The organism is Alphaproteobacteria bacterium (genome assembly GCA_033344895.1).
In the GTDB taxonomy this organism is placed as follows: Bacteria; Pseudomonadota; Alphaproteobacteria; order UBA8366; family Aestuariispiraceae; genus Pacificispira.
In genome coordinates this window covers 2,240,001-2,296,641 of the sequence record JAWPMN010000001.1, presented here as the reverse complement: position 1 = coordinate 2,296,641, position 56,641 = coordinate 2,240,001, and the positions used below count along the sequence as shown (strand labels likewise).

The following is a 56,641-nucleotide window of genomic DNA, read 5'->3' as shown; positions in this document are numbered from 1 at the left end:
CACTGCAGCCATTGCATCGCCTCATCCATCCGGTCAATGGATCCCGGAGACGGCCAGGGCCTGCGTAGCACGGGGTCATGCCAACCAAATGATTCATGGATGTTGTGAACGACGTCAGGCCAAGCCGAGAAATAGCCCTGCACCTTTTCTTCAGGCAGACGCTTCAACACCCCTGCGGCTTCCGCCAACCGCTCCTCCACAAGGGAGGCTGTCCATTGATCATTGCTCATGAGCTTCTTCCTTTCGCTTGCCATAGAGCCTGTCGCCCAATTGGCGAACGAGTTCCTTCTCAGGCCAGGTCAGACGGTCATCCTCAATGGAAACCGCCAACATGCCCTGCTCCTGCCAACCATCACGCTTGACCTGATCGGCATCACGGCGCGAACCGCCGTATCCGGGAGGGTGCCATCTCATCGGCTCACCTCCTTCAGCACGGCGGCATAACCCGCAACATCAATCATGCTGTCGAGATGTCCGGGGTCATGGGCCAGCCGCGCCAGCTTCAGATCAATCAGGCACAGAGCCACCTGCGAGGGTGTGATGGGCTGGCCCAGTGTGATCGACCAGCGCTTGGCAATGGCCGTCATGGAGGCAGACGGCTCTCCATAAGTTTCCCGACGATTGCCGACAATGGCAGCGGCCTGTTTGAGCATCATTTCGCCGTTCATTGATCCGCCCCTCCACCACGATTGACCACGGCCCAATCAAGGATCGCTAAAACATCGGCTTCGTTGTCATCGACAGGCTCAAACCCACGTTTGCGAGCGGCCTCAATCATGGCTTCCTTGTTGGCGTTCCCTTTGCCTGTTGCGTGACGTTTGATCGTGCCGACCGGGACAGCCTCGTAAGGAATGGCGTGGTGTTCGCACCAGGCGGTCACATGAGCGAGAAATCCCCCATAGACATGGGCGGCATCCACACCGGCATGACGACGGACCTCCTCAATGAACACAGCATCCAGACCACCGGCCATTTGCTTGACCTCGGTGAGCCATTGCTTGAACCGAAGAAAGCGCATGCCGCCGCCTTGCCAGCGATCATTTTTAAATTCGGCAATACCGCTGGTGATGGTTCGGTCAGGCAAACAGACGGCCCATCCAGTTTTGGTGCCGAGATCCAGGGCCAGAATTTTGAGAGGACCGTCATACGGGTCAGGTGGAATTTGGACAGAGGTTGGTGCTGGCATAATTGCCTCCATGTTGATTGAACAATGTTGATGGGAGAAATGGTCGGGCAGGATCGACGACCATGGCGAAGAGGGTTCGCCAAGCGTCAGCGCTGGCGTAGCCCTCTCCCCCTTTAGGGGGAGGTATTCACTTGGATTTCTGATTGGGGTCTGAAAGCCGCAGAAATCCTCACGTTTCGTCAGGAATCCAGAAATCCAGACAGGAATCCGGCTGGATTTCTGAATTGACCATAACCGACTGTTTTCATTGAAAGTTTGAATCCAGAGCATGTCTGGACTCCATGGACTCCAGAAATCACAGCCGAGAATTTGCCCCCTATTCATGGTCCATCTCCTCATCGTGATAGACCCAGTTGTGCGGGCTTTCGACCTCCAGAACGGCCCCTGACTGATGGCACTTGTAATGGGTCGGAAGGAGCTGATGGACGCTTTGGAAAACCTCACCGGTTTCCTCATCCACAACGTCCTCGGCTTCCCCCAACTGCATGCCCTGAACGCAGAGATAGCCGTAGCGGGTGCGCGGCAGAGGCGGCAGATCGTGATCTTCCGGGTTACGGAAATATTTGATGTAGCCTTTGGTGGTTAAAACACTGACGCGTTCAGCAATGGTGCTCCGGCCACCCAAACCGGCCCGGTTTTCAAACCGCTCGGCAAATTGGGTCGCGGTGTAAACCCGCCCGCCCAGAGCTTCTTCGAAGAGAACCTGAAGAATAACGTCGCGTTTACGCAGGCGTTCGGCATCGAGCTTTTCGCCATATTCCTGACGGATCAGCCTCTCTGATGACGGATCAATCTCAACCCATTGGCCACCGTCCTTATCGACGATCTTTGCCGCCAGGGCTGGGCCGTTGCGCAGTTCCGTGATGAGCTTGCGTTCAGAGCGCGTTTCATCAGGACGAAACAGGATCATGCCTGAGCTGTAGTAGCCCCGAAGCGCCCCTGCGCCGGAAAGCGCCTGGAACGGATCCTCATCGACCTGTTTCTTTGAAAGCTTGCGGGTGTGATGGACCAGAATGATGCCTGCATTCGGATCCACAGCGTCACGAAGTTTCTCGACCCGATCACGCAAGAAGAACAACATGGCGTTGTTGTCGTTCTCGCTCGGTCCCGCTTCACCGCCATCAAAGACGTTTCGAATCGGATCAATGACGATGATGTCCAAGCCATCGGGGAAGTGCTTTCGGATTAAAGCACCAACCGTCTCAACGCCCGCTTCATTCAAAATGAGCTTGAGCTGCGGTGTGATGACGAGATTGTCATGGGCTTGGCGGATCACCTCAGGCTGCAACGAGATTTCCTGAAGGCGTTCCCGGAGATAGTGGTATTGAATTTCGGCCTGCAGATAGAAAATGCGCAATGGACGCGGTGGCGTAAAAGACAGAAACTCAATGCCTGCGGCCATGTGAACCAACCAGCAGAGCAAGAAATCACTTTTACCGACCTTGGGCGCACCGCCGAAAACCAGCAGGCCTGATGGCGTCAATACGCGGGGCGCAATGATGTCGTCCGGCATGGGGGAGCGATCACCCAGCAACTGCTTCAGGCTAAAGGCTTGCGCGTTGGGCCTCGGGCTTACGATGGATTGACGCGGTGCGTTGGCAATGAAGGCATCAATGTCCATGCCGTCATCGACAGCGTCCGCCGCATCCCACTTTTCCGGTTTATCCAGGGGCGGCATGAGAATAGCGACGGAACGCGCACCGGCTCCAAGAGTAGCCTCGGCAGCAGCTTCCGCGTACTGCCAACCTGCCGCATCCTTGTCGGGCCAGATCAAGACCCGTTTGCCACAAAGCGGTGACCAGTCGTTTTTCTCAACCGGTGCCTTAGCCCCGTTCATGGCCGTCGTGGCACAAACACCCTGACTGATTAAGGCATCTGCCGCCTTCTCGCCTTCGACCAACACCACATCCATGGCGGATTTCATGGCGGGCTGGTTATAAAGCGGTCGCGGTTCCGGAGCCTTCATCTTCCGGCATGAAACGTCCCAGGGCCGGAACTGCTTTCCACTGGGCGGGTCATAGCGATAGACACAGGCCAACAGAGCGCCTTCTCCATCAAGATAGTCCCACTTAGCTGTCACCGGCCCCAACTCGTCCATCGGCACGGTACGTTCCGGTTCCGCAGTTACAGTTTCCGGTCGCGGCTCGCCCAGCCACTGGCGAACGTCATCCAATAACGATGGGAAATCCGATTGGGTGTTGCGCCCTGTTGCTGCGGCCCAAAGTGCGAGCACGTCGCCACCCTCACCTGTCGCAAAGTCATGCCACATCCCGGCTTTAGGCCCGTTGAGCTCAATACTCAGGCTTTCGCCCTTGTTGCCTCGGACATCGCCAACGAGAAATTTTCCATGACGGAAAACACCGGCGGGAAAAAGGTAGGACAGAAGGCCACGCAAATTGGCATTGAGCCGCACCTTGATCTCATCAACCGAGAGCCCCGTTTGGCGGGCATCGTCTTGGCGCTGGGGGGCGGCTGAATTGAAATCCCGCCAGTCATTAATGTTTACAACCTCATTGCTCATCCGCCGGTTCTCCAGCACCGATCAGACCAGTCGCAGAATTTGCACTCGAAGAAATCAGCCGATTGCGCGATACGGGGCAGCAACTCACCAGCTTCTGTCGCCTGAATGACGCGCACCGCTTTATCGCTCATGCGTTGGGCAAGCCCACCATCAAACGCAACCAGCTCATGGTGAAGCTCCGCTGTATCCTTGTTGATGGCGGTAAACAAAGCCGGGTTTTGAGAAATGCCCGGAACCGAGGCTTCCATATAGGCTTGGTAGGTAGCGATCTGCGCGGCATAAACCGGCTTCGAAACCGTAACCCCGCGTTTGACGGTGTCGTTCCAGGACTTATTGTTGAGTGATTTGCATTCCCAAAGGGCTGGAAAGCCATCCATGACCGGGGCTGCGTTGATTATGCCGTCCACATGACCGCGAATACGGCCACCGGCGACACTGAATCCGAATTGCTCTCCACCAGGCTTGTTGCCTTTGGTCGTATAGAGCTCGAAGCCAGCCTTGCGCAGCCAATCAATGGCCAGGTCCTCAAAGACGTGACCGGCAGCAAAGATACGCAGGGTTTGCCCATCGAAATCCTGACCATCGTCTTTCGGGGCCTGGGCATATTCGAATTGCAGAGCGCGTTCACAGGCGACACCAAGACGAGAGCCACCGAGATATTGGCGGGGTGTTTGGCATTGGTTCTCGGCAACCAAAGCCTCATCAATATGAGCGTTCACCTGATCGGGGAATGTTTGGGAGGAATTGTAGTCCAGCATCAAAAGGGGACCTCCGTGTCTTCGCCTTTGGCAATCGACAACATGGCGTCCTGAAACCCGCCAACGCAGACTTCAGCGAGAGTGAGCACCTGGCCTTCGGTGAGATCAATCAGCCGGGTTTCCCAACCGATCTCTTCCATCACTTCGGCCAGCATTTTGACGGAATGGCGGAGGGCGGCTTTTTCTTGTTCGGTCAGATCAACCATGCCCAAGCCCTCCTTCGCCAAGCGCGACCAAAAACCCTGGCAGTCCATGGAGCAGAACCACCGCTGAATACGCGGACGCTTCGATGAATGGCGGTCGAACCAGCCAAAACCACGGGTTGGTCGCCGACAGACTGCACAGAGCTCCCCGCGCGGATGCCAAAACCTCAAACGGGCGGCAGCGTTTCCTGAAGTCACCATGGGTCATGCCGCCCTCCGGCTATCTTCAGGGGCGTTCAACACCAGATTGGTGATTGCGGCCTTGTTGAACTGGAATGTCAGCAGAGCTGATGCGTGATACCGGGTCAGGCCAAAATCCTGACGGTATTCGGGCGGTAAGAATTGAAGCTGACGGGTGGTAACCGACTGATTAAGCCAGGAGCGTGATTTATGGGCGCTTTCGTCGGTCTCGTTTTCATTCAGCCAATCATCGGCTGCAGCCAGGCAAATGGTGCGCTCACCCATGGCCAACAAATGCGATTTGAGGCCCTTGCCACCGCCGACGGCATGCCAGCGGCCCTGATGAAAGAAAATGCCGCTCCAGGCGTTGAAGCCATTTGCGACCAACGCCGCATCATCGCCAAAGAGATCGCACCATTGGAAACTAGAACGCTTGAGCAGATCCACTTCCGACATGACGAAATCAGAGATCGGCTGTTGGCCTTCCTTATCCTCCGATTGGTAGTGGTAACCGCACAACGGGCATTCCATGACGGCCAGCGGCACGTTGGCGGCGCACTCAGGGCATTCCTTGGTCAGGGCCGGACCTGAGCCAACTTTTCCATCAAGGTTCACGTCCTGCTCAAGACTGCCATGCAGAAGACTGGAGGTGCCAAAATCGAGCACAATGCAGTCGCTTTTGACCACGCCCGGATGTTCGCTGGGATCAACGGTACGCAGGCCGCGCCCAACCATCTGGATCATGGAGGATTTATAAGAAGACGGCCTCAACAAGACGACACAGCTGGTCGGCGGATGATCCCAGCCTTCGGTCAGAACCGCAACATTAACCAGAACCTGGGTTTCCCCCTGCTCATAGGCCTTCAGGACATCGCGCCGTTCAGAAGCGCCCATGTCGCCATAAACCATGGCGGCCTGGATACCTTGAGTGCGGAAAGCGTCACGCACATTGCGGGCGTGATCGACCGTCGAACAAAAGACAACGGTTTGACGATCACCCGCCTTCTCCCGCCAGTGCTGGATCACAGCATCCGTGATCGGCGCTTTGTTCATAATGGCTTCCACGGCCATCATGTCGAAGTCATCCACGGTCTTGCGAACCGACTTGAGCGCTTCCTGTGCGCCAACATCAATCACGAAAGTGCGGGGCGGGACCAGATGTCCGGAAGCAACCAGTTCTCCAATGAAGACTTGATCGGCAACATTGGAAAAGATCGGACGCAAACCCTTCTTGTCACCCCGGTTGGGAGTGGCCGTAACACCGAAAATCTTAACGTCCGGGTTTTTGTCCCTGGCCTGATCAATGATGCGACGGTAACTGTCGGCTGCCGCATGATGGGCTTCGTCAATCACCAGAAGCTCAAGAGCAGGCATGGCAGCAAGGTTGGATTTACGAGCCAAGGTCGGAACCATGGCGAACGTGGTCCGCCCCTGCCAGGATTTGGTTTTGGCATCGACAACAGACGTACTCAGGCCCGGATTGACCCGACTGAACTTTGCCTCGTTTTGGCTTGTCAGTTCATCGCGATGGGCAAGCACACAGGCCTTGGCATCATTGCCTTTCAACAGCTGACCGGTGACACCGGCCAGTGCGATGGTTTTCCCAAATCCGGTGGAGGCAACAGCCAGGGTGTTGCCGTGTTCGCCGAGCGCTTGAACACTGCGCTCGACGAAGGTTTTCTGGCGGGGACGGAGTAACATGACCAGCCTCCCCTACTGAGCCCAAGACGGGCGATTGGGGTTTGAAGTCGGTTGCACTTCTGTGTTGGCATTGGCCATCGGCTGGGCCGTTGCGGTAGGGGCCGATTGGCTCGGCGTCCAGAGACCGCCACCAGACTTGAACGTATCCCAATCCTTGTGGTTGGGAGCCACTGCAAACCGAATATCGTTTTTCGGGTCGCCATTGGCGTCCTTGCCGACATCAATCTTGGCCAGAAACTCGATGCCATCCAGATCCGTAAAACCGTTGATACGGCGAGCAGCCTGCGCCTGCGGGGAATTGTCTTTGTCGGAAAGGCCCCGCGATGAGTTCAGGATACCGCGTACAAAAGACCGGCCCATGTTGCCCCATTCCGGACCCTTGAGGCTGCGAAGCCCAATCAGGCTCCAGACCTTACGCTTGGCAAACGGACCTTCGAGGATGACAAACTCGGCGTTCAGATAGACCGAGCCGGTCGTATCGTTGTGAGTTGCGTATCCACCCGTCCAACCCTGAGCCGGATCATCATAGCCACCGGGTTTGATGGTCATACGCACCGGCACAATGGTGCCCTTTGGGATCAGATCGTAGGATGTTTGGGATTCCGCGTCGTTATAGTCGTTCCATGCACCAGTCATAATTACTGTGCTCCTTTGTCGTCTTCAGGGTTCGGGGTCTCGGCAGGTGGTACGGGGCGACTAAAGTTCAGCCTCTCGCCTGCCGGTTTTGCGGGACCGCCGATCTTTTCCATCAGACGGCCAAGGTGGGGTTCTTCGATTTGGTCCAGCCGACCGCTGCGATCCTTTGCGGGAAAGCCGAACGGGTTCAGCGTGTGGCAAACAAACGCTCTATAGGGATCCGTGCCATCTGGGCTGACTTCGGCCATGGCGATGACTTCATCGACGATGCCGGGGAGTTCGTTACCAGTCTTGGAGCCGTCGATTTGGGGAACGAAGGTCTTGCGATTGAAATCATCAAGCTTCTCGTCGAGGATCCCGACGAACCAGACGTTCTTGCCACGGGTGTGCTGAAGGTGCGTGAGCCAGGCGATCATCTCCTGGCCATGCAGGCCGTAAGCGCCTCGCATGTCGGGCTTGCCCGTGCGCTCAGAAACGGCCTGCGGCTGCCCCTTGGCCCATTGGAAACACAGACGTCCCGCAACCGTTATGCTGTCGATAAAGACGGTCTGGTACTTATCCAGCGCTGCCGGATCGCCAAACTGCTCACAAACCGCGTCATAGTGGGCCTGGCTATAGACCTGATCGTCACGCAAGGCCGGGTTTGGGCCGCCGATGAAGACCGCGAAATCACGGCACTCAATCCAGGTACGAGGGCGAATAGTGTCTCCGGACCAGCCTTCGATCGCCAGGTCCCCTGCCTCCAAATCGAAGAACAAGGTGGATTGGGCATCCAGCGTCCAAAGAAGCGAGGTTTTGCCGATGCCTGATTTTCCGAAGATGCAGCCTTTGATCCCGCGCTGCTCAGACAACCGTTCGTCGGCGGAAATGATGGGAAGCGTCATCACTTGCCCCCCTTCTTCGAAGTCACCGCATCAAGGGCATTGTCTGCCCCCAAGGATCCGTTCTTGCGGGCCATGTCGTAGACCCGGCGCAGCGCATCGATTTCTCCGTAAAGCGCAGAGGATTTGGCCTGCAGGGCCAGCTGAGCAAAAGCGATGTCATCAATGGACGCTGCCTCAATGGGTTTGATCACCTCTTCCTGGCGATCGCCCAAAGGCGGGATCCGGATGGTATCGGGAAGCTCCACGAGATAGCTGTTGTCTTCACGCAGGCGTTCGAGTTTGGTCTTGGCGGTCATGATTGCACCTCATCGTTCAGGGAAAGTTGGTAGGAGGCTTTGCCGACACGCACGGTCCTTGCGCTCTCAAACGCCGAGCGGATGTGGCTCGGCCAAGAGGCGTATTTGCGTTCGGAAACCTTGATGGTGATGTCGACGTATTCAGCCGGGTCATCGCCCTCGGCCTTCATGCGCTCGACAAGCTGAGAAAGCTGGGATTGGTCCCAGGCGACCTTTTTGGGAAGATCAGCAACGACCTGCGCCAAACCTTCATTGAAGCGAACCGTGCCCGTGTCTTTGCCGAGGGCTGCGCGGGCTTCTCTCGCCTGAAGGGAAAAACGGCACTCAAGAGCACTGTCGAACCGGTCCTTCATCAGCTTTGTGATGGTGAGCCGTTCGGCGATTTCACCTTGCAATACGATCAGCTGTTCGACCGGCAGAGAGGCAATGTCCGCCACCTCCATGGCGCTCAGGTCATCAATTTGAATGCGGTTGGGGATATTCATGGCGGCCCCCTTACGCATAGAGATCGTTCGGGGTTTCGGTGGTGCTTTTGCAGAGGTTGTCTGCTTCAAAAGCTTCCACGTCTTCGAGCCGGTAGACGACCCGTCCACCGATTTTGAGATAGGCGGGGCCTTCACCGGTCCACCGCCAGCGCTCAAGTGTGCGCTCACTGATATTCCAGCGATCGGCCAATTCGATCTGATTGAGATGTTTAATAGCCATGGAGTCCTCCTTGGGGGCTGTTCGAAAACCTGGGAGGAGAATGGCGGTTGTGGGGGGAGGAGCCGGGGAGGCCAAAGGGAGGGGAGAAAGGAGGAATTGATTTTGTCAGAAAAATACGCTATATTTCTGACAAGTTATGAGCCATAAAGGTACATGAAATGACTGGTATAGCTGATAAAATCATTCGCCGCGTAAGGGCCAAGGGTCGCGGAAAGTGGGTATGCACCCCGAAGGATTTCCTGGACATTGGCAGCCGTGCGGCTGTCGATCAGGCTTTGTCACGTCTGGTCAAAAGCGGCGATTTGCGCCGCGTTGGTCATGGTCTTTACGATCTGCCGCGTATCAGCGGCGTGTTAAAGCGCCCTGCGCCTGTGAACATTGATTCCGCCGTCGCCGCCGTTGCTCGGCGGGATAGCGTCCGAATCATGAACGACGGCATCGCTTCCGCCAACCAACTGGGGCTGACAAATGCCGTTCCAGCAAAAACCACTTATGTAACGGATGGGGCCACTCGCAACGTCAAAATCGGTGGCCGGACAATCCGCCTGCGCCATGCGGGCCCGAACGTTATGTCCTGGGCTGGAAAAATGTCCGCCCCTGTTGCACAGGCATTGCGTTGGCTTGGCCCGCAAGCGGCAACAGATGACCGCGTCACCATGATGCTGAAACAGAAATTGCCTGATAACGTCAAAAAAGACCTCATTCGAAATAGTGCGCATCTGCCTGGTTGGGCTGCATCTATCGTTCATGATGTCGCAGACCAACATGCAGAGGCCGTATGAGTACAGATTTCGAGCGGTTTTTATCACTACCAGAACAAGATCGAAAAGATGTGTTCGAGGCGGCAGCTGAACGCCTCGACACCCTCCCCAGCTATGTCGAAAAAGACTTCTGGGTCTGCCTCTTGCTGGATACGCTCTTTAACAAGCTTCCCGCCGGACATCCCCAATTGCTGTTCAAGGGCGGTACATCTCTTTCAAAAGCCTTTGATCTAATCCAGCGGTTTTCCGAAGACATTGATCTTGTGGTCTATCGTAATGACCTGGGCTTCGGCGACGATCGAGACCCGACAACGCGAGAGGGGCTTTCGAACAAAAAACGCAGAGCCCTCTTTGACGAGTTGCAGGAAGCCTGTAGCAATTACATTCACGGGGATTTGGCCGAGATTCTCACTGGCCTGATCGGCGAGCAATGCCAGATCAAGCCTGACGACCAGGACCCCGACCAGCAAACCCTGCTCATCGAATATCCGACGCTATATCCGAGCGCTGACACCTCATATGTTCAGCCTCGGGTAAAACTGGAAGCCGGGGCCCGCTCCGCTCTGGATCCCAATACCACAGCTTCTGTTGAGGCTTACATTTCAGGAGAGCTCAGCGATGGTTGGTCCTTCACCGTCCCCAACCTTCATGTCATTGAACCGACCCGCACCTATCTGGAAAAGCTTTTGATTTTGCATGGGGCACACTGCGGATACCGAGACGAAAAGCGCGTCCCGACAGATAAGGACCGGATTTCACGGCATTATTATGATGCGGCTATGATCACAGGGACAGATACCGGCAAAGCAGCCTTGGCAAACGAAGCCTTGTTGAACGCCGTTCGTGAGCACAATCTGATTGCCTTCAAACAGGCCTGGAAGAAATTCGACGAGGCCGTACCTGGCTCAGTATGCATTGCCCCGCAGGATGACCTGCTTTCTGTTCTAGAACAGGACTATGGCGCCATGCAGGGAATGATGCTCGGCGAAGCGCCAGAATTTGACTGGGTCATAGAACAGCTTCGAATTGCCGAGGACATGATCAATCGGCGTCAGCCCTCTGCGTTTCAAGCAACTCTTCAACTTTCAAACGGCAAGACCCTTTCCGGGTCTCAATCAGGTCCTTCCAATCCTTGTGCCCCTTAAACAGATCCCGCAGACGACTACTGGTCTCAAACTCAAGATCGGAAAACAACCGAGCCGAACTGACAGAAGTCTCCCCTCGCTCCCAGACATAAAATAGGTACTCGACCACCTGGCGCTGTTTATCACCATTGAACCGGAATTCCCGATCACCAACCCAAAAATGGCGAAACCCGGACGCATGACGGACTGGTTCATCCCAATTTGACGATGCGCCGGTCGTGATCTGCGCAGAAAGACTGCTCGGATCAATCACAAGCCCCACGTCGTGGGCCTCAATGTTTTGGAAATGGATAAAGTCATGCCGATTGATGTCGGCTTGGGAAAATTGAGGGATCGGGGAAGCTGAAACAACCACCCTGAAATCAGCGGGTGGGTGACCAGAAAGATAGCGGCCAACCTGATCCCATGTATCATGGTCTGAAAGCCGCCGAGCAAACCAGACCGGGGAACGGCCACTTCGCCCAGGAAGGCGGACATCACCGATTTCCCATAACAAGCCAGGGACCCTTTCTACCGGGCGGCTGTTGGAAGGCAGATCAAGACGGCAAAAAAGCCTCCCTAAAACAGCCTCCATATCGACGGCATATGTCTGAAGCGACGGTGAAGGAACGGAGACCCAACCCTTCTCAGGATTGAAATAGCCGTAGCCACCCTCCTCCGGCGACCAAGTTAGGGTGACGGCTTCATCGTCATGGTCAGAAACCGAAACCGCCGCAAGCTGATGCCCGTCCGGTTGCAAGACACCTGATACCTTCAGCGCTTCTGCCAAACGACTATGAAATCCATCCAAAGCCGCACCGGTGATCAACGCGTCAGGCGTCTGCAGGATCGACTGCAACAGTTGGACATCTGACCGGGAAAGCGGAACCACATCAGTCAACGTCATTCAAGATGCCCCAACGGCGCAGGTACTTCTCACCGATCAGCTGTTCCTCTTCCGTTTGATCCTTCAAGTTACACCCGTGCGGCATGGTGATCGTCAGCGGCAAAGTGCGTCCACGTTTTGATGAACCCTTCGGGTGGAATTTGATGGTCAATTTGGCCTGGGTTGCGACCCAGCCACCAGCCAGAGGGTCGTTTGCGCCGAAACGGTCTGCCGACATTTTCCAGATGGTCCGATCCGCTTTGCGCAAGCATTCGAGAGTGACGCGCTCTCCGTTGTTATCGAACGGCATCAAACGCAATTGCTTCACCTCCACAGACTCAATCCCGTCGTCTGGATCCGTCTGGAACGGATGAGGGGCCAAGAGAACAGACAGGTCATAGTTCCGGAGCGGAACCTTCTCGCTCTGAAACTCCACGCCGAGCAGGTCACGCGCCATGTATCGCGCCATTTCTTCGCGGCTTTCGCGATCATTGGCCACAACCTCAATCACGCCGGTTTCCGGTTCATAGGTCATCGCTGCTTCAAACACAGGACGACGCGCACGGCGCACCAATTCACCTTCATCATCGAACGCCAAAAAGGCATCGGGAAGCCCCTCCCGGTAGATGACGATCTGCACCAATTCACAGTCTTCACCATCAAAGGTCGGGCGCTGACGGCTGAAAATATCGATATGAATGTTATTGGAGGAAAACCGCTCCCGCAAAGCTGACTTAAATGCCTCCAGAGCGACGGCATCACGGTTCAGATCAAGATTGGCTGGTGCCATGAAGCCATCCCAGCTACGTCCACGCCGACGCTCGTCCGTGAAACGCACCTCTTCAGCGAAGCGAAACAAGGTCGGCGCATTCAGGAACATCCACAGTGGCCGCGCATGACCGTTGACCAGATCATCCAGAACTGTCCGGTCCTCCGCGACGCTGTAAAGAGCTGTCTGCCCGGCATCATCGGCCAAGGCGCTAACACGCTCAGCATCATTGAGGACGCGAGCGCGTTCATCGTCTGTCATGTCATCGACAGCCCGGAGCGTTCCTTTAACCACTTCAGGCTCAGGGCCATCCCAATTTATCGGGTTCGAAAGCTCAATGCCCGTATGTTCAAAATATGCCTGCAGCGACGAGGCAGGCGTGTTGCGAATGAAGGTCGTCACTGAGGCCATTCTTATTCTCCTTAGCCTTTGATGTTGCTGAGCTCGATTCGTAGAGAATCGGACACTCTAGGATTACTTCAGGCGATCTTTGACCGCCTTATTGACAGAACGGCGACCCAATTTGACCTTGGCAACCGAACGGCCATAGACGTCGCGAGCAACCGTATCAACGGAAACGGTTTCTCCCTCAATCATCGACTTCAATGCCTTGGTCGCAGCAGCACCGCCACGGGTTCCCTTTTCCGGAGCATCCACATTAGCAAGGCGGATAGGGCGTTTACGGCTGGCGGTTTCAAAAGTGTCACCATCAATCACACGGGTTACTCGTTCTTTTCGAGCCATGTTTGTTCCTTTCACTGAACAATCTTGTTTCACAAAATTCTGCCACCACATTAATAAAAGTAATGTTGTAGCGAACCTTGGCGAATCTATGTCGGCCAGTGACGCTTGTCAAGGATTAGAAATAACGCTATACCGAACCTGCGGTTTTTGGCGAATAATGGGAGGAATAATGCCTACGCCACTCGGAGAAAGGATTCGAGAACAACGCCTGAAAAAAGGGCTGACTCTTGAACAGCTTGCTGGAGCGATTGGATCTGGCAAAAGTTACATGTGGGAGCTTGAAAACAAAGACTCTGCTCGCCCGTCGGCAGAAAAACTACAAGCCATTGCACAGGCCTTAGACACCACGATGGAATACCTTTTGGCCTCAGAAAATGTGTCTGAAATTGATGCGTCTGATCAGGAGTTTTTCCGCAAATACAGAGGAATGCCGGACAAGACAAAACAAAAGCTCAAGCGCATGCTGGAGCTCCTAGATGAAGACGAGGATGAATGACCGATACCATCGGAAACTCCCCCGCGAAGGTTGCCATCGATTTATCCAACATGCTCGACATGGTTTTGGGCCAAGAGCGATTCCCAGTGGATGTCGGGGAATTGGCTATGGAGAGATCCAAAAACCACGAAGATCCTATCACCAAGGTTGTCGGCGGTGACTTGGAAGGCTTCGAGGGCATGCTGCGGCACCATAAGAAAAAAGCCGAATGGCACATCATCCACAATACGAATACAGAATATCCAGGTCGTGAACGGTTTACATTGGCTCACGAATTTGGCCACTACCTTCTTCACCGTAAGCCATTATCTGCATCTGACTTTGCGGACAAGGTCATCTCACCTGAAGCGCAGCAAGAATTTTCCTGCACGCCTTTGGAAAGGAATCTCTGGGGCAAAAGTCATCAAATCCAGGAAGAGGAAGCGGATACTTTCGCTTCTTATCTTTTGATGCCTATGAACGATTATCGCCAACAGGTCGATGGCGAAGAGATTACGATTGAATTGCTTGGCCACATAACTGACCGGTATGGCGTATCTTTGACTGCAGCCATTCGAAAGTGGATCGACTTCACCCATATGCGGGCTGCCATGGTGGTGGCCAGAGATGGCTATGCCCTGTGGGGACGTGCCAGCCAAGCAGCCCTCAAAACGGGGGTCTTCATTAAGTCAGGGATGCCGATTCCTAATGGATCCATAGCAGGTCAAGGGCCGGAAGCCCAGAATGGCGAGACCAATAAAGCTATTCAGCTGCCAAACGACATATGGCGTTTTCCACGCGTCAACGAACCCGTGGAGGAATTAACCGTATTTTCCAACAGGCTTGGGCAGTCAATTTCATTATTGATGTTCAATGATGCTCCTTCCGACCTATTAGATGACGATCCACGGGATTGGGACACCTATGACCAATTTGTAGCTGGGGGCCAGGTATGAGGTTTCCCTTCTTCGTCTTAACGTCGGCTTTCGCACTGATTATCTCTGCTCCTATCCATGCTGACGAAATCACGGGCCAAGCATCGGTAATTGATGGCGACACAATCGAAATCCATGGTCAGCGGATCCGGCTTCACGGAATCGACGCGCCCGAGAGCAGACAGCTATGCGAACAAGACGGGCAAAAATACAGATGTGGTCAGAAGGCTTCTCTGGCGCTTGCCGATAAAAACTTTGATATCCTTGCAGCCGTTTTGTTCACGGAGGAATTTTCTGTCATGCGGGCGGCATTGATCCCTCATGCCCTTGCAGCTGAAAGGGCTTCATACGTCAAAGCAACAAACAGTTGGCGTTTCCTGCTTACTGACGACATTTGGTCATGCGAAGGCGTGGTTGATGTAACCGAAAAAATTATTGAAGCGGCGAAATAGCATGGTGATAGGACAAAAACATCACCGAGACGACGTAGATGTCCAAACGGCAGTCAAAAACCTTTTCGTCGGCAGTGCGCCTGAAAAAATGGAGAATTTGAAGATCTATGGAATTTATTGGCCCCCTCATTCCAACTTGTCGATGACAACCATCCCGATGGACGTTTCATCATGGATGCTGGGGCTTTTAGATACATAGTTTTTAACCATAGAGCCCTGCGAGCTTTTTGGTTCTCTGGTTATATAGCATGGGAAGGTTATCGGCTTGTCGCGGAAAATCCTGTTGTGGAATTAGACCACCTTGATCAGTTTCAAAAAATGCTCGCATCATTTGATGCAGTGATCACAAGCGACAATCCGGATTTAGAACCGTTGCCGTTTGGCGTGGCAGAACCAGGAAATTATGCAGATCGAAATAGCAATCCACAAAGCCGGGCTGCCGGTGAAATCGCCACTATTTCTACTGCGTGGGCACTACTTCACGAGGTGCAGCATATAAAGCATCAGCAATCCGGAACCGGAGCAAATCAATCCGACCCAACACAACAGCGTCTCGAAGAATTTAGTTGCGACAAATTCGCTACCGAATTTCTGCTGGAAGGTGCGGAAACATATGCAAAAAGCCAAAAGGTAGATGTCGCTCTCGTAAACCAGAAACGCCGACTAGGGATATATTTTGCCCTATTTGCCCTCACGGTCTTGGCTAAGCATAAGTGGGAAGAATCAGAAACTCATCCGGCAGTGCAAGACCGGATTGATGCAGTATGCTCCATCATGTCCTCAAATAAGTCTGAAATAGCAGATGCTATGGCACACACGTCTTTTGCGGTTCTGCGCACACTTTGGCCAAATGCTCCTGGCGTGTTCCTTTAAAACCACGACATCACACCGTCTATCTGAATACGCAGTTTTTCGCTCCCGCATGATTCCATAGTGATTCCAGTGGCCCATTTCAGAACACACCCCAAGAATCAAAAAATCCCCTAACTCATTGAGTTAAGGGCTTTTTTTATGGTTGCGGGGGCAGGATTTGAACCTACGACCTTCAGGTTATGAGCCCTATGAAGCCCTATAAGCCTCAACAATCGCCAACATTTATTTATATGTTTTTCAATGCATTAACCGATACAGGCAGTTGAAGCTTGTTGACGATGATGGGCACATTTTGGTATTCAGTGTGCCCAGAATGTGCCCAGGCACATTCACGTCAGCCCTTCAGGTTTCCGCCCCGAGGTTCCGATGGCCACCATTCAAAAGCGTCAGCGCAAGAACGGCACCGTCTATCGGGCGATGGTGCGCATCAAAGGCTTTCCCGAACAGCAGAAGACCTTCAAGCGCCTGACCGACGCCAAGATGTGGGCGGAGCAAACCCAGGCGTCGATCCGCAAGGGCGAGTTTCAGAACATCGTCAAAACGGCCAACAACAAAACGCTGAAGGACGTGATCAAGCGCTATCGGGATGACGTGCTGCCCCATAGGGCCGCAACTACCCAGCGCGCGGCCAAGACCTATCTCGGCTTCTGGGACGATGCCCTCGGCGATTACGCGCTGTCCTATATCGAGCCGGAGTTGATCAGCGAGAAGCTCAAGGAGCTGGCCGATGGCGGCGATGGCCGGCGCAAGCTCGAAGAGGGCCAGCGCCCGAACAAGCCGAAGAGCCGCAAGACGTTGAAACACTATCGCGACACCCTGGCCGTGCTCTTCAAACACGCCAAGTCCTGGGGTTGGATGGCGAGCAACCCGATGGACGGGGTGACGCCCATCACCAAAATCAGGAACGAGCGGACGCGCTATCTCGATGATGACGAGCGCAAGGCACTGCTCGATGCCTGCAAGGCCAGCCCGAACAAGCAGCTCTACCCCATCGTTGTCTTTGCGCTCTCCACCGGCGCGCGGAAAAACGAAATCCTCCAGCTCACATTGGATGATGTTGATATCAAGCGCAGCGTTGCCGTCCTGCGCGATACCAAGAACGGCGAGACGCGGGCCGCACCCGTCGTCCATCACCTGAAGGAGCTGCTCGAAGAGCAGATCAAGACGGTGAAGGCCAAGTACGAAAAGATGGACACCAAGCCCCCTGCCCGCTGGCTGTTTCCCCGCAGCGACGGTCAGGCGCCGATCGATATTCGCACGGCGTGGGAGAATGCCCGCGACGGTGCCGGCCTGGTGGACTTCCGTTTCCATGACCTCAGGCACAGTACCGCGAGCTACCTCGCCATGAATGGCGCCAGCCAGTTGGAAATCGCCGAAGTCCTCGGCCACCGCACCCTGCAAATGGTGCGGCGCTACGCCCACCTGTCCGAAAGCCACGTCAAAGGCCTGGTGACAGAACTGAATGAACGGCTGTTTTAGGTGACCGGATAGAGGCGCGGGAACCACCAGTCCACGACTTCGTTCGGGAAGCCCAGGCGCACCGGACCGCGCTGGGTGTCAGAGACGAGCAAACCCTTATCCAGAAGAGCATTCAGGACACTCCGCCCCTGGCGCTCTTTGTAGCCTGTTATTTCCGCCGCGCGGCCTCGTTCAAACTCACCGGCATGGAGCGCCTCGCGCAAGAGCTGGTAACTGCCCTTCGGCAGGTCTTTCTTATGGATGGCATCGCCGGTGTAACGCTCAATGCGACGGATCAGCTCCGTGGGCTTGAGCATTTCCTCCATGAACTCCACCTGGTCGATGCAGGTCTCCAGAAAGAAGATGCAGAACTCATGCAGGGACTTGGAAGAGAGATTGCCGCGCCCGTCCAGGTCGCCCTGACGCGGATTGTCCGCCGCCATAAGGAGACGCTTGTAATCGCCAACGCGGCGCGCGAGGCCACGGGAGACCGACCACAGGCTGCTGCCCACGCCGATTTTCTTAAGGTAGGCGTGAGAGTGCATCCGGGCGACGCGCCCGTTGCCATCATAAAAGGGGTGAATCCAAAGCAAGCGATGATGTGACGCGGCAACTGCCACGACCTGACGCAAGCGAGACAACTTGTCCGGTGCGTAGACCTCCTCGAAACGCGCCAGGAAGCGCTCAATCGACTCCGCCGCCGGCGGCACATGCAGGCCCACCTGCACGTCACCATCCCGGAACTCTCCGGGTACGACCTTCACCTTCTCGCCGGTGTCCGGGTTTTCGACCCAAAGCAAATCTTCGGGCAAGCGGCTACAAAACTCCCTGTGCAGCCAGCGCACGAAATCGGCGCTGGCGACTTGCCAGGTCGCATCGTCAAAGTCGATGATCCGCTGAAGCTCGATATGGGCGCGCGCCTCCAATTGCAGGTCACGCTTCTTCGGATCGGCGGAATAATCGTTCTGCATCGCCCGCTCGATATCGCGCGGGTGGGTGTCATGGCCTTCGATCAGGTTGCTGTAGTAGCAGTTCATGGACCGCACCAGGTCCCCGATCGAGCGGCTTACGAGCGGGTTCACCTGGCCGGCCAGGGCACTGGCCTTCTCAACCAGCGTAACCGCTAGGTCTTCGAGCTCCGCCCGCCCCTGCTCGGGCATCATGGGCTCCATCGCAAAGACGCTGTCGTAATCTGCTGCCATTAATGCCGGTTCCTATTTTTTAATTTATTACACTATAGCATATGCTTATGACCACACGCCTTAATTTTTTGCCGGTAAAAATGCCGGTATGGCTGCCGGTTGCGCCAAACGGCGAAATCCGCCGGATTATTGAATTTTCAGCCGTTTCCGGCTAGATTGTTCGGACCTCCTTCTCCTTTTCAACCAATACCGTCTAAAGGAGAGTAGTCCCGTGGTGGATTACACGGAGCTTCGGACGGTCAAGCAATTGGCCGAAGAAGCGAGCTTTGTGACGGAGGCAAAATTGCGCTGGTGGATATTCCATGCCGACTCCAACGGCTTAAATGCAGCGCTGATCAAAGTCGGAGGTCGGGTCTATATCGACCGCCGACAATTCAACCGGTGGCTGGAGGGCCAAAGACTGGCCTCGGTCCCGGAAGCCCAGACGGCCTAGCCGTCAAGGCGAACAGACAACGCCCCGCTTCGGCGGGGCGTTCTTTTTGGATCAGGTACAACTTCAAAGAATGGGCGCTAAGATCAACATAAACCGGCTGCGTAACCCCGTATCTTGAATTTCTTGGTCAAACACGCCTAAGTGGTGTAAAGTGGTGCAATTAACCGGCAAGGCGGCCCTAATGGCAAGGCCTAAGAGTAACAAGCGCAGCGTGCGCCTTTCTGTGACGCTGGATGAACGGGATCACAAGGCCGTTAAAAAGATGGCGGATTCCTTGGACCTGTCTACTGCGTGGATTGTGCGTCGTGCCGTTTCCGAGTTTGTAGAAAGGCACAACAAAAAGGATACGGCGCCGTTTGGGAATCCGGACGGCCAAGCTGTGTAGAAGAGAAGGGGGGGAACGGTGTCAGGCAACGCGATGCAACCTGTGTCCGTACCAACGGGATCAGCGACCGCCGCTGCCTTAAAGGCATTGTCGCACATCCGCCCACTCTACTTCTTACCTACCGACCCTCTGGTTGATGAGGTCCTAATTCCGGGATTCAGAGCCGCCCGTCGAGTAGATTGCATGGTCGGCTTTTTTTCTAGCGCTGTACTTGCCGACTTAGCACCAGGTTTGGCGACGTTTATTGAGCAATCCAATGAAAGCTTCCGCCTAATCATTAGCCCGCTGCTCCGCCAAGAGGACTTAGCCGCAATAGAAGCGGGAACACAGAGTCCGGAAGACGTTGCAGCAGAAATATTCGACACGATAGTCGTGACTGAAGACCTCCTCCAGCAGCATACGCTGAAGTGCCTCTCTTACCTCCTTCGTGTCGGCCGGTTGCAGCTTCAAATAGCCCTAATGAAGGATGCGCTATTCCATCCAAAAGTCTGGCTGTTTCACTCTGGTGAAGACGTGTTGGCGGCGCACGGGTCAAGCAATGTGACCTATGCCGGCATTAAGAAAAACATCGAGCAGATTGCAATCTCGAAATCTTGGGACGACCCCAATCAACGGTACATCACTGAAAAATTGGATTATCAATTTCGCCGGCTGTGGGAGAACAAAGAAGACAATTGCCTCGTCATTCCTGCGCCTAAGGCAGTAGAGGAAAAGTTACTAAAGACCTATCAGTCGGAAACCCCACCCACAGAAGGAGACCTTCAAGCCCTATATGATCGGGCAAGCGGGCTTTCTGAAGAACAGGCGCCCTACGAGATTCCGATACTCCCGACAGGCAATTTCTCAATTCCTACCAATCTCCGATATGAAGATGGCCCGTTTGCGCATCAAGGCAAAGCGGTCAGCGCATGGTGCGAGGCGGGCTTCCGTGGCGTCCTTGAAATGGCAACGGGATCGGGCAAGACAATCACGTCAATGATTGCTGCCTTCCGGCTCTATGAAAACCATCAGCCGCTATTGATTGTGGTAGCCGCCCCTTACGTGCCGCTGATCGAACAGTGGTGCGATGAAATCGCACCCTTCGGTCTGAAACCAACAAATCTCACGACTTTCTCCGGACATCAGAGGCGAGCCAATGAACTACAGCGAATCAAACGGCGGCTGCGCACCGGCATCTCAAAAGCTGAGGCCGTGGTAATCAGTCACGACACTCTTTGCACTTCTGCATTCCTGGAGGTCATAGAATCCTTTGATTGTGCGAAGCTCCTAATCGCCGACGAAGCGCATAACTTAGGCAGTCCTTCATTCACCAATAATCCGCCTGAATTTTTTGAATACCGATTGGCCCTTTCGGCCACTCCAATCCGTCAATATGACCAAGAAGGCACAGATGCTCTTTTCTCATTCTTTGGCGAACCGGTATTTCAATTCACATTAGAAGAAGCAATCGGCCACTGTTTGGTAGAGTACGACTATTACGTTCATCCAGTTTACCTTACGTCCGATGAAATGGAGGATTGGTACGATCTCACGGCCAAGATCAAACAGAACGCCTGGCGCAATGACAACGGTAAGCCTGACGAATTTCTCTCGAAGTTGCTCCGAGATCGGCGCGCTCTGCTCGAAACAGCCGAAGGAAAGCTAACCACCTTGTCAGCTTTGCTTGCCAAGGAAAATCTCCAAGCGTTGCGGCATACGCTTATTTACGCCACAGACAAAGCGCCAGCACAGTTGGAAGCAGTGAATAGGCTATTGCGAGATAAAGGTGTTCTGTTTCACCAGCTCACCGCTGAGGAAACCAGCAATCGCGACCAAACGAAGCGGATTATTCGGTCGTTCCAGGACGGCGAAATCCAAGTCCTGACAGCTAAACGCGTTCTCGATGAGGGTGTCAACATCCCTCAGATATGTCGAGCATTCGTCCTCGCAAGCACTACGGTAGAGCGACAGTGGATTCAACGCCGTGGCCGCTTGCTGCGTACATGCAGCGCAATCGGCAAAACTTACAGTACCATTCACGATTTTCTTGCCCTGCCACCGGGACTAGAAGAAGGTCTTGATGAAGATGCCCGTGGGTTGGTGCGATCGGAACTCAAGAGAGCACAGGAATTTGCTCGATTGGCACGCAATGCAGGTAGGCCCGACGGACCCCTGGCGGTTCTCGACAAGCTCGCCGATGCTGCATTTTTATAAGGGGGGATCAGGTCGATGCCGTTGAATGACAAAAAAATCATTTCAATTATCCTAGAACAATCTCAGGGGATTGAGGAGCGATGCGACGGCTATCGTGAGGAAGTCGTCGATGTCATCTCGGACGTGCTTGAATATGAGCGGCAGCATAGGGTCCAAGGCACTAGCATTCAGAAGAAAATAAACGACAAATGCAACGCGGCAGCTCGCTTCCTCACTGAAAAACGTGGGCAGGATTTTGTGGGGGATACTGACGCATGAAACTGCTTCGCGCTGAATTTCACAATTTCCGCCTTCTTCGAGACCTCGAGCTTCGCTTCTCAAGCGACGCCGAAAAGAATTTGACTGTTATCCGTGCAGCCAATGAGTCGGGAAAGACGACGATCCTTAACGCGCTTCAATGGGCGCTATACGGCGACACCGCTCTTCCCGGAAAGGGAGACGGTTTCCGTCTGCACCCTATAGACTGGGAAGAATCAGACGGAAAGCGGGTTCCGATCACGGCAACTGTCGAGTTCGAAGTGACCACCGTCCGCCGTGGCCCCAGCGGTCTTCACGAAACTCGGCGGCAGTATCGGATCGTCCGATCAACCTATGAGGAAATCGACAGCGATGCGCGCCGGTCCCCGTCCACGGTGAAACTCTTTGCGCTGAACGATACAGGCGCCTCACCGATTGACGCGCCTGAAGCTCTTATCAATGAGGAATTGCCACCAGAGCTTCGGGACGTGTTTTTCACCGATGGAGATAGAGCGCTGAGTTTCATTGAAGCTGAAGTTGCGCTCTCTACAAAGCGTGAACGTGTGCAGCGTGCAATACGGTCACTGCTTGGACTTGGGGTAATTGAAGACGCCATCAAACACGTCAAAAAAGCTGCGGCGGATGTAAACAAGCAGGCCAAGCAGGTCGGGGCCGGAGGGGAGCTAAACAAGATCGCTTCCCGGCTTGAGATGATTGATGACGAGGCATCGAAGCTCGAAACCGATTTGGAAGATGCGAAACAGCAGTTCGCTGCATTTGATGAGAAGGTTGAAGAGACTGACAAGAAGATCGCGGCCGCTTTACAAAAGGGCGACAAAGAGCAACTCAAGAAGGACCTCGATGCGGCCAAAAAGAAGATTAAGCAGCTTGATGATCAACTTGCCGCCGCAAACAAGGAACATGCCGCGCTTTTTCGTAGCCGCTCCCTTGCTACGGACCTATTGGCTCCAGTGTTGCAGCAGGCATTCGACAAGCTCGAAGAGCTCCACGATCAGGGGAAAATACCGAATACGACGGTTCCGGTCCTTGAAGATCGCCTAACCGCCGAAGTCTGCATCTGCGGAGAGACGCTTGCACCGGATGACCCTGACGGGCATCGGCGCCGATCTCATATCCAGAAGCTCATTGATGACAGCCAAAAGGCCGATGCCATCCAAGAAACAATAACAAGCCTTTACTTCGGTGCTCGTCCGCAGCAATCCGGAGGAAATGAAGAGCGGTGGTTAGAAGACTATGAGAAAGTCGTCAAAAGCCGTGACGGGCTTCAAATCCTCCGCGATGACGCAGGCCGAGAATTCCGGGCACTAGAGCTGCAACTCGACTCGCTGCCGGACACCGACATCCAGGGCCTTCGGGAAACGCGGCGACACTATAAGGACCAACGTGATCGCTATCTATCGAAGCGCACGGAGATCGAAACGAAGCTTGCCGGCCTTCAGCGAGATCGTGAGGGACTAACCCAAGAACGTGACCGGCTGCTGAGAGAACAGAAGAAAGGCGCCCGTATCATTGCCGAACTGGAAGTTACCCAAGATGTCACACAGGTACTCCAGAGCGCCTACGACCGCATCACTAATGAAGAGCTGCACAAAGTCAGCCAGCTTATGAATGACATCTTCCTGGAAATGATAGGCGCTGACCCTGAACAGGGGGCAATCATCCGTCGTGCGGAAATCAGCACCGAATTCGACATCATCGTTTACGGCCCAAATGACCGTACCCTGAATCCAGATCGAGACCTAAATGGTGCATCCCGCCGGGCGCTTACTTTAGCGTTTATTCTCGCCCTCACGAAGGTCAGTGAAGTTGAGGCGCCCAATGTCATCGATACCCCGTTGGGTATGACTAGTGGCTATGTAAAACGCTCCATCCTCAGAACGGCCGTGCGTGAAAGCGCACAGCTCATTCTGTTCCTGACCCACGATGAAATCGCTGGCTGCGAAGAGATCATCGACGAAGCCGCAGGCGTGGTGCTGACGCTCACCAACCCGGCGCACTATCCGAAGATGCTCGTAAACAATCCTGGCGTCACTGAACGGAAAGTCTTGCGGTGTGAATGCAACCACAGAAGCGAATGTCAGCTTTGCCAGCGCCGCACTGATGCTGACGTCCAATTAGAGATAGCATCGTAGGAGGCACTCATGGCTGATCGTTACTTCAACCCATTTCAGGCAATCGATATCAATGTCCCCATCGAATTTCATGAGGCGTTTGAACGATATTGCCAGAGAAGCGCCAATGCTATCATCGACCAAAGCCCCTTTCCTCGGATGGTTGACCTTTGGTTTACGGCGGTATGCATAGCCGCGCGCCTCGATCTAGAACCGGCTGACATCACCAAATACGAAACTAAGAAAATCATCGACGGCTCGATCTTCGGGAGCGATCCGTGGCGCGTTCACACGCTCATGCTGCTCGCCATCGGCAAAAGCGGTGACGTGCACATCGTTTCGGAGCCCCGTCGCATGATGTCCATAGCAAGCGGCCTCGCAGTCGCCGGCCTACCGAAGGTGATTGAGATGCTCAAAGACGGCGATGCCGACCCCATATGGAATCTGTCGGATGCCGTTGATGCCATTTTGAGGAAGCAGGCTGCCTAACGTCTAAATGATCTTGGCAGGCAGTTTCGCCAAATCGTTTCCAGTCTCCCTCTGGTATCTCTCTGTCAATGTAGCCTCAGTCATTTTTGAGGCGCCTACCATATAGAGCAAAATTTCGCGCAAGGTCACGTTGTGTGAATTTGAGATGGTCTTATTGCTTGAATCCCACATAAGGTTCACATATGGCGCCTTGCTTAGTGTTCTTGGCAACTTCGCTGCGAGTTTCACGGCCTCGTTGAGCGTCATGTCATGGGTCAATTTGGCAACAATGCGCGTAAAAATCTCCAGCCCTATAGGCCGGTAAATTGCGCTTCCCCCGTGATTGCCCCGATATTTTTTGACGATTTCTTCCGTATTCTCTGTCGAGAAAAACTCCCTTGCCTCCGGAACATACTTACCAAGGCACTCAAAATATTCCTTCGCGAGGCTAAAATAGGCCTCTAAGGCCTCGTCGTTCGGCCTCGACCTTTGTAAATCTGCTTTGGTCTTCTTCAATTCAGTTTTAGCGTTAGTAAATACGATGGTTAGGACATCGTATAGATTCCCGATTGTCGTCATGGCTACTGTATTTGAAGCTGGCATATTGTTCGACGCAACAAAGGCAACCTTGCTTCCATGAAATAGCTTCGTCTGTTCGATTAGCCTCCGCACGCTGATGGCCATAACATCATCCTCGTCTAAGGCAATAATATCGCCCTTCGACACTGGGCGTGCCGTCTTGTTTAAGGTGGTGAATAACCTCCTTGTTCTTTCAAGGCCTTTCTTTGTTTTCTCATGCGCGACAAAAATGACCGAAACTTCATCAAATGGATCTTGATCAAGGCCGTCTTTGATCGCCTTCTTAATCCCGGCAAGGCGATGCTGCCCATCAAGAGCAAATAGATTCTCATCACCCTGCAACGTCAGAAATCCAACAGAGGCGATGGTTTCATCCTGCAAATTTGAAAGCTCTTCTTCGCTATCTTTACTCTTGATATCTGTTAACGCATGCCAATTTGGCTGGCCACCATACGTAGCGACTACCAATGAATTAAAGAATCGTTCTTCTTGGCTATCCAGATATGCGGCAATCAGTGCGCTTCTTCCTCGCGTAAGCTGCCTTTGGATCATGTCGGACAAATGCTTATTGTTATGCACCTCTTCCGCATACCTGACCCGTTGTGCAAGCTCCTTTAGATTCATAAGACACGAGTAGTACACCCAACAGCCCATTACGCCGCGCAGGGCTGGTAGCACGATTCGCTCACACTTAGGTTTTGTCATTGGAATGCCCTCCTCTTTGCTTTCGTTCCGGCTTCCAGATCTCCTACTGAGAAGGGCGGCATTAAAGCGGTATTGAGTTGTTGCTCTATTTTCTTTAAGTCTTCCGAGGAGACATTCCCCTCAATCGGCGCGAAGAAGAATTTTAGCACTTCGTGCCAATCGCCAATCATTCTGGCAATTCTAGGTCGCTTTACGACTTTTTTTACGTTTAAATAGTCTCGATATCTGTCGCGCAGCGAGCGATCTGAGTCTCTGCCCGCGATGCCGATGTAGAGCACGTACCCATGTGGCGGAAGCACACCGCTTGGATGATGAACGGCAAAAGCATAAATTCCTCTTTTGTCGTCCGGTACTTTCTCAATTTCCTCCGGCCCATACTTAATCGATGTCCATGTCAATGCCGCGATGGCGTACTCACCAGCCAAAATATTTGATGGCGTCAATGTAACGGTCACATTGTACCTGCCAATTTCAGCGTGAGCCGCTTTGGCGAAATCGACAATTGCATCAAGGTTCATTGCGTGCCCTCAAAAGATGTTCATTTGTGGCACGCAAGACAGACCTTTGCCTGCCCGTACAGATCGTCGATATCTAGCGGCTCGCTATCAGGCCGCAATGGATTTGGCTGAACCTTGGAGCGACGGCGCGCCAAGCGCTGGGCGTGGTCCTGCCTGATTTGTTCCACTCGCTCGGGTTTTGATAGCTCTTCCAATGACTCGCCCTGGCTCCAAGTAAAGGGCGAACCATGCTCAACAGCGTTCTTTTCATACGCCTTCGCGTCCTCGAACGCCTCTGGATGCTCTTCCATCAATCGCACCCACTCGATCTTCTGCTGAAAGAAGCAGAACGTACAGCCGCTGCGGGTCCTCCAGGAATAGTACGTCGGAAGCCCTAATCCTGCTGCGTCGAGAATCTCAAGAACACCCGCTTTGTCGATGCCAGCGTCTTTAAAAGGGAGCTTCACAACGAGGTTCTCGTGTTTGGAGCTGTATCCTTCTCGGTATTCTTCATCGCCTCTAATGGCCACGTAACTGAATACCTTTATGCCTTCGTCGAGCATCGGGCGAAGCCAGCGCTCGAACGGACGTAGCTTTAACTGCCTGGTACACCAACGAGTCTGCGGAGACGGCAGGAAGTCGTTGTACTGCTTGAGCCAGAAATCGAAATCGCGATCCGGATTGAGCCGGAGGATCGGCTTACCCAGGAACCCTTCCAGACGGCCAAGGTACTCATAGACTTCCGGTAGCTCTTTACCTGTGTCGGTAAAGAAGTATTCGATATCAAGTTCTGGATGGTGCTGACGCATGTAGACGGCCAACGCCGCGCTGTCCCGGCCACCGGATAAGCCAAGTACGTGCTTTTCTGCTGCTGCCATTACGAGGAAGCCTGCCGCTTGGACTTAGACTTGGGTTGCGGCGGCTCCGTCATGTAGTTCGCGCTGATTTCTGCCAATGCGGCGAGAATCAGATTGCGCTGCTTGATATCAGCCTGCTCCAACGCCCCCGAAACGCGTGATATCAAATCTTTGACGGCAGCGCGATCGGTGTCAGCGACTTGGAACTCCTCATGTAGCGGCGCAGGTCGCCCGCCCTGCATGCCGATGACGACGGCGATACTCTGACGCTTATCCGGCCGGCCTTTCACGCGCGCAAAAGTCTCGGCCCGCAAGAACTGCTGGGAAAGGTCCGTCAGATCAACAGCCGCCCTATCTAGGTCAGGGTCCACCCAATCGCGGGGCGGCTTGTTCGCAGCTAGACTGGCTATGCCTTCAAAGCTCTCGTCGCTTCCGTTGAACTGTGACAAGCGGCCAACGAAGGCGTCTAAATGAAAGTCACCCGCGAGTTGCCGAATGTTCTCGGCCCGCTCTCGCAGTCCGGCAAGCGCTTGTGGCGCATTATTCACGACTTGGAGCTCCGCGAGCATCGTATCCCGAAGCTTGTGCAGCATCGACGGATAGGCTTGCGCAAGCTCACCTAGACCGTGACGCACTTCGGCAACGACTCGTTTAAGGTCGCTATCGCTCGCAAGCTCGCTTGTACCAACCACCGTGGGCAAATCGTCAAACAGGAACTGGTTTGGGTCTCGTGCGCGCTTAAAGAGGTCACGCACCTTGAGTGCGTTGTCTGAAAGACGCATCGTGCGCTTTGTCCATTGCGGGAGCTGTTCATAAATGCCGATCAAGCCCCGTGCGACATCAATGGGCTCTAGCTGGACGGCCCTGTTTCCAACGTCCAAATCTCGCACGATCTCAGCCATGCCAGATAAAAGCCGCTCGGACATTTTCGAAAGGTTCATCCACCGAAGTTGGATAATCGAAGCATCCTTGGCGAGATAATCCACGTCAACATCATCGAAGCGCGACCGGAATACACCTTCGCGATACACAGCAACGCTCTCGCGCTCCGCCAAGATGAATGCGACAGCTAAAATCGGCATTAGGCCATCTTTGATGCCAAATGGCGGTTCGCGCCAAACATCGTAAAGCTCTGAAACTTTAACAATGCGGCCTTGCTGAGACTTGACGAATTGCAAAGCTGCTTCCCAAGCAGGTGTTAGCCTGAAGAGGTCCGACTGGCCTCCACCTGGGGAACGGAATCCCCACGTTCCATTATCTAGTTCGGCATACAGCCCAGTTGCTTCCAATATTGAAGCAAACAAGCCGCCTTCTGCCGGAAACTTGTCGATCCCGAGTCGAGCTTCTCCCTCGTTGAGAACCATTCGACGAAGCAGAATATTCTGCGCAGAAATCGCACTCGCCGAGGGCTTTTGACGGTTTAGAAGTTCGTTGTGCAATCGTGGGCACTGAGAAAATCGGCGATCGGCGAGCTCAGAAGCCAAGCTATTCAGTTCCGCCTGCCGGTAAGTTTTCGGCTTGTGATGCTTTCGATACCAAAGCGCACCATCGAATGCACGGTGCAGCTCCATCTCTAGTTGCCCGGTAATTTCAGCGATTCTGGCTTCAACCTCGCGTCGGGCAACAACATCACCTGCCAGCTCTGGCCTGTCGTTCCGGACTATATCCAACGCAAGTAATTCGCGCGCAAGCGGTACAATAGCCCAGGAGCGTTTCGAAATGCCGACCACGACATCCCATCGATCGCTGTGACGTGCAGCTTCGCGACACAGGTCTGCCGCGACGGATTCACTCTCCCCATCACTCGGGATAGCTAAGAGAAACTGGCCGATAGCGCCGTCACGTGGCTCAAAGCGCGCGGCAAGCTCCGACACGTCCCGAACGGGGCAAATACTGACGTCAAACCAACGCATAGCTCCCGTGTCGTGGTAATGCCGCTTCGCAAGGACAGGCTGAAGACCAGCGAGGGCCTTAAGAGCAGGAAAGTCAATTTCATCAACCTCTTCAAGAGCCGACCCCACTGCTCCATCAATGTCAAAGTCGCTACCGGCGTATATCGCGTGCGCGTCGAGAAATTTCTTAAATATCGTAAATGACCACTTGCCAAGTTGCTCCAAAGCATCCTTCAGGGCCTTTTTTGATGTGTCTGGGAAGCATGCGTGCAGCAGTTCAAAGCTTGGAACGAGGCCTGAGCGTTCTTTAAAGAGGTCAATCAAAGCAATTGTCTTCAGCAACCGAATATGGAGTGCATCACCTCCAATTGCTTCGCACCTCTCAATTGCTTCCGCCGCCAGTGCCCAACGGTGTCCATCCGGTGATGAGAGAATAGATGACTCCAGGTTTGCACGCAGGTAATCCCAGAGTTGGTCTGGTCCGTAGACTTCAGCATCTGAAGTATGGTTGACAAAGTCCTGGAAGCCGTGCGGTTCCGCAGAATTCAAAAAGCCAAATATGCTACGTTGGTTCTGCCCAAATCTGCGCCGGGAGATGGGGCCAAGCAGGCAAGCCACAGCCGGGTGCAGTGGCCAACAATTTTCTAAAAGCAGTGCCAAATAGTCGGCAGCCTTCGGCTGGCCAGCACGCACCAAAGAAGCAACTAGCTGAGCCGCCTTGCTAGGCTTTGCTACCTTTCGGTCGGTCTCGATCGCTCGGGAAATGAGGTCGATCTGTTCTTCGCCAGCAGTGTTGACAGCAAGGTCGATGAACCGACCTTGAACCTTTGCCCACTCATCGCGCATTTCGCGCGAGAGCCGATGAGCATACTCCTCGAAAGCCTGATGGAGGACGCCGACGATCAACAAGCGACCATTGCTTCGGGACGCGAGTTCTGCGAGCTGCTGGAAGATATAGATATCAGCTCCTTCGTGCGCCGCCCCTTCCAGAAACTTGCCCATTTCATCAATGAAAATAACTAAGCCGCCGTGCGCCTTGGGGCTGAATGCCGCGCCTTCTGTCACAGCTTTGAGGAGCTGGCTTTCAGACCAGCCGCCTCTTGGCTGACGTGACACTAAACCAGCGTCGCTCAGCGCCTCACCGATGACTTGAACGGGGTGGTCGCGTCTTCCCACGACGGGGACAATGCGCCAGCCTTTGGTTCCTGTCGGCAAAGCTTTCCACAGAGAATCTGACACCTTCCTGCCAAAAACCTTAGCCGCATGCTCTTGAAGCTCGGCATTTCCGTTGAGAAGAGCGCTGAGCGCAACCACCAAGCTAGATTTGCCGCTGCCGTAGGGGCCGGTCCATGTGAACGCGCCTTGCCCGATCTCGGCCACATGCCTCGCCATAGCGAGTAAGACTTCGGCAGAGGTTTGAGGACAAACGAACCCCTCCAGGGCCTTCGGATCACCAAGATCAGTGTCAATGCGGATTGAACGCAGGAAGCGGCGAGCAATACGGACTCGGTCTTTCAGCAACATCACGCCGCCTCCTTTTCTATGGTTGCGGCGTAGTCGATATCAACATACGACAACGGCTCTGCGGTCTTCCGAACCGGATCCCGCACGACTTGTCTCAGGCCGGTGGCCTCCGACCACCGCAACGCGCCGTTGGTCACATCCTCAAGATCGGCAAGCCGGTCAGCTACGTCGTTTTCATCGAGAAGAAATACTCGCCCCGGCCCGCCTGGCTCGTGAGCAATTGCCTCAAACGAAAGCGTCGCCGTCGAAGAACGTCGCGACCAAAAATCAAGTAACGCATAGACGAAGGCACCGTTACCCAAGGTGGACTTCGGTCCGCGCACAAATCGGAAATTGTCACGTCCAGTGGCCTTTATCAGACCCAATTCAGTGAGAGGCGACTCAAGCGCGTCATCAAGGCCCGCATGTCCGCTCGGGCGCTGCGCGACGTAGGTCCGAATGAAGCAGGCAACGTCGTTCTTGATGGTCGCTCCAGCAACGCGCGACCACCCGCGATCGTTGGCAAGGCGGGTCAGACCTTTTATGAGATTTTCGCGTTGGAATGCTACTGCTGGAAAATGATTAAAAGCCCAGAACCATGTTGTTTTGGTCGGCAGCGCGGCTAATTTCCAGTGGATCAGCCACAACGTCGCCGGATGCTCCATGTACGGATCAACGCCGTCCGCGCCGAACAGCTTTCGACCAAGCTCCGTTGTCCTGATCATCTGCGAGCCTTGAGGCTCTTCCACGATGCCGGCGACGGTCGCCCAATGACGCATCGAGGCGACCATGTTCTTTCCGACACCAAAGCGCGCGATGGCGTCATCACCTAAAAATACACGTTTGTTGTCTTCGTCGCCTTCCGTTTCAGAAATCGCATCGTAAGCCTTCTTCAGCCACCCATAGCGAAGAGGAAAGGTCTCGTGACCCGAGAACTGATGCTTGTATTCTTGTTCGTGCAGTGGCCCTCGCGCCATCGATCCCCCTTTCGCCCTGGATGTCTCCTCCAGGTCGACAATAACGCAGCATATATGGTAGGGTCAATTAAAAGCTGGAGCAAACCTCCAGAGAGAGGGTGGAATAAGGCTGCCAAATATTGGCCTCCTCACGAGACTAGAGAATTGAAAACAAATGAAAATTGGCAACGCTTTATATTTTGATCATCAGGCCACCACGCCCTTGGACGCAAGGGTTTTGGATAAAATGCGGCCATACCTTGAAGATTCGTTTGGGAACCCACATTCGTCCGATCATAACTTTGGTTGGTGTGCGGCGCAGGCAGTGGACGATGCGTCGAGACAAGTCGCGCAGCTAATTGGCGCCGATAGCGATGAAATTGTCTTCACCTCAGGCGCAACCGAAGCGAACAACCTTGCGCTGTTAGGACTCGCGCGAAAGGCCGCGCGGGACACGCGACAAAACATTCTTCTCGGGACGAGCGAGCATAAGAGTGTCTTGGCGGTGGGGCATGTTTTGGAAAGTCAATTAGGATACAAGGTCAAGCACATCCCTGTTGATTGTCATGGGCATGTACTTTTGGATCAGTTATATGAAATAATAAATGATGATGTATTTTTTATTTCAATAATGGCTGTAAACAATGAAATAGGAACAATACAAAGATTAAAAACTATTTCAGATATTGCGCGTCAACATGGAGTTATATTTCATTGCGATGCGGCCCAAGCACCCTGCGCTACTGACCTATCCAAGATTACAGAGCATGTAGATTTATTGAGTCTGTCGGCTCACAAAATGTACGGGCCTAAGGGTATTGGAGCTCTGTATGCGCGCCGGGAATTGCAAAATTTAGTCGAGCCAATGATTTACGGAGGAGGTCAGCAGAACAATCTTCGTTCCGGGACTATACCAACTGCGTTATGTGTTGGGATGGGAACGGCCGCTGAACTAATGGCGTCACCACAAGCTCTAGCTGAGCGTTTGGCCATCGCAAATTTGCGCGACCAGTTTGTTGAAAAGCTCCAAAGCTTGCCGTGGCCGATAGAAATCAATGGACCGATGTTAGGGCGGGACCGCCATCCTGGGAACGCAAACCTTCGGTTCGATGGATTTTCTGCCCACGAGATTCTGGGCGCCCTTCAACCGCGTCTCGCTGCGTCAACGGGCTCTGCCTGCACGACCGGTATCCCTGAACCATCCCACGTCCTCATGGAAATCGGATTAACACCGGATCAGGCGGATTCGAGCATCCGATTTAGCATTGGACGCTTTACTACCAAACAAGACATTGAAGAGGCCGCTGAATTAGTCGCTGATGCACTCTCGCGAATTGCCAACGCTGGAATAGTGCAGACGGCCTAGCCGTCGAGGCAAACAGACAACGCCCCGCTTCGGCGGGGCGTTCTTTTTTGGATCAAGTACTCTCGAATTCGGGGCCGGAGAGCACTTCGACGCGGTGCTGGTCGAGCCATCGCTCGAATGCCGCTCGATCGACAAAGACCCGGCCGCCTACCCTCACCAGGCAGGCGTTGAAGCCATTTTTTTCTGCGTTGAAAATCCACCAGCGGATCATTGGCTCAGTGAACGCCGGGTTAGCCTCGCTCAGTTGCGAGACAGTCAGGATGTTCGTCATATCCATTCATGACTACCTCCATTTATATTATCTTCTATACAATTATAGATAGGTATTATAAATATATAATTCAATTTTTTTTGATTTTTGGTTTATTAATCTTTGAATATACTCTTATTCATTCGCTCCACGACTTTAGCCGTGTGCTGATCACTCAAGTGGGCATACCGCTTCACCATCTGAAGTGTCTTGTGCCCCAGCACCTCGGCAATCTCAGCCAGCGTCGCCCCATTCATGGCGAGATATGACGCCGCACTGTGGCGAAGGTCATGGAAGCGGAAGTCTTCCAGCTCAGCGTCCTCCATAGCCTTGTACCAATGCTTGCGGATTTCCATCGGCGCCAGGCCATCGGCGCGCGCAAAAACGTAGTCGGTTTTCGCTGCGTCCTTTTGCTTTTCCCGAAGTGCTTTCACAAGCTCCAGCGCATGATGCGCCAGCGGCAATGCGCGGCGGTCCTGGTTCTTGGTCTTTTCGAGCCGTGCAATGCCACGCTCAAGATCGATATCCCGCCATCGCAGGTGCATAATCTCGCTGTAGCGAGCGCCGGTCGAGAGGGCAATCACGACGACCGGGTAGAGATAGCTGCAATCACTTTTCTGACAGGCCTCGATTAATCTTTTGCGCTCGTCGTCATCCAGGAACCGCACTCTCGGCTGAGGAAGCGCGGGCTTCTTGACCTTTAGCATTGGATTGCTATCGATCCACTCCCATTCGTTGGCGGCTACCGAGAACACATGCGAGAGTGCCGCCATGTATCGAATGACTGTGGCCGGACTCTTCTTCCTGGGCTTCTTCTTCGAAGCAAATTTGTGATCTGAGTACCTAGCCTGTAGCAACCGGTCACGGCACTCGGCCAGAATTGAAGGAGAGATATCCTGGAGCGTGCGCTCGCCTATTTCTGTGCGCCACCACTTCAAGCACGTCTTCACCATATCCTGATTGCTGCTACGCTTCGGTAGTTCGTGGTCAAGGTACCGGTCGATCAGGTCCGCAATTGTTTTGTGCGCCGTTTCCTTAGCACCAAAGGCCCTGGCACGCTTGAGTTCTGCTTCTCGTTGTTGCGCCCAATCCCTTGCGTCAGTTTTTCGCTCGAACGTCTTGGACTCGGGTCGCCGCCCCTTTAGCCTTATCTTTGCTCTATATACAGTTAAACCGTTTCTACCTTTTCTCTCTTCAATAATAGCCATAAAATATTGAAACTCTTACTTTGTTTATTTACTTTCTTGGGACACTCTTGGGACACTCTTGGGACACTAGACTACAATATTTACCAATACTGCTCAATTTTTATTTACATTATTTCTTATTATCTATTTGTTATTATTTATGTTTGTCATTATGTAAAATGGTCAAATTTGGCCGATAAAAATTGGTAATGAGGAGGCCGGCAGTTCAATCCTGCCCACGAGCACCACCTTTCCAGAGATTTTCAGCAAGCCTTGGGACACTCTTGGGACACTAGATGCAAAACACCAAGAGCCAGAAAAATTCTTTTGTTGTCGAGTATTGTCGGACTTAAATGCCAATAAGAGCGGCATTTTTGAGTTGCAGAAGGGCCGCGCCACAACCAAATCAAATTGTAAGAAGAGCGTTGCCGACCCTGTTTGTGCAAACTAAAGCATAGGACTATGCGATAGCGGGTCGGCAACAATACTTATTGTAGGCATTATTCAATAAATATTCCACCCGTCAGAGAGTATTTTTGTCTCCATCCATAAACCTTCGTGCAAACTAAACGAAGGAATATGCGTTATGGAGACGTTACGTCTGCTATGGCGGCTTGTCCGCTTTTTCACCCTTGAACTTCCAATCCTGCTCATCGCTGTCGTCTTCGGCCTGACCTTGATACGCGACTTCGATCTGGAGCGAACGCTTGAGCTTCTGACCTGGTTCGGCGCCGGCCTCGGGGCGTTCGCTCTCCTGGGGCTCATCTGGCTTCTGCGCCCCCGCGCGCCTAACGCCTACGGCACAGCCCACTTTGCCGATCGCAAGGCGCTGCGGAAGGCGGGCCTGCATGGCAAAGGTATGATCATCGGCAAGAAGGCCGGACGGTTCATCCGCTTTAGCCAGCCGGGGCACCTGCTCACCTTTGCGCCGACACGCTCAGGCAAAGGCGTCAGCGCGGTCATCCCCAATCTGCTCGATCACCCCGGCTCCGTCGTGGTGACAGACATCAAGGGCGAGAACCACCGCATCACCGGCGCGTACCGAAATCGCCTCGGGCCGGTGCTGGCCCTGGCCCCGCTCAATCCAGAAGTCGGCAACGCCACCATCAATCCGCTGGATTTCATCCGGACGGGGACGGACTACGAAGTCGATGACGCCCGCCTGTTGGCGGAGATGATTGTCGCGACGGACGGCCCGGAGCCCAATCACTGGGAGCGCGAGGCGCGCACCCTGATTACCGGCCTGCTCCTCTATATCGTCAATGCCCTGCCCGCCGAGAGACGTAACCTCGCCGAGCTGCGCAACCTGCTCATGTGCAACCGCGCTGTTTTCGACGCGCACCTGGACAATATGAGCGAGTGCGCATCCTCGGTCGCCGCACGTATCGCAGACGGCTTCACCCAAAAGGAAGATCGCGAGCGCGCCTCCGTGATTTCCACGGCACAAGGTGCGACGGCTGTCTTCGAGAGCCCACATCTTATCCGCACCACCGCGACATCGAGCTTTCGGTTCGAGCAACTGAAGGACGGTACGCTCTCGCTCTTCATCATCGTGCCGCCGGAGTACGTGAAGGCCTATCAGCCGTTTCTGCGGCTCGTTGTCGGCCTGGCCACGGCGGCGATGACGCGCAACGTCACCATGCCTGCCCATCCGGTGTTGTTCCTGCTCGATGAGCTGCCGGCGCTGGGCTACATGCGCCCCATCGAGGATGGCATCGGATATCTGGCGGGATACGGGGCTTCCCTGTGGCTGTTCGTCCAGGACCTCGACCAGCTCAAGCAGACCTACCGCAAATGGCGCTCGATGATCGCCAACTGTGCGGTACGTCAGGCCTTCAACGTGCAGGATACGGAAACCGCGCAATTGATCTCGGGCATGCTGGGTCAGCGCACGGTCAAGGTGCGGAGCGAAGGTCACACCGGACGCTTTGGAAGGCTGGGCCTGCCGAGCACCTTCAGCGCCAGCCGGACAGAAGCACCACGTCCGCTGCTGTCCGCCGATGAGGTCATGCTGCTACCGGGAGACAAGGCGCTGGTGTTTGTCCAGGGCTGCCGGCCCATCCTGGCGGAGAAAGTCCGCTACTACGCCGAGCGGCTTTTCAAAGGCCGGTGGCGACCGGCACGGCGCAAGAATGAGCACTCTCAACTCGACCTGACGCGGCAACTGCGCCTGGCTGAAAAGTAGAAGACCGCCCCCCAGGGGGACGGTCTCGTTCGATAACACGGAGTAGCGCCGTTGCGGCGCCCTCCTCCTAGTGCACGACCGTGGGCTTTTCGCCGTATGCCACGTCCTTGCAGTAGCCACCGGGCTTCTGGATGACGCTGGCCTCACCGGCCTTTGCACCCAGCCGTTGACCCAGATCGATCAACAGCGACGGCGCTTTGCAGCCGCGCGGCAAGTCGGCGCGTGATGCCTTCATCTCCCGAATCACTTCGGGCAAGGCTTTGTACATGTCGTACATTTCGGCGGTGTGAATCGTCTCGCTGACGAAACGACGCACGCTGAAGTAAGGCCGAAGCCAAAGGCCCCGGATGAACAGGATCAGTTTCATGGCTGCATCACCACTTCGTTGCCGAAGCAGTGCCCTTCGAAATGATTGGGGAAATGCAGACCGAGTCCGCCTACACCGGAAAATCCGGAGGTTTGGTATCAAGCGGAAGGCACGTCAAATGACGCGCAGATGTTTCGGTCTACATAGGCTTATGCAGACCGGGATAAATGGCAGCGACTTTTAGCTGACCGGGAGGCTACGCCCCCTTGTTGGAAATACGCCCTTCCAGCTCCTTGCGGTCGGGCTGTTTTTCCCAATAGGCGCGGTGCTGGGCCTCGAACTGGGTCAGCTCATCATCGGCATACTTGAAGCGAAGGCGCGACTTGATAGGCGGCGCGCCTCGGGCGAAGACGACCTGCTTGTCGTCATAGTCCGGTCCCATCAGCTCCTGCGGCGTGGCGAGCGGCGTCTTCTCGCCGGTCAGGCTCGTTACCTCGCCAAGGATGCCGGAAATATACTGGGCCGTGCTCGGGTCGCCCGGCTTGAAGAACATCTTCGTCCGGCAGTTGGCGATCAGGCTGCCGGCCTTCGGGTACGTGCCCGTGAGTTGCACCAGATCCTGCGCAAAGAGCCACAGGCGAATGCGCGCCGATCTGGCAATGGCGATGACGTTCTCGATCACGTCCATGTAGCCGAGCTGCGGCAGCTCGTCCAAAAGGAAGAGCGTCGGCGTGGTGATGTCCCGCCGCTCGCCCTGGGTTTCCTTTTCCGTCTCGGCGGCTGCCTTGGAAAACTCCTTGAGGATGACGCCGATGATCACCCGAAGGACGCCGGCATAGGTTCTGATTTTGTCCGTCGGAATGACGATGAAAATCGAATCCCCATGCCCGCGCACGTAGGCGTGCTGTACGGCCCCATCCTGTCCCTGGAAGGCCTTTAGGGTGGGGCCGGCCTCGTCGGGGTTCATGCTCACATAGATGTCGCCGGTGTCCTGCTTGAGGAAAATGCTCGCCGGATGGAAGCCGGGCGTCGTCTCACTGGTCGCGCGAGTGATTTCGTCCGAGCGCCAGACATCCAGGTGGGTGTCGAGATTGAAGATCACGCTTTCGCGGGTCTTCTCCGGCAGGCGGGAGATGCGATTGGCCAGCTCCAGCATCCGCTCGTCGCCCATCTCCTTCAGGCTGGTGAGAAACTCCTGATACTCCTCCTCCGACGGGGCCAAGAGGCGGCATACCTCGCGCATGTTCTGGAGGGCGGGCTCGCGTGTCTTCTTGACGTACAGCATCAGCCCGGTGACGAGATTGACGGCGGCGCTATCCCAGATCGGATCGCCCTGCGCGGAAGAGCGGACAAGCAGGTCCGCCAGCACACGGGCATCGTCATAGGTCTCCACGTAGTCCAGCGGGTTGAAGGCGTCGGTCTCGTCGTCGAACGGTGCCCATTTGTAAACGTCACCGCACCAACGGCGGAACCAGGCCGTCTCGCGGTAGTTCTCCCCCTTGGGGTCGAGCACGACCACCGGTCCCTTGTAGTCGAGCAGTGTAGGAATGATGTGCGCCTGCCCTTTGCCGGCGCCCGTCGGTGCAACGGTCAGCAGGTGCCCTTCCCCGCTGAATTGCAGGAGCGCCTCACCATCGCCGAATTGCTCGTCGAACCAGCCCAGCCATAGCACATCCCAGGCTGGTGTCGCGGTGGACATACCGGCCCTGGCGATGTCGTTCTCGACCGCCCAGGCAACGCCCTTGCCGACGCGCTTGATCTTCTCCTGCAAATTCGGCGGGCACTGCGGGATGATCTCACTCAGCAGAATGCGCTGAAGGTCGGCGTCATTGTTTTCGACCATGGCCTTCCAGAGGTCGAAAATGCTGGTGTGCTGTTTGATCTCCTCAAGCAGGTGATAGAGCTCCTGCTTGGCCGGCGACAAGGCCCGATAGAAGGCCATGTCCTTGTCCATCTGTGACGCCTGATACTTGGGCTTCGTGTCCTTGTTTTTGCCGAAGAGCCAACCCAACATGCTCGCCTCCGTCTCAACCGACCCGATTATTCCTTTTAAAAGACTAAACCCGACTAATCATCAAATAAATCCAAATCAAGGTCAAAAGCCCGGCCTCGCTCGCGCTGTTTGGTGCGCTCCCGTTTGCGCTCCTCGTAGCGGTTGCGCACCCGCTCAAGCTGCTCCTTGCGCTCGTCGGTGAGGTCGCTCTGACGGATGGCCTTGCGGGTCACACGACCCAGGGCCTTTGCCCGCCGGATGAAGAGCGCCTTGAGGGTTTCCTCCAACCCTTTGCGGGTCAGCCCTTTCTCGTGCAGGCCGTCCAGCTCGCGCTTGGAGCGCTCCACGTCGGCACGCGCCCGGTCGATCTTGGCGCGGATGTCCTGAAGGATGTCCTGCGACTTGCGGAACTTCTCATACTCGCGGGTAAGCTTGCGTGCCTCGCGAATGGCTTCCTTGCGCCGGTCGTTGTTCTCGAAGAAACGCACGTCCTTGAACTCGCCCAGCTTGAAGCGCTCGCGCTTCGTCCGCCGGAAGGCGGAGGCGACCTTGTTGGGATTGAGCGTACGGTGGCCGTGCAGCCTGCCCAGCAGAAGCGGGTTGTCGCGGATCATCTGACCGGCCCGCGCCATGCCGTGCTTGGAGATCAACTCATCCCACAGGCCGGCGGCCTTGTCCGGGTCTCGGTAGGCCTTGGCGAACGTGCCCAGGAAGTCACCTTCCCGTTTGGCCAGCCAATCGACGGCCTTGCCCTCCCGGCCTTCGTGATAACTCAGGCGACGGCGGGCATAGGCGTGCTGCTTCTCGGTCTCGCGATAGGTGCGGTCCACCTGCATCCAATAGCGGGCGTCGGTATCGGCCAGGTCGAGGTCGTAGGCCGCATCGCCCGTGAACTGCCCGCGCTCGGCACGCTCGCGGGCGGCGTCCATCTGACCTTTCCAGACACGCTCGGCGGCGCGGCGCTCATTTGCCGGCATCTTCTCGAAGTCGGGCTTCTCAGGCAGCGCCTGGTCAACCTTGCGGCCCTGCTCGTCGGCCAGCTCGTGGGCACGCGCATGCGACCATTCCCGATAGCTCTGGCCGAACTGCTCCTCCAGACCTTTAAGACGGATACCCCGCCCCATCTGCGAGAGCTTGGCCACCTGACGCCCATCGGTAATCACCGCGCCCTGCCCTTTGGGCATCAGCGTGAATCCCTTCGCCGCGAGACGAGACTCCAGCTCCTTCCAACTGGAGGCCTCTTCGAAGTCGGCCCCGATGGTTTCGCGAAGGTCTTTCGTCTGCTCCTTGGAGAAAGGCTTATCAGGGAGGCGCTGCTCGCGCTCGGCCTGTTTCTGCTCGCCATCGGTCGGTCTGGGCCAGTCTGTGAAATCATCCACCTGGAGCCGCTCTTTCACGCGCTCCAGGTCGCGTTCCATATCCACGCCCCAGTGATCGACCACTTCCAAGCCCAGGTTGCGCTCTTCGCGCTCCAGCACCGTGTTGATGCGCTGCCAGTCCCGCGACGTTGACCAGGCCTTGCCGGTCTCGGGGTGGACGCGATTGACGATGATATGAACGTGCTTATGGCCGGTGTCGTTGTGGGCGTAGATGGCGGCTTGATGTTCCTCCAGGCCCAGCTCGGTGAGCACCTTGTCCGCGACCTGCTCCATCGTCTCGCGATCGAGCTTCGACGCATCGCCCTTCGTCCAGGAGATAGGCAGATGCAGCACGGGCTTTTTTGTCCGGCTGGAGAGGTTGGCCGTCGCCCGCATGGTGCGGCCGATCTGCCGATGGTCGTCGTTGGCGGCAAGCCCGCCGAGGTTCCGAGTGGAGCACCACTCGACGCGCTCGGGGTTCTTACCCTCGCGCCCTCGGGAGAGATACGACAGGCACCCCCTGAAGCCGTTCCCGTAGATGGGCTTGCCGATCATCCGCCCGCCTCACCTTGTACCGGCCTCTTCCTCGACCGCCCGCAAGGCGGCGAGGATGTGGTGGAGGCAATCCTGAAGCTCGGCGGTCTTGATATCCCGCCCCATGTTGGCCAGTCGTGCGATGCGATTGAGCGCGGTACCCTCGGCCCGCAGGTGCTCGATGGCGCGCTCGCTCACCCGTTCGATGGCCTCCCCGTTGTGCAGACGCCGATAGATCGCCTGGGCCTTCTCAAGGGCCTGTTCGGTATCCTTCCCGCCAAGAGCGCGAGCAATCTGGTCGAGATTGTTGAGCACCATGATGAGCTGCCGGTGGGCATGGTCGGCCTTCCGGCTGCGCCGGGCGGACGGTGATTCACCAAGCGCCAGGGCGCGCAGGAACGGGCTCAGGTCGCCGTTGCCCTCACGGCGGGCCCGGGCCGCCACCTGCTCATACTCGGCCTCCGTGAGCAGCACCTCGATGCGCTTGGTGCGCTTCTCGTTGTCGTCGAGTCTTGGTCTTGCCAGGACAAAATCCTCCCATATCACCTGCGGGGATATGCAAGGACAACATCGCCTTGAGCCGCGTCAGCGGCGAATGTGCGTGTCGTTTTCAGCCATAAAAAAGCCCCGCATGCCGACAGGCATCGGGGGTTTTGATCCGGATGAAAACAGTCCTTGCTCCCCGTTTAGTCTGCACATAACTATTATGGGAGCGGCTGCTAAGTCCTTCAACCGTCTATAAAAATACTATAGCAGCAACGACTTGCAACTGCACTCAAAAAATCTCCATCCTCAACGGGGACGCTCAACACGCGTCAACAACGGTACCACCGTTCGATACCCATAGGATTAAAAAAGAAACGTATGATGTATCAGTAGCAACTGGTGCTGCTGTACGAGCCATTGTGAATGGTAGTACAATTAATATGCATTGGCTGGTTCCAACCGCTTGCAGGAGCTGAATAGGCCGGTGTCAGTTGCTGCTGCTGTTGCTGCAAAGCACCAAGATAGGCCTGAACCGCTTGATTGGCATTCGCTTGATAAGTCTGCATACAAGCAAGATATCCATCGGTTCCTGGAATATAGCCTGCGTCTTGGCAGTTTCGATCCCAAATAGACGCACAACCACTCAAAACAATACAAAATAAACAATAGTATATTACTCTCACTTCTGGCACCCTTTCCTAAATTAATTTTCGTTTTATTATATTTTTAGGAAATTTCCAAAATAATTTAGCCCCGCCACCGAAGTGGCGGGGCCAGATTGTCTAGCGGTTCCAGATGAGGACATGCTTGTCCTGACGCTCAATCAGGTTGGCGTAGACCGGGGCTGCGAAGGTCGGGTCGTCCAGCTTGAGCGAGACGTAGTCCTTGCCCTTGCCCGATGTGCGTACCCAGCCCGCGCCGATCTCGGTCGTGCCGGCCATCACCCGGAAGTCGGGGGTGTTCTCGCCGTCCAGTGCCGTGGGCACGATGCTGATCTTGGCCTTGAGGCTGAGGGTCTTCAGCTCGCCGCTGAATTTGTCGTCCGCCTTGGTGAATGTTCCGATGATTGCCATTGTCTTACTCCTTCCTTGTTCTGAAGGACGCGCCTGTCGCGACCTTTCCATGGCCGACGGAAGGCCGCTGCCAAGGCCGGGCGCTGCACCTGCAAGGCCGTAGTGAAACGGAGGACCGGCGGCAGGCGCTTTTTTGCTTCGCGAGGAAAGCCGAAGGCTGGGGAAAAAAGAGACGCCCCGCCGGTTGCGGCGCACGGCGCAGCGGTCACGTGGTCCATGAGAAGGAAAGGGCGCGCCGGTCGCGATGTGATTTGGAAGGTGTCAGGCAATGCTGGCGGAACAATGCCGGGCGGCGACATCCTCTCCGGCTTGGAGCGTCCCCCCTAGCTCTGGCCATCAAGCGCACCCTCACGGCATGGCGAGGCGCCCACACCGGCAATGGCCGCACGCCAAGCGGCGAAGGTTTAACGCACACATGCGCCGGCAAGCCTCTTCTCGAAAGCCTGGATGATTGGTCTGTCTGCCTCCGGCCTGCCCAACCGGGTGTCCGTCCTGAAGGGCATCTGGCATGTCATCCCGCCCGGCAACCGCGCCGCCCCTGTGGTGGCGGGCAGTCAGGGCACAAGGCTGCCTGGCGGGATTGAGACCTGCCGCACAAGCCCCATCGCGAGACGGCCACCACGGTGGTGGCCAGAACCAAATGGAGGCTTACGACATGACAACCATCGGCACATTCTTCAAAGAGGGTGACGGCTATCGCGGTTTGGTATCGACCGCATCCGTCCAGGGCTGCGCGCGCATCACGCCCGACCCTGCGGAGCCCGGCACCTACGTCCTGACCGTCGGCGGGCACGTGTTCGGCCACGCGCGAGCGGACGCTGACGGCCTGGCCGTCACCATCCATGCACCGCATGCTCCGGCTGGGGGCTGGGCGCGACTCATCGAGCGCGACGGCTATCTTGTATTGTCGGTCTAAGCCAAATATGAACGGCCCCGCAATCGCGGGGCCGTCAAACTCTGCTGACCAACATAGTGAAGCAATCTCAATTCGCAAATAAACTGTATTTTGAAAGGTTCACAGAGCCGTGCTGCAATTCGTACTCCGTTACAAGTTCTTGTTGCATAACAACAGCCTCATCGCAGAGAAACTCCCAATTTCCTTTTCCATATGCTTTCTCTTCCTCTGCACCAAATGGCCGTATGAACAACACCCCCATACCAATATCTAACAAACCAGACTCAAGAAGATCTTCAAAATAGAAGCCGCTTCTTAGCATCTGCTTTTGAATCTCGCTCCACCACCAATGTGGCAAATTTGATTGAAATCGGATTGCATACCTTACATCAATGAACAGAAATCTCTTGCAGTTTACGCCATATAAATACTCATATCTTTTATTATCTTCTATTTTATAAATATCAAGAAGAGTAATGCTTTTTAAAATCATAATCGAGACACCTGTTTATTGTATTTTTCATTATAGCAACTATTTTATTTGACAAAACATGTCTATTAGTTTGTTTTCAGAATATTTTTACTATAAATAGACTAGACGCCTGATTCCGGAATACCTCAAGAACGAAAGGCCCCGCAATTGCGGGGCTGTTCCCTCTTGGTGCTCAGGCGACGATACGGCCCCGAGTACGGGCCTCATCGGCAAAGGCCGAAAGGGTCTTGGTCGGGTGAAAGTGGCGATCGCGCTCCACCGGCAGGCCAAGCTTGCCGCGAACTGAAGCAATCTCCGAAATCCGGACGCTGCCCAGCTCCGGGCAGCCGAAGCCCAGGTCGCAAAGTCCGAAGGCGATATCCGGCTCTTCCGGATCAACCTCCGTCAGAAGCCAGGTGGCGGCACCGTCAGGGGTAAAGAGCTTTACCACGGGCACCAGGTCCAGCTCACGTTCACCTTCGGCGAGCCGGGCGGCATTCCTCCGGCCATTCTCCAGAAGCTTCTGCTGCTGCGCTTTGGTTATCAGTTTCATCATTCAATCTCCCATTGTTGGTTGTCCCCGAAGGGCTGGGAGACGAAAGGCACGGCCAGGGAGCGCGCCGTCATGGCCAACACGGGCGCGTGAGCGCCGGCGCGGGCAGGCCATTGACGGCAAGCGGGGCCGGGCTAAACCCAGCCCCTCCCCTTGGGGGCAACCGTGGGTGATTTCAGATGAACGGGAAAACCGACGCAGCGCGGCGACCTAAGAAGGGGGCGTTGCGGGGTCGCCCCGCTCGAAGGGGTAGCGAAAAGCCGCCGGTGCGGATTGCAGCGAGGGGAAGGCTTTCCACCTCAGGGAAACATCAAACCCTTTGCCTTAAGAATTGCGTCGAGCCTAGTAGCGACGATGGCACTGTGATCCCTATGAAATTCGATAAAGACACCCGCTAGCAAAGGAGTTGGATTTACGCGGCCGGCCAAGACGTTCGGATCGGCAAGATTTCCAAGGCCAATGACCGCACCGCCACTCATGCCTCTTAGATTCACGGATGAAACTTTCCGCCCGGTCGCGTCTAGGGAATATTTCGCGTTCTGCGAGATGAGTATGTGCTCCATGCCAGAGACGCCCAATTTCTGAACAAGGTCGGAGTCCTGCTTTGCGACACCGGTATGGTGAAACAGCGTGGCCGGTGCAATTCGGTTCTGATTATCTATCTTCTTGTTCTTAGAGTTTGGATAACCAATAGAGGTATAGGTCTGGCCTGGCACATAGCCTATATTCCGCTCAATGTTCTCGCCGTTAATGAACTTGGTCCCCGCCAATGCGGCGACATCGCTATCGGGAAGCTTCCCAATCGCAAAATCAAAATGATCTGCATCTCGATCACCATCCGGCTTGATCGTGGCGTAAAAATCCATGGAAAGCTGATGTAACTCTCCATCGCCAATATAGAGGCTGGACACATCATTCCAGTCGATGACGTGAGCTGCCGTTAACAGGTAGGGCGTGTCACCCTGCTTCAGCGCAATGCATGAGCCTATGTGTTCGGGCGAACCTCGCAACGTACTTGCATAAATCGGCCTTACGCCATCCCGGAATAGTGAAGCGGCATTATCCGCCAATTCACAAATACGCTCGCGGCTTATGTCTTTTATTGGTTTGAATTCGGCCATATAGCCTTTCCAACGCCTATGGTACGACGCGATTGAGATTGTGTCCGGCAAGAAGTGGTGAAGGGCTGTACGCGTCGGTTAGCATTAAAACGTGTTTCTTTGCTCTGGTAATCCCGACCCTCAGCAACCGTCGGCTCTTCATGTGCGGTGCCGGTTCGTTGTCAGGGGACAAAGGCGACATACTGTTCCCAAGGTGCAGGATGATGACGCCATCGAACTCCTTGCCCTTTGACTTGTGCATGGTCATGACGTTGATGCCGGTCAGGTCGCCATCGCTGCCCATGATTTGATCTTCAGTGATCGCTGCTTCGATGAGTGCGCGTGCGCCCTCGTATGAATCGCGCCGCTGCCAGACCTGTGCCAAGGCATCCGAGATGCGGCGTCCTCGATTGAAGCCCATCAGATAAATGACTTGGCGCGCGACAAACTGAAGCTCGGCTGTGCCACTAGCCTCAAACAAGTGTCGAACCGTGAGCCAGTCCTGACTGGGGTTCCCACTCAACGGATTTGCCTTCAAATGCTCCAGAATACTTTTCAGTGAGGGCGGACACTTCGCATTCCCCCGCACCCGCCCTTCCCGAGCATCGCCGGCATTTCGGGTGAGTTGGTCAGCCTTCTTGGCGTTTCCACGCGCCCGATACAGCTCGGCAATCAATTCAAGCCCGGTGGTCAGAGTCCCCCACACATCCTCAATTGGTTCTAGACACAGCGCAACGACGCGCGTGGCAAGGAGCACCTCGGCTTCGTCCATGACAACACGGTGAGGAATTTCTTGAACGCCGTCGCCGCCCTGGAGAGCGCGGGCAATGATCGTCACGCCTTTACCCCAGTTGGTCAGGTAGCCAATGCTCTCTGGCGGGGAGCCGGTGGAGTCGGTGATCTTTTTCCAAAGCATGCCAACGGCGGCTCGAATGGCGCGGTCACGCAAAGCGGCATCCGGACGGAAAGACAACTGGCTGACGCCGTTGTACGCGGAACCACGAGGTGTCTGCGCGAGGATATCATTCCCGAACCTCACGATCTCGGCGCCGGGGCTGCGATTGTTCTGAACGCCAAGGTCTACCTCTAAAGGCGCAAGAGCTGCCATGATCTGCTTAAGGCGCTCCGGACTTACATCCCGTCTGAAGTCATAAATCTGCTGTTCGAGGTCCGCGAGACAAACCAGCTGCGTGAGACCGGCGAGCGCTTCCATGCAGGCCCATTGCTCCGTGCCGGTGTCCTGCGCTTCGTCCACGATAATCAGCGGATACCGGTCCGCGATCAGCTTCCTGTGCGCGGCGCTTCCGTGAAGCAGCGCAAGTGCTTTTGGGGCGAAAAGGTCGAACGCGATACGGCCCTCTTCTAGAAACAGGCGCTCCCGCTCTGCATCCCAGGCCGGGTCGTCGTCCTTGGCACCGTTGCGTAACGCCCGTTCGTCATGCGGAGGAAGCAAGCAAACCGGGGACACGGCGCCAAGGAGATAACCGTGCCCCCGTACAATCTGCCAACAGAAAGAATGGAAGGTCTGGATGTCGAGATGCCGGCGAGACTCTTTCGGCAGATCCTTTCGGGCGGCCTGCGCAATGCGCGCAACCGCCGCACGAGAGAAGCTCAGGAACAATACCTTCTGACCCGGCAACAGGCCTGTGCCGATCCTCATCAACGCCTTGCGGAGCGCAACGGTCGTCTTCCCGCAACCTGGCCCGCCCGTAACAAGGACATGGCCATCGGCGTCAAGAATACGGTCACGGTCAGGGCAGGTAACGAAAGTCATGCATCCGCCTCGGGCGCAGCCTCAGCTGGAGCGGCGGGGATAGCCGCGTCGGCGGCTGCAACTTCCACCCCTTCGTCCGCCACTCCGTCATCCGATGCGCCGATATCTGGCACCTGTGGGCGCGGAAACAGCGCATAGATTTGGTCGAGAAACCCGACAATGCTCGGCGGAAGCTCGTTGACGGCGCAGCGCTCGATCAAATCGGCGGCGCGTCCCCAACCCTTGCCGTCCTTCAGCACCTGGCGCGTGAAATCCCGGACCTTGTCGTCCTCTGGTCGCGCGGCCGGAAGAAGGATTTTGGGTGCGATACCTGCGTTCCGCACATGTTCGAGATACGCCCATTGATGGTCGGGTGGCACCTCGGCGGCAAGCAGGTCTTCCATGCCGGCGTAAGCGGTCTCGTTGATGATCTGGAAGCCGGCCTGTTCCAAAGCGTCCTTCTCTTTCTGTGGTCGAACCTTATTGTCGAAGAAGGCAAAGGTCGGCAGGTCCAGGGAGACGAAGAAACGACCGAATTCCGCGATGCTGCCATCGCCGTCGGTGGTGATGATGGTGACGCCGGAGAGATCGAGTGGGTAACGGTTTTCGTCTCCGGCTTCGAGCTTTTCGGCAACCGCCTGAAGAGCGAACTGCTCCGTCATGCCCTCGGCAACGATGACACCGCGCCCCAGCATGGCTTCAGCAAAGCCACGACGGATGTAGCGACGGTAGGTCTTGGCTTTCACATCCGCGCCAAGTGTGACGCGCTTGCCCGTGACGGTCGCAGCATTGTCGCGGCGCAAGATAAGGATGCGGTCGGGATCGAAGGTCTCGATGACATACGGCGAATGTGACGTGACGAAGCACTGGGTCGTCTTTGTCAGCAGGTACGTCGCAATCCGCCGCTGGGTGTGGGGCGCAAGCGCAATCTCCGGCTCCTCCATCGCAAAAATCACATTCTCTTCTTTGAGCTCGGCGATGAAGCTAAGAAGTGCCAGCACCAGCGTGTTAAGCGTTCCTGTGCCGACATCCTGAAAAGGCACTGGCTTCTGGTCTTCAGTGACAGAGATGAAAAAGCTCAATGTCTTGCGGAGGTGCTCCCGCGTGAGCTGCGACACGAACAATCGGGTCGCCGATCCGGGGTTGGCGATGGAGATATATTCGGCGAGGCGCGCTTCGATGGTTTGGAGCACTGGCGTTAGCTTTGCCGCCCCCTCCTCGATCGGCGGGTCCAGTGTTTCGAGACGGCGGCGGACATGTTCCCAGATACCTGTCTGAAGGCTCTGGATGCGAAGGATCACATCAAGGAGCGAACCACGTTCCAAACTGAGCGCTCGCGATCCGGTACGGAGAGCGCGGAGGTAGAGGAAACCGAAGGAACGCTTGATGATTCGAGGGACGCGACTGTCGTCCTCGTCTTCGGGATCGTAGGCTTTCGCGTAATGCGTTGCTGCCTCGAACTCATCTTCTTCCTTATTGTACCGGGCGATGGTCAGGAGGCGCAGGCACCAGACGAGACCGGCCCCGTCGACTTTGTCCAGTTCACCTTGGCCCAGAATTGTCCTCGTCGCCGGGTTCCAGCGCTCAAGGTAGTTCGCGCATGCCTTCTGGACTGTCGGCGTCACGTCCGTCAGAAGAACCTCGATACGAATTTCTACAGGCTCTTCGTTTTCGTCGAGATAGGCCGCGTTGTAGAAGTCGAATTCTTCGACGACCGGAAACCGGCTTTGACGGTCGGGGCCGAGCGCAAGCTCCAGGGCTTCACATACTGTCGACTTGCCGATGTTATTACCCCCGACGAACAGGGTATGTCCGTCGAAGTCGAGTTCAGCGGCCTTGATTCCCCGGAAATTACTTAGTTTCAGGCGGCTGACCTGCATCCTCCCTGCCCCCCTATTTCATTGTCTCTCCATTTATTTGCGGCTCACTTATGGCAATTCCTGGCCAGCGGCGCTCTACCTTCACTCTACCGCAAGTAGCGAAAAAATACACAGTCGAATAACAGCGAATGTATTCCGAAAGGCTGCAAGGAAGGGTGTCAAACCTAGTCACAGGAAAAGAGGCCGCCTAAGCGGCGGCCTCGGTTTCAACCGGCTGGAGGTTGGCCAGGAAGTCGGTGGCCTTGGCCGCCTGTGACGCGGCGGTGAAGATGGCCTTCTTGTCGGCCTTCATGACGTTGAGCCAATGCTCGATATAGGCGGCATGGTCCAGCCGGGGCTCCGGCGTAATCCCGATGTCGGCGGACAGGAACGCTGCCCCCAGCTCGGCGACAAGCTCTTCCATCGCGTAGGCCTCGTCACCGAAGCGCTTGCCGAACTGGCGATCGCAGCGGCGCTTGTGCCCCGTCCAGTGGGTCAGCTCGTGAAAGAGCACGCCGTAGTAGGCCTCGGTGGGTGAGCTGGTCTCGGTGCCGATGAAGATGTCGCGGGGCGGCACCTGAATGGCGTCCTCGGACGGGCTGTAGAACGCCCGCGTGCCTCCGTGCCGAACGATGGCCTTGGTATTGGCCACGAAGGACTCGGCCTCGGCAATGGCAACGGCAGGGTCGGTGATCTCCGGCTCGGGAAGCTGATAGCCGTCCACCTGGTCGGCGTTGAAGACACAGCTCGCGCGGGCGAAGAGCCGGGTGCCGGATTCGGTCTCGCCGGTTTCCGGATTCTGCTCGTCCACGTCGATCTCCTTGTAGAAGACGACCATGGAGGCTTTCTCGCCCTTGCGGACCTGAGCGCCTTTGATCTGCCATTGGCGGTAGGTGCCCCAGAGGCCGGTGGCGAAGTTGTTCATCTCGGCCGCGACCCAAAGGGCCAGAACGTTGACGCCACGGTAGGCCTTGCCGGACTCGATGTTGGTCGGTCGGGTGTGTGCCACACCGGCGCGGTGCCAGGGCATCTGGAAGTCGCCGGCGCCGTCCTCGATGGCGGCGATGATGCGGTCGGTGATGTGTTGATGGATGTCGATGCGGTTCTTGCGGGGCGAAGTCATGGTGCCTCTCCTTCTTGGCTTTCAAAGCCGCGCCCATCGCGGCCTTTCCGGCTGCCGAAGAGGCAGGGGCAAGCACGACGGCCACACCCATCAGGGGCCGAAGCGAGAAGCGGAGGACGTAAGACAGACGGTTTTTTTGTTGCGCGAGGAGGCCGCAGGCCGGGGAACAAAACCGGCAGGCGCACGTTGTGGCCGGCGTGGCACCTGCCAGGACAGCCGAGAAGAGAAAGGCCTCGTTGGGTCAGCGGCGATGCAAGAAGGCTAGAGGCACCCTCGCCCCGCCCAGACATCGAACATATCCGGAAGCACGCCGATCGCTCGATCAGCGCTCGATGATAGAGACTTGATTTTGCTTTTGTTTTCCGGCTGTGACAAACTGCCCATTACTGTAACAGCGGTCAACCCTACGGTTGTAGCGCCCGAAAGCCTTTAATCCCAAAGCCGTTCTGCGATGTGGCGCTCTTCGACGCCGACCGCATTTCCATAAATGGCGGTCGTTGCCATGTCCGCGTGGCCCAGCCATTTCTGAAGCATGTTGAGCGGCACGCCGCGTTCGAGAGCAGCGACACCGAAGCCGTGCCGCAACCCTTTCGGCGTTGCATGTGGGCCTTCGATGCCAGCTTGCTCCATGACTTCCTTTACGCGCCGATAACCTGTCATTCGGCACCACGGCCATAGGAGCGTCTTTTCACGCTTTCGCTGGCGTCCGTGTACGGCGTGCACCTTTTCCAGCTCGTCCAGGAGTTGGCGTGAGACCGGCACTGCGCGGTGACTGCCATTCGTCCGCTTCTTAAGCGTCCAGAAGATGATAACGCCGGCCTCAAAGTCGATGCGGTCAATGGTGAGTGCCAAGGCTTCCGACAACCGTCCTCCGGTTTCCTTCAGCACCCAGCAGAAGGTGAACACGTCCGGATCGCAGCGCTTCGCCGCGCGCATGAACGCCTGACGTTCGGCATCGGTGAGGTATTTCCGGTGTCCCGCCTCGTCGTACAGGCTCCATGACATTGATAGTCTTCCGCTGTTGAAGGCCCACCCTCCACAACTTGTTGATTCCACATGCGGAATCGTAACACGGCGGCAGACGGCCCGGTGACAGTAATGGGCATACTGTCACTCCTTTCGCGGGACCCAGTGTGGCCGGAAGGTGACACGTCGGTCACGCAACCGTCTGATTTCACCTGTCTGGAGACTGTCCCATGAACCTCACCCCTGCCCGAGCACTGGCTCTTTCCGCGTTGCTGCTCACCGCGTCCGCCTGCGAGGCGGAATCCGACGATGCGATCCTCATCGAACTGACGAAGCTCACGCCAACGGCGATGGGTACCTGCGTCGTCGATTACACGATCCAGAACAACACGAAAAATCGGCTCACAAAGTTCGTGGTGTCGATGAATTGGACAAAGCCCGATGACGACGGCGGCGGTTATTTCGATACGGTGATTTCCGCCGAAAACCTGCCACCCAAAGAAAAGAAAATGCAGAAGAATTCGATTGCCCTACCCGATGGCGGTGAATGCGCAAAACTTCCGGAACCTTGGGTTTCAAGATGGCATGACTGCAAGTTGGAGAACGTCCCCGAGGGCGACTGCCAGGACGCGGTTGTCGTGCGCGCATCCTACTAGGCGCTACTGATTGAAGGAGAGATTACCCAATGGCCCCGAATAGAGCTCAAGCCTTCATCTATCTTACGGCCGGCGTGATTCTGGCGGTCGTCATGCTGGTATTTTTCGAGAAACGTCTTGGTGTCTGGATTATCAATCCGGTAGGGATTGCCATTCCGACGCTGGTCTACTTCGTCGGATGGTTCGTCGTCGCCATCAATTTCCTGATGGCCGTATGGTTCCTGCTGAAAGGCTCCGGCAACAAAGAAAGCGGATAAGGACCGCTATTCCTCACCCGCATCGTCCTGCGGCTCCTCGTCTCTCATAGCATCGAGAAATCGACCGGAGCGCGCAGGATCGATGCGCTCCGCTTGGGCGAGCGCCCAAGCGCTCCAGGTGTCCAGGTCGTCCTGTGACACGCTCACGTCGCCCGAAGCGACTTGCGCCGCAATATCCCTCACGTAGGTACGAATATCCGCCGCCATCCGGAAATTGGCGGCGTCCCGCATTAGCCTGTCAATGCGGGCCTGCTCCAGTGCCGCAAGGCGCTCCCGCTCTTTGCGCTCGGCCTCTTCCCTTCGCTTGCGTATCTCTTCGATCAGCCTGATCTTGCGCTCGACCATCCACTCGTAGTGCCGCTGTCGCCCTTCCCGATAATGCCGCTCGCCGGCGATGATCAGCTCGGCAACGATGTCCGTCAGGTGTGTTTCGAGTTTCGCCTTGTCGGTATCCTCCCACGTCTGATCCACGCCCGAGGACGGCCCGCCGGTTGAAATTGCGAACCGCAGCTTGGTCGAAGAGCCTCGGGTCTCGATGCCTGTGCGTCTGTAGGGGTCCGGCTTCTGACTGGTGGCGTCCAACGTGAAATGAACGCGGGTGTCGTTGATCATAACGTCGAGGTCACGCGCGTCCTTGCCCTGAAACGAAGGCCGCATGCCAGCCCTCTCCAAGGCCGTGAAGATGGCGTTGAGGACGCGGAGCCGGCGCTTCTCGAACGGGTCATCGAACAGGGGCGCATCCCAGCTCGACGGAAAGCGCGATGCGAGCTGCTTCTGCCGCCGTTCTTCGTCGGCGTCCAGCAACCGCCGAATCAGCCGGTGCGCTCGCTCCGGAAACTTCGGGACCGTGACGTTGGGAAGGTTGGCCCGTACCTGCGCGGTCACGTCCTCCAGGTTATCCTCGAACACGGGCGGTACGGGCTCAAAGGCAAGGACTTCCTCTTCGGAGTAGGACCGGTAGTAGCTGTAGCGGCTGCCGCCGACCTCGATCGCATTCGACATGCCTGGGCCGCGCGCCGGCAGCGGCGTCTGCGTGACCTTCTTGCCGGCGGCGAGCTTGGCCCAATAACCACGCGGCGGGCGGGGAATGTTTGCTTTCTTGCAGGCCTTGGCCAGTCCGACATCCGAAAGCTCGAATTGGCCGGCCAGGGTCTTCATCGGCTCCGACCAGATGAGATCGTAGAGCTCCTGACGTGTGAATGTGTGTCGTTTCATTTCGATATAGACTTTGGGCTCAACAGGGCGCGGGCGTAACCCACGCGCCTCCGAATTTGTTGAAACATATTGGAGACGAGTGTGCCCAAAGTGTGCCTGAAACGCAAAAACGCCTTAGCCGTTTCTGGCTAAGGCGTTGATATTGCTGGTTGCGGGGGCAGGATTTGAACCTGCGACCTTCAGGTTATGAGCCTGACGAGCTACCGGGCTGCTCCACCCCGCGTTGGGGTTGGGTATTGGATCATGGTGTTGGTTCCCATGGAAGACTTGGCGGCGACCTACTCTCCCGCGGCTTAAGCCGAAGTACCATTGGCGCAGGAGGGTTTCACGGCCGAGTTCGGGATGGGATCGGGTGCTGGGCCCTCCGCTATGGCCACCAAGTCGTCGATGGGAACCAAGAGGAAGTATTGAAGCGTTTTTGAGTGTTTTGCGTGATGGCCGGATCCATTGGATTGGACGGCGTCTCTCGCGAGATTGTCTATTTTGATTTGGTGCCCACTCGCCTAAGCGTTCGGGTAGATCCTGTTTGGGATTTACCGTCATGCGAAGGGGAGATGGAAGCCATTCGAGCAATTAGTACCGGTAAGCTTCACGCATTACTGCGCTTCCACACCCGGCCTATCGACGTGGTGGTCTACCACGGCTCTCAGGCGAGACCTGGTTTTGAGGGGGGTTTCCCGCTTAGATGCCTTCAGCGGTTATCCCGTCCATACATAGCTACGCGGCAGTGCCACTGGCGTGACAACCGCTCCACCAGAGGTATGTCCATCCCGGTCCTCTCGTACTAGGGACAGATCCTCTCAAGTCTCGAACACCCACGGCAGATAGGGACCGAACTGTCTCACGACGTTCTAAACCCAGCTCACGTACCTCTTTAAATGGCGAACAGCCATACCCTTGGGACCTGCTCCAGCCCCAGGATGAGATGAGCCGACATCGAGGTGCCAAACACCCCCGTCGATGTGGACTCTTGGGGGGTATCAGCCTGTTATCCCCGGAGTACCTTTTATCCGTTGAGCGATGGCCCTTCCACGCGGGACCACCGGATCACTAGGACCGACTTTCGTCTCTGCTCCATCCGTCGATGTCGCAGTCAAGCGAGCTTATGCCCTTGCACTCGTCGAGCGATTTCCGACCGCTCTGAGCTCACCTTCGCGCGCCTCCGTTACTCTTTGGGAGGCGACCGCCCCAGTCAAACTACCCACCACGCAGGGTCCCGGACCCGGTTTCACGGGCCGCGGTTAGACAACAAGAGCGTCAAGGGTGGTATTTCAAGGATGACTCCACCGAGACTGGCGTCCCGGCTTCAACGTCTCCCACCTATCCTACACATGACGGTCCTGTTGCCACTGCGAAGCTATAGTAAAGGTTCACGGGGTCTTTCCGTCTGACCGCGGGAACTCCGCATCTTCACGGAGAGTTCAATTTCGCTGAGTCCGCGTTGGAGACAGTAGGGCAGTCGTTACGCCATTCGTGCAGGTCGGAACTTACCCGACAAGGAATTTCGCTACCTTAGGACCGTTATAGTTACGGCCGCCGTTTACCGGGGCTTCAATTCGACGCTCTCACATCTCCTCTTAACCTTCCGGCACCGGGCAGGCGTCAGACCCTATACGTCGTGTTAGCCACTTCGCAGAGCCCTGTGTTTTTAGTAAACAGTCGCCACCCTCGTTTCCGTGCCCCCTCACACTGGTTGCCCAATGCAAGGGCCCCCTTATCCCGAAGTTACGGGGGTATTTTGCCGAGTTCCTTCAACGCGGTTCTCTCAAGCGCCTTGGTATACTCTACCATCCCACCTGTGTCGGTTTCGGGTACGGTCTATTCTCGAGGCTATTTCCAGGGACCGCTTCATCGCCCGTCCAATCCGATAAGGACGAACAATCACCACGATCCGTCAACTCCCGAGAGGCCCAGGAATATTAACCTGGTTCCCATCGACTACGCCTTTCGGCCTCGCCTTAGGGGCCGGCTCACCCTGCGCGGATTAGCCTTGCGCAGGAACCCTTGGGATTTCGGCGAGAGTGTTTCTCACACTCTTTATCGCTACTCATGTCAGCATTCGCACTTCCGATATCTCCAGGACCCCTCGCGGGTATCCCTTCACAGACCTACGGAACGCTCCGCTACCACTCCATTAAGGAGTCCGCAGCTTCGGTGTACGGCTTGAGCCCCGGTACATCTTCGGCGCAAGGCGGCTTATTTAGACCAGTGAGCTATTACGCTTTCTTTAAACGATGGCTGCTTCTAAGCCAACGTCCTGGTTGTCTTGGCCTCCTCACATCCTTTCCCACTTAGCCGTAACTTAGGGACCTTAGCTGGCGGTCAGGGCTGTTTCCCTTTTGACGACGGACCTTAGCACCCGCCGTCTGTCTGCCTGGATTGCACTCTTCGGTATTCGGAGTTTGGTTAGAGTCGGTAAGGCTCGCGCCCCCCTTCCCCATCCAGTGCTCTACCCCCGAAGGTGAGACCAGACGCGCTACCTAAATAGCTTTCGCGGAGAACCAGCTATTGCCGAGTTTGATTGGCCTTTCACCCCTAGCCACAGGTCATCCCGGAACTTTTCAACGTTCTCGGGTTCGGTCCTCCAGAGCGTGTTACCGCACCTTCAACCTGCCCATGGCTAGATCACTCGGCTTCGGGTCTAATCCGACGAACTCAAGCGCCCGTTTAAGACTCGCTTTCGCTGCGCCTACACCTATCGGTTTAAGCTCGCTCGCCAGATTAAGTCGCTGACCCATTATACAAAAGGTACGCGGTCGACCTTGCGGTCTTCCACTGCTTGTAGACGTTCGGTTTCAGGGTCTCTTTCACTCCCCTCATCGGGGTGCTTTTCACCTTTCCCTCACGGTACTGGTTCACTATCGGTCGCATGGGAGTACTTAGGCTTGGAGCGTGGTCGCCCCATGTTCAGACAGAATTTCACGTGTTCCGCCCTACTCAAGGACCTCCATGATGCTGTTTCCGTACGGGGCTATCACCCATTATTGCCCAACTTTCCAGAAGGTTCCGGTTACACCATAAAGGCCACTGGCCTGGTCCGCGTTCGCTCGCCACTACTAACGGAGTCTCTTCGATTTCCTTTCCTACGGGTACTAAGATGTTTCAATTCCCCGCGTTCGCCTCCGACACCTATGTATTCAGTGCCGGATACCCCTAAGGGTGGGTTTCCCCATTCGGACATCCCGGGATCAAAGCTCTTTGGCAGCTCCTCCGGGCTTATCGCAGCCTAACACGTCCTTCATCGCCTCCATGCGCCAAGGCATCCACCAAACGCCCTTGACTTACTTCCATCCCGCCCCCGCATGAGGGTAAACCCCATACAAAAGCGGGTACCATTTCCAAGACGTCTTGCGAGAGACCGCACCGACCAAAACCCGAGATCGAGCCTAAGCCCGAACCGGACACGGATCCGGTACTTCTCCACGCAAAACCCAGAAGTCGAACTCAGATCCGGTGCATCTCTAAAA

At 55.7% G+C, this 56,641-nt stretch carries 54 protein-coding genes, 1 tRNA gene and 2 rRNA genes (1 of these 57 running past the window's edge); 17 read left to right on the top strand and 40 right to left on the bottom strand.

Annotated features, from left to right (window positions below):
* From R8L07_11220 to R8L07_11160, 13 genes are all read right to left on the bottom strand, one after another.
* Nucleotides 1–230 carry the 5' portion of a DUF6362 family protein gene (locus R8L07_11220; GenBank protein MDW3206095.1) on the bottom strand. Its footprint begins 214 nt before the window's first position, so 230 of the gene's 444 nt are visible here — the first part of the coding sequence; it begins with the start codon at nt 228–230; its stop codon lies beyond the left edge, outside the window.
* Entirely contained in the window at nt 220–414 is a 195-nt protein-coding gene (locus R8L07_11215) for a hypothetical protein (protein ID MDW3206094.1), read from the bottom strand. The genes R8L07_11220 and R8L07_11215 overlap by 11 nt, the downstream gene beginning before the upstream one ends.
* A complete protein-coding gene (locus R8L07_11210) occupies nt 411–668 on the bottom strand; it encodes a DUF6378 domain-containing protein (GenBank protein MDW3206093.1) in 258 nt (85 codons plus the stop codon). Before R8L07_11210 ends, R8L07_11215 begins: the two co-directional genes overlap by 4 nt.
* Nucleotides 665–1,186, bottom strand: a complete 522-nt coding sequence (locus tag R8L07_11205) for a hypothetical protein (GenBank protein MDW3206092.1) — start codon at nt 1,184–1,186, stop codon at nt 665–667. Before R8L07_11205 ends, R8L07_11210 begins: the two co-directional genes overlap by 4 nt.
* Before the next feature lie 316 nt (nt 1,187–1,502).
* Nucleotides 1,503–3,707: an AAA family ATPase gene (locus R8L07_11200; GenBank protein MDW3206091.1), complete on the bottom strand. Its 2,205-nt coding sequence runs from the start codon at nt 3,705–3,707 to the stop codon at nt 1,503–1,505.
* Entirely contained in the window at nt 3,704–4,465 is a 762-nt protein-coding gene (locus tag R8L07_11195) for a hypothetical protein (protein MDW3206090.1), read from the bottom strand. The genes R8L07_11200 and R8L07_11195 overlap by 4 nt, the downstream gene beginning before the upstream one ends.
* Entirely contained in the window at nt 4,465–4,671 is a 207-nt protein-coding gene (locus R8L07_11190; GenBank protein ID MDW3206089.1) for a DUF6511 domain-containing protein, read from the bottom strand. The genes R8L07_11195 and R8L07_11190 overlap by 1 nt, the downstream gene beginning before the upstream one ends.
* Before the next feature lie 201 nt (nt 4,672–4,872).
* A complete protein-coding gene (locus R8L07_11185; protein ID MDW3206088.1) occupies nt 4,873–6,549 on the bottom strand; it encodes a DEAD/DEAH box helicase in 1,677 nt (558 codons plus the stop codon).
* Between the two features lie 12 nt (nt 6,550–6,561).
* Entirely contained in the window at nt 6,562–7,185 is a 624-nt protein-coding gene (locus R8L07_11180; GenBank protein MDW3206087.1) for a hypothetical protein, read from the bottom strand.
* A gap of 2 nt (nt 7,186–7,187) precedes the next feature.
* Nucleotides 7,188–8,069: an ATP-binding protein gene (locus R8L07_11175; protein MDW3206086.1), complete on the bottom strand. Its 882-nt coding sequence runs from the start codon at nt 8,067–8,069 to the stop codon at nt 7,188–7,190.
* The gene (locus R8L07_11170; protein ID MDW3206085.1) at nt 8,069–8,365 is read right to left on the bottom strand and encodes a hypothetical protein; all 297 of its coding nucleotides are present in this window, start codon (nt 8,363–8,365) and stop codon (nt 8,069–8,071) included. Before R8L07_11170 ends, R8L07_11175 begins: the two co-directional genes overlap by 1 nt.
* Nucleotides 8,362–8,850 (bottom strand): hypothetical protein, encoded by a 489-nt coding sequence (locus R8L07_11165; protein MDW3206084.1) that lies wholly within the window; start codon nt 8,848–8,850, stop codon nt 8,362–8,364. Before R8L07_11165 ends, R8L07_11170 begins: the two co-directional genes overlap by 4 nt.
* A 10-nt stretch (nt 8,851–8,860) precedes the next feature.
* On the bottom strand, nt 8,861–9,070 hold the full coding sequence (locus tag R8L07_11160) for a helix-turn-helix domain-containing protein (protein ID MDW3206083.1): 210 nt from the start codon (nt 9,068–9,070) through the stop codon (nt 8,861–8,863).
* 158 nt (nt 9,071–9,228) lie between these two features.
* Here R8L07_11160 and R8L07_11155 point away from each other — a divergent pair, with 158 nt between their 5' ends.
* Both R8L07_11155 and R8L07_11150 read left to right on the top strand, forming a co-directional pair.
* The gene (locus R8L07_11155; GenBank protein ID MDW3206082.1) at nt 9,229–9,852 is read left to right on the top strand and encodes a DUF6088 family protein; all 624 of its coding nucleotides are present in this window, start codon (nt 9,229–9,231) and stop codon (nt 9,850–9,852) included.
* Complete coding sequence (locus R8L07_11150; protein MDW3206081.1) at nt 9,849–10,976, top strand: nucleotidyl transferase AbiEii/AbiGii toxin family protein; 1,128 nt, start codon at nt 9,849–9,851, stop codon at nt 10,974–10,976. Before R8L07_11155 ends, R8L07_11150 begins: the two co-directional genes overlap by 4 nt.
* Here R8L07_11150 and R8L07_11145 read toward each other — a convergent pair.
* From R8L07_11145 to R8L07_11135, 3 genes are all read right to left on the bottom strand, one after another.
* Nucleotides 10,873–11,862: a hypothetical protein gene (locus R8L07_11145; GenBank protein ID MDW3206080.1), complete on the bottom strand. Its 990-nt coding sequence runs from the start codon at nt 11,860–11,862 to the stop codon at nt 10,873–10,875. The two genes, R8L07_11150 and R8L07_11145, sit on opposite strands and share 104 nt — an antisense overlap.
* The gene (locus R8L07_11140; protein MDW3206079.1) at nt 11,849–13,021 is read right to left on the bottom strand and encodes a hypothetical protein; all 1,173 of its coding nucleotides are present in this window, start codon (nt 13,019–13,021) and stop codon (nt 11,849–11,851) included. The genes R8L07_11145 and R8L07_11140 overlap by 14 nt, the downstream gene beginning before the upstream one ends.
* 63 nt (nt 13,022–13,084) lie before the next feature.
* Nucleotides 13,085–13,354 carry a thermonuclease family protein gene (locus R8L07_11135; protein MDW3206078.1) on the bottom strand — a complete coding sequence of 90 codons (270 nt, stop codon included), beginning with the start codon at nt 13,352–13,354 and terminating at the stop codon, nt 13,085–13,087.
* Between the two features lie 169 nt (nt 13,355–13,523).
* Between R8L07_11135 and R8L07_11130 the strand changes: the two genes are divergently transcribed.
* The 5 genes from R8L07_11130 (at nt 13,524) to R8L07_11110 (ending at nt 17,568) form a co-directional block, all read left to right on the top strand.
* Entirely contained in the window at nt 13,524–13,850 is a 327-nt protein-coding gene (locus R8L07_11130; GenBank protein ID MDW3206077.1) for a helix-turn-helix transcriptional regulator, read from the top strand.
* Entirely contained in the window at nt 13,847–14,785 is a 939-nt protein-coding gene (locus tag R8L07_11125) for an ImmA/IrrE family metallo-endopeptidase (protein MDW3206076.1), read from the top strand. Before R8L07_11130 ends, R8L07_11125 begins: the two co-directional genes overlap by 4 nt.
* A complete protein-coding gene (locus R8L07_11120) occupies nt 14,782–15,216 on the top strand; it encodes a thermonuclease family protein (protein MDW3206075.1) in 435 nt (144 codons plus the stop codon). Before R8L07_11125 ends, R8L07_11120 begins: the two co-directional genes overlap by 4 nt.
* Before the next feature lie 171 nt (nt 15,217–15,387).
* Nucleotides 15,388–16,089, top strand: coding sequence for a phage exclusion protein Lit family protein (locus tag R8L07_11115; protein ID MDW3206074.1), 702 nt, complete (start codon nt 15,388–15,390; stop codon nt 16,087–16,089).
* 366 nt (nt 16,090–16,455) lie between these two features.
* Nucleotides 16,456–17,568 carry a site-specific integrase gene (locus R8L07_11110; protein MDW3206073.1) on the top strand — a complete coding sequence of 371 codons (1,113 nt, stop codon included), beginning with the start codon at nt 16,456–16,458 and terminating at the stop codon, nt 17,566–17,568.
* Here the strand turns inward: R8L07_11110 and R8L07_11105 are convergent.
* Nucleotides 17,565–18,749, bottom strand: coding sequence for a Fic family protein (locus R8L07_11105; protein ID MDW3206072.1), 1,185 nt, complete (start codon nt 18,747–18,749; stop codon nt 17,565–17,567). The two genes, R8L07_11110 and R8L07_11105, sit on opposite strands and share 4 nt — an antisense overlap.
* A gap of 211 nt (nt 18,750–18,960) precedes the next feature.
* Here R8L07_11105 and R8L07_11100 point away from each other — a divergent pair, with 211 nt between their 5' ends.
* The 5 genes from R8L07_11100 (at nt 18,961) to R8L07_11080 (ending at nt 24,618) form a co-directional block, all read left to right on the top strand.
* Nucleotides 18,961–19,182 carry a DNA-binding protein gene (locus R8L07_11100; protein MDW3206071.1) on the top strand — a complete coding sequence of 74 codons (222 nt, stop codon included), beginning with the start codon at nt 18,961–18,963 and terminating at the stop codon, nt 19,180–19,182.
* A gap of 568 nt (nt 19,183–19,750) precedes the next feature.
* Nucleotides 19,751–21,760 carry a DEAD/DEAH box helicase family protein gene (locus R8L07_11095; GenBank protein ID MDW3206070.1) on the top strand — a complete coding sequence of 670 codons (2,010 nt, stop codon included), beginning with the start codon at nt 19,751–19,753 and terminating at the stop codon, nt 21,758–21,760.
* A gap of 15 nt (nt 21,761–21,775) precedes the next feature.
* Nucleotides 21,776–22,018, top strand: a complete 243-nt coding sequence (locus tag R8L07_11090; GenBank protein MDW3206069.1) for a hypothetical protein — start codon at nt 21,776–21,778, stop codon at nt 22,016–22,018.
* Complete coding sequence (locus tag R8L07_11085; GenBank protein MDW3206068.1) at nt 22,015–24,150, top strand: AAA family ATPase; 2,136 nt, start codon at nt 22,015–22,017, stop codon at nt 24,148–24,150. Before R8L07_11090 ends, R8L07_11085 begins: the two co-directional genes overlap by 4 nt.
* 9 nt (nt 24,151–24,159) lie before the next feature.
* Nucleotides 24,160–24,618, top strand: a complete 459-nt coding sequence (locus R8L07_11080; protein ID MDW3206067.1) for a hypothetical protein — start codon at nt 24,160–24,162, stop codon at nt 24,616–24,618.
* 3 nt (nt 24,619–24,621) lie between these two features.
* On the opposite strand, the gene R8L07_11075 is transcribed toward R8L07_11080, so the two are convergent.
* The 5 genes from R8L07_11075 to R8L07_11055 are packed head-to-tail and all read right to left on the bottom strand — an operon-like array spanning nt 24,622 to nt 31,607.
* Nucleotides 24,622–25,881, bottom strand: a complete 1,260-nt coding sequence (locus R8L07_11075) for a DNA sulfur modification protein DndB (GenBank protein ID MDW3206066.1) — start codon at nt 25,879–25,881, stop codon at nt 24,622–24,624.
* Nucleotides 25,878–26,399, bottom strand: a complete 522-nt coding sequence (locus R8L07_11070; GenBank protein MDW3206065.1) for a hypothetical protein — start codon at nt 26,397–26,399, stop codon at nt 25,878–25,880. Before R8L07_11070 ends, R8L07_11075 begins: the two co-directional genes overlap by 4 nt.
* A gap of 20 nt (nt 26,400–26,419) precedes the next feature.
* On the bottom strand, nt 26,420–27,256 hold the full coding sequence (locus R8L07_11065) for a phosphoadenosine phosphosulfate reductase family protein (protein MDW3206064.1): 837 nt from the start codon (nt 27,254–27,256) through the stop codon (nt 26,420–26,422).
* Complete coding sequence (locus R8L07_11060) at nt 27,256–30,651, bottom strand: ATP-binding protein (protein MDW3206063.1); 3,396 nt, start codon at nt 30,649–30,651, stop codon at nt 27,256–27,258. Before R8L07_11060 ends, R8L07_11065 begins: the two co-directional genes overlap by 1 nt.
* A complete protein-coding gene (locus tag R8L07_11055; GenBank protein ID MDW3206062.1) occupies nt 30,651–31,607 on the bottom strand; it encodes a DUF4007 family protein in 957 nt (318 codons plus the stop codon). Before R8L07_11055 ends, R8L07_11060 begins: the two co-directional genes overlap by 1 nt.
* A gap of 154 nt (nt 31,608–31,761) precedes the next feature.
* Between R8L07_11055 and R8L07_11050 the strand changes: the two genes are divergently transcribed.
* Entirely contained in the window at nt 31,762–32,952 is a 1,191-nt protein-coding gene (locus tag R8L07_11050) for a cysteine desulfurase family protein (protein MDW3206061.1), read from the top strand.
* Between the two features lie 52 nt (nt 32,953–33,004).
* On the opposite strand, the gene R8L07_11045 is transcribed toward R8L07_11050, so the two are convergent.
* Complete coding sequence (locus R8L07_11045; protein ID MDW3206060.1) at nt 33,005–33,229, bottom strand: DNA-binding protein; 225 nt, start codon at nt 33,227–33,229, stop codon at nt 33,005–33,007.
* 89 nt (nt 33,230–33,318) lie between these two features.
* Complete coding sequence (locus R8L07_11040; GenBank protein ID MDW3206059.1) at nt 33,319–34,410, bottom strand: site-specific integrase; 1,092 nt, start codon at nt 34,408–34,410, stop codon at nt 33,319–33,321.
* A 565-nt stretch (nt 34,411–34,975) separates the two neighbouring features.
* On the opposite strand from R8L07_11040, the gene R8L07_11035 reads away from it, so the two are divergent.
* A complete protein-coding gene (locus R8L07_11035; protein ID MDW3206058.1) occupies nt 34,976–36,574 on the top strand; it encodes a type IV secretory system conjugative DNA transfer family protein in 1,599 nt (532 codons plus the stop codon).
* Nucleotides 36,575–36,641: 67 nt separating this feature from the next.
* On the opposite strand, the gene R8L07_11030 is transcribed toward R8L07_11035, so the two are convergent.
* The 5 genes from R8L07_11030 to R8L07_11010 form a co-directional block, all read right to left on the bottom strand.
* Nucleotides 36,642–36,941: a hypothetical protein gene (locus tag R8L07_11030; GenBank protein ID MDW3206057.1), complete on the bottom strand. Its 300-nt coding sequence runs from the start codon at nt 36,939–36,941 to the stop codon at nt 36,642–36,644.
* A 196-nt stretch (nt 36,942–37,137) separates the two neighbouring features.
* Nucleotides 37,138–38,895 carry a type IV secretory system conjugative DNA transfer family protein gene (locus R8L07_11025; GenBank protein MDW3206056.1) on the bottom strand — a complete coding sequence of 586 codons (1,758 nt, stop codon included), beginning with the start codon at nt 38,893–38,895 and terminating at the stop codon, nt 37,138–37,140.
* A 53-nt stretch (nt 38,896–38,948) separates the two neighbouring features.
* Nucleotides 38,949–40,787 carry a relaxase/mobilization nuclease domain-containing protein gene (locus R8L07_11020; protein MDW3206055.1) on the bottom strand — a complete coding sequence of 613 codons (1,839 nt, stop codon included), beginning with the start codon at nt 40,785–40,787 and terminating at the stop codon, nt 38,949–38,951.
* Nucleotides 40,788–40,796: 9 nt separating this feature from the next.
* A complete protein-coding gene (locus R8L07_11015) occupies nt 40,797–41,312 on the bottom strand; it encodes a hypothetical protein (GenBank protein ID MDW3206054.1) in 516 nt (171 codons plus the stop codon).
* Between the two features lie 722 nt (nt 41,313–42,034).
* Complete coding sequence (locus tag R8L07_11010; GenBank protein MDW3206053.1) at nt 42,035–42,325, bottom strand: DUF736 domain-containing protein; 291 nt, start codon at nt 42,323–42,325, stop codon at nt 42,035–42,037.
* Nucleotides 42,326–42,980: 655 nt separating this feature from the next.
* On the opposite strand from R8L07_11010, the gene R8L07_11005 reads away from it, so the two are divergent.
* Nucleotides 42,981–43,241, top strand: coding sequence for a hypothetical protein (locus R8L07_11005; GenBank protein MDW3206052.1), 261 nt, complete (start codon nt 42,981–42,983; stop codon nt 43,239–43,241).
* A gap of 67 nt (nt 43,242–43,308) precedes the next feature.
* Here R8L07_11005 and R8L07_11000 read toward each other — a convergent pair whose 3' ends face one another.
* The 7 genes from R8L07_11000 to R8L07_10970 form a co-directional block, all read right to left on the bottom strand.
* Nucleotides 43,309–43,713: a hypothetical protein gene (locus tag R8L07_11000; protein MDW3206051.1), complete on the bottom strand. Its 405-nt coding sequence runs from the start codon at nt 43,711–43,713 to the stop codon at nt 43,309–43,311.
* 172 nt (nt 43,714–43,885) lie between these two features.
* The gene (locus R8L07_10995) at nt 43,886–44,245 is read right to left on the bottom strand and encodes a DUF2958 domain-containing protein (GenBank protein ID MDW3206050.1); all 360 of its coding nucleotides are present in this window, start codon (nt 44,243–44,245) and stop codon (nt 43,886–43,888) included.
* A gap of 299 nt (nt 44,246–44,544) precedes the next feature.
* Entirely contained in the window at nt 44,545–45,366 is an 822-nt protein-coding gene (locus R8L07_10990; GenBank protein MDW3206049.1) for a hypothetical protein, read from the bottom strand.
* A 16-nt stretch (nt 45,367–45,382) separates the two neighbouring features.
* The gene (locus R8L07_10985) at nt 45,383–47,119 is read right to left on the bottom strand and encodes an ATP-dependent helicase (protein ID MDW3206048.1); all 1,737 of its coding nucleotides are present in this window, start codon (nt 47,117–47,119) and stop codon (nt 45,383–45,385) included.
* Entirely contained in the window at nt 47,116–48,978 is a 1,863-nt protein-coding gene (locus R8L07_10980; protein MDW3206047.1) for an AAA family ATPase, read from the bottom strand. The genes R8L07_10985 and R8L07_10980 overlap by 4 nt, the downstream gene beginning before the upstream one ends.
* Before the next feature lie 187 nt (nt 48,979–49,165).
* Nucleotides 49,166–50,080 (bottom strand): zincin-like metallopeptidase domain-containing protein, encoded by a 915-nt coding sequence (locus R8L07_10975; GenBank protein ID MDW3206046.1) that lies wholly within the window; start codon nt 50,078–50,080, stop codon nt 49,166–49,168.
* 429 nt (nt 50,081–50,509) lie between these two features.
* Nucleotides 50,510–51,085 (bottom strand): site-specific integrase, encoded by a 576-nt coding sequence (locus R8L07_10970; protein ID MDW3206045.1) that lies wholly within the window; start codon nt 51,083–51,085, stop codon nt 50,510–50,512.
* Nucleotides 51,086–51,276: 191 nt separating this feature from the next.
* On the opposite strand from R8L07_10970, the gene R8L07_10965 reads away from it, so the two are divergent.
* Entirely contained in the window at nt 51,277–51,702 is a 426-nt protein-coding gene (locus R8L07_10965; protein ID MDW3206044.1) for a hypothetical protein, read from the top strand.
* A 29-nt stretch (nt 51,703–51,731) separates the two neighbouring features.
* Nucleotides 51,732–51,959 (top strand): hypothetical protein, encoded by a 228-nt coding sequence (locus R8L07_10960; protein MDW3206043.1) that lies wholly within the window; start codon nt 51,732–51,734, stop codon nt 51,957–51,959.
* Between the two features lie 6 nt (nt 51,960–51,965).
* Here R8L07_10960 and R8L07_10955 read toward each other — a convergent pair whose 3' ends face one another.
* The 4 genes from R8L07_10955 to R8L07_10940 form a co-directional block, all read right to left on the bottom strand.
* A complete protein-coding gene (locus tag R8L07_10955) occupies nt 51,966–53,117 on the bottom strand; it encodes a hypothetical protein (protein MDW3206042.1) in 1,152 nt (383 codons plus the stop codon).
* A gap of 203 nt (nt 53,118–53,320) precedes the next feature.
* Nucleotides 53,321–53,397: transfer RNA gene (locus R8L07_10950), tRNA-Met, on the bottom strand.
* 42 nt (nt 53,398–53,439) lie between these two features.
* Nucleotides 53,440–53,555, bottom strand: a 5S ribosomal RNA gene (rrf, locus tag R8L07_10945).
* Nucleotides 53,556–53,726: 171 nt separating this feature from the next.
* Nucleotides 53,727–56,465 (bottom strand): 23S ribosomal RNA (locus R8L07_10940).
* Nucleotides 56,466–56,641: the final 176 nt, after the last annotated feature.

What these genes read in the sequence shown, in the direction of transcription:
- R8L07_11165 (MDW3206084.1), bottom strand. Translation starts at nt 8,850, where the DNA reads ATGAATATCCCCAACCGCATTCAAATTGATGACCTGAGCGCCATGGAG.
- R8L07_10990 (MDW3206049.1), bottom strand. Translation starts at nt 45,366, where the DNA reads ATGGCCGAATTCAAACCAATAAAAGACATAAGCCGCGAGCGTATTTGT.
- R8L07_11060 (MDW3206063.1), bottom strand. Translation starts at nt 30,651, where the DNA reads ATGTTGCTGAAAGACCGAGTCCGTATTGCTCGCCGCTTCCTGCGTTCA.
- R8L07_11195 (MDW3206090.1), bottom strand. Translation starts at nt 4,465, where the DNA reads ATGCTGGACTACAATTCCTCCCAAACATTCCCCGATCAGGTGAACGCT.
- R8L07_11055 (MDW3206062.1), bottom strand. Translation starts at nt 31,607, where the DNA reads ATGGCGCGAGGGCCACTGCACGAACAAGAATACAAGCATCAGTTCTCG.
- R8L07_11215 (MDW3206094.1), bottom strand. Translation starts at nt 414, where the DNA reads ATGAGATGGCACCCTCCCGGATACGGCGGTTCGCGCCGTGATGCCGAT.
- R8L07_11085 (MDW3206068.1), top strand. Translation starts at nt 22,015, where the DNA reads ATGAAACTGCTTCGCGCTGAATTTCACAATTTCCGCCTTCTTCGAGAC.
- R8L07_11160 (MDW3206083.1), bottom strand. Translation starts at nt 9,070, where the DNA reads ATGGCTATTAAACATCTCAATCAGATCGAATTGGCCGATCGCTGGAAT.
- R8L07_11050 (MDW3206061.1), top strand. Translation starts at nt 31,762, where the DNA reads ATGAAAATTGGCAACGCTTTATATTTTGATCATCAGGCCACCACGCCC.
- R8L07_10995 (MDW3206050.1), bottom strand. Translation starts at nt 44,245, where the DNA reads ATGAAACTGATAACCAAAGCGCAGCAGCAGAAGCTTCTGGAGAATGGC.
- R8L07_11045 (MDW3206060.1), bottom strand. Translation starts at nt 33,229, where the DNA reads ATGGATATGACGAACATCCTGACTGTCTCGCAACTGAGCGAGGCTAAC.
- R8L07_10960 (MDW3206043.1), top strand. Translation starts at nt 51,732, where the DNA reads ATGGCCCCGAATAGAGCTCAAGCCTTCATCTATCTTACGGCCGGCGTG.
- R8L07_11090 (MDW3206069.1), top strand. Translation starts at nt 21,776, where the DNA reads ATGCCGTTGAATGACAAAAAAATCATTTCAATTATCCTAGAACAATCT.
- R8L07_11205 (MDW3206092.1), bottom strand. Translation starts at nt 1,186, where the DNA reads ATGCCAGCACCAACCTCTGTCCAAATTCCACCTGACCCGTATGACGGT.
- R8L07_11150 (MDW3206081.1), top strand. Translation starts at nt 9,849, where the DNA reads ATGAGTACAGATTTCGAGCGGTTTTTATCACTACCAGAACAAGATCGA.
- R8L07_10975 (MDW3206046.1), bottom strand. Translation starts at nt 50,080, where the DNA reads ATGACTTCGCCCCGCAAGAACCGCATCGACATCCATCAACACATCACC.
- R8L07_11065 (MDW3206064.1), bottom strand. Translation starts at nt 27,256, where the DNA reads ATGGCAGCAGCAGAAAAGCACGTACTTGGCTTATCCGGTGGCCGGGAC.
- R8L07_10965 (MDW3206044.1), top strand. Translation starts at nt 51,277, where the DNA reads ATGAACCTCACCCCTGCCCGAGCACTGGCTCTTTCCGCGTTGCTGCTC.
- R8L07_11200 (MDW3206091.1), bottom strand. Translation starts at nt 3,707, where the DNA reads ATGAGCAATGAGGTTGTAAACATTAATGACTGGCGGGATTTCAATTCA.
- R8L07_11185 (MDW3206088.1), bottom strand. Translation starts at nt 6,549, where the DNA reads ATGTTACTCCGTCCCCGCCAGAAAACCTTCGTCGAGCGCAGTGTTCAA.
- R8L07_11130 (MDW3206077.1), top strand. Translation starts at nt 13,524, where the DNA reads ATGCCTACGCCACTCGGAGAAAGGATTCGAGAACAACGCCTGAAAAAA.
- R8L07_10970 (MDW3206045.1), bottom strand. Translation starts at nt 51,085, where the DNA reads ATGTCATGGAGCCTGTACGACGAGGCGGGACACCGGAAATACCTCACC.
- R8L07_11020 (MDW3206055.1), bottom strand. Translation starts at nt 40,787, where the DNA reads ATGATCGGCAAGCCCATCTACGGGAACGGCTTCAGGGGGTGCCTGTCG.
- R8L07_11210 (MDW3206093.1), bottom strand. Translation starts at nt 668, where the DNA reads ATGAACGGCGAAATGATGCTCAAACAGGCCGCTGCCATTGTCGGCAAT.
- R8L07_11175 (MDW3206086.1), bottom strand. Translation starts at nt 8,069, where the DNA reads ATGACGCTTCCCATCATTTCCGCCGACGAACGGTTGTCTGAGCAGCGC.
- R8L07_11000 (MDW3206051.1), bottom strand. Translation starts at nt 43,713, where the DNA reads ATGATTTTAAAAAGCATTACTCTTCTTGATATTTATAAAATAGAAGAT.
- R8L07_10985 (MDW3206048.1), bottom strand. Translation starts at nt 47,119, where the DNA reads ATGACTTTCGTTACCTGCCCTGACCGTGACCGTATTCTTGACGCCGAT.
- R8L07_11110 (MDW3206073.1), top strand. Translation starts at nt 16,456, where the DNA reads ATGGCCACCATTCAAAAGCGTCAGCGCAAGAACGGCACCGTCTATCGG.
- R8L07_11070 (MDW3206065.1), bottom strand. Translation starts at nt 26,399, where the DNA reads ATGAACCTTGATGCAATTGTCGATTTCGCCAAAGCGGCTCACGCTGAA.
- R8L07_11075 (MDW3206066.1), bottom strand. Translation starts at nt 25,881, where the DNA reads ATGACAAAACCTAAGTGTGAGCGAATCGTGCTACCAGCCCTGCGCGGC.
- R8L07_11105 (MDW3206072.1), bottom strand. Translation starts at nt 18,749, where the DNA reads ATGGCAGCAGATTACGACAGCGTCTTTGCGATGGAGCCCATGATGCCC.
- R8L07_11010 (MDW3206053.1), bottom strand. Translation starts at nt 42,325, where the DNA reads ATGGCAATCATCGGAACATTCACCAAGGCGGACGACAAATTCAGCGGC.
- R8L07_11170 (MDW3206085.1), bottom strand. Translation starts at nt 8,365, where the DNA reads ATGACCGCCAAGACCAAACTCGAACGCCTGCGTGAAGACAACAGCTAT.
- R8L07_11005 (MDW3206052.1), top strand. Translation starts at nt 42,981, where the DNA reads ATGACAACCATCGGCACATTCTTCAAAGAGGGTGACGGCTATCGCGGT.
- R8L07_11190 (MDW3206089.1), bottom strand. Translation starts at nt 4,671, where the DNA reads ATGGTTGATCTGACCGAACAAGAAAAAGCCGCCCTCCGCCATTCCGTC.
- R8L07_11025 (MDW3206056.1), bottom strand. Translation starts at nt 38,895, where the DNA reads ATGTTGGGTTGGCTCTTCGGCAAAAACAAGGACACGAAGCCCAAGTAT.
- R8L07_11115 (MDW3206074.1), top strand. Translation starts at nt 15,388, where the DNA reads ATGGATGCTGGGGCTTTTAGATACATAGTTTTTAACCATAGAGCCCTG.
- R8L07_11080 (MDW3206067.1), top strand. Translation starts at nt 24,160, where the DNA reads ATGGCTGATCGTTACTTCAACCCATTTCAGGCAATCGATATCAATGTC.
- R8L07_11180 (MDW3206087.1), bottom strand. Translation starts at nt 7,185, where the DNA reads ATGACTGGTGCATGGAACGACTATAACGACGCGGAATCCCAAACATCC.
- R8L07_11095 (MDW3206070.1), top strand. Translation starts at nt 19,751, where the DNA reads ATGGTCGGCTTTTTTTCTAGCGCTGTACTTGCCGACTTAGCACCAGGT.
- R8L07_11140 (MDW3206079.1), bottom strand. Translation starts at nt 13,021, where the DNA reads ATGGCCTCAGTGACGACCTTCATTCGCAACACGCCTGCCTCGTCGCTG.
- R8L07_11135 (MDW3206078.1), bottom strand. Translation starts at nt 13,354, where the DNA reads ATGGCTCGAAAAGAACGAGTAACCCGTGTGATTGATGGTGACACTTTT.
- R8L07_10955 (MDW3206042.1), bottom strand. Translation starts at nt 53,117, where the DNA reads ATGAAGACCCTGGCCGGCCAATTCGAGCTTTCGGATGTCGGACTGGCC.
- R8L07_11145 (MDW3206080.1), bottom strand. Translation starts at nt 11,862, where the DNA reads ATGACGTTGACTGATGTGGTTCCGCTTTCCCGGTCAGATGTCCAACTG.
- R8L07_11155 (MDW3206082.1), top strand. Translation starts at nt 9,229, where the DNA reads ATGACTGGTATAGCTGATAAAATCATTCGCCGCGTAAGGGCCAAGGGT.
- R8L07_11030 (MDW3206057.1), bottom strand. Translation starts at nt 36,941, where the DNA reads ATGAAACTGATCCTGTTCATCCGGGGCCTTTGGCTTCGGCCTTACTTC.
- R8L07_11120 (MDW3206075.1), top strand. Translation starts at nt 14,782, where the DNA reads ATGAGGTTTCCCTTCTTCGTCTTAACGTCGGCTTTCGCACTGATTATC.
- R8L07_10980 (MDW3206047.1), bottom strand. Translation starts at nt 48,978, where the DNA reads ATGCAGGTCAGCCGCCTGAAACTAAGTAATTTCCGGGGAATCAAGGCC.
- R8L07_11125 (MDW3206076.1), top strand. Translation starts at nt 13,847, where the DNA reads ATGACCGATACCATCGGAAACTCCCCCGCGAAGGTTGCCATCGATTTA.
- R8L07_11035 (MDW3206058.1), top strand. Translation starts at nt 34,976, where the DNA reads ATGGAGACGTTACGTCTGCTATGGCGGCTTGTCCGCTTTTTCACCCTT.
- R8L07_11040 (MDW3206059.1), bottom strand. Translation starts at nt 34,410, where the DNA reads ATGGCTATTATTGAAGAGAGAAAAGGTAGAAACGGTTTAACTGTATAT.